Annotated in this window: 61 protein-coding genes (1 of these 61 running past the window's edge); 37 read left to right on the forward strand and 24 right to left on the reverse strand. The window is 63.8% G+C overall.

Annotated elements, in window-relative coordinates; translation table 11 throughout:
* Together LCM4576_RS20970 and LCM4576_RS20975 are read left to right on the forward strand one after the other, a co-directional pair.
* Positions 1-201 (forward strand): MscL family protein (locus LCM4576_RS20970; RefSeq protein WP_198540283.1); only part of this gene is annotated, 201 nt, incomplete at its 5' end.
* Positions 202-356: 155 nt separating this feature from the next.
* Positions 357-557 carry a hypothetical protein gene (locus tag LCM4576_RS20975; protein WP_071074878.1) on the forward strand — a complete coding sequence of 67 codons (201 nt, stop codon included), beginning with the start codon at positions 357-359 and terminating at the stop codon, positions 555-557.
* Between the two features lie 181 nt (positions 558-738).
* Here LCM4576_RS20975 and LCM4576_RS20980 read toward each other — a convergent pair whose 3' ends face one another.
* Positions 739-1,368 (reverse strand): response regulator transcription factor, encoded by a 630-nt coding sequence (locus LCM4576_RS20980; protein ID WP_244510859.1) that lies wholly within the window; start codon positions 1,366-1,368, stop codon positions 739-741.
* Positions 1,369-1,400: 32 nt separating this feature from the next.
* Positions 1,401-2,483: a sensor histidine kinase gene (locus LCM4576_RS20985; RefSeq protein WP_071034357.1), complete on the reverse strand. Its 1,083-nt coding sequence runs from the start codon at positions 2,481-2,483 to the stop codon at positions 1,401-1,403.
* A gap of 262 nt (positions 2,484-2,745) precedes the next feature.
* On the opposite strand from LCM4576_RS20985, the gene LCM4576_RS36555 reads away from it, so the two are divergent.
* The 5 genes from LCM4576_RS36555 to LCM4576_RS21010 all read left to right on the forward strand — a co-directional run bounded on the left by LCM4576_RS36555 (position 2,746) and on the right by LCM4576_RS21010 (position 5,986).
* Positions 2,746-2,907 carry a hypothetical protein gene (locus LCM4576_RS36555; RefSeq protein WP_198540284.1) on the forward strand — a complete coding sequence of 54 codons (162 nt, stop codon included), beginning with the start codon at positions 2,746-2,748 and terminating at the stop codon, positions 2,905-2,907.
* Between the two features lies 1 nt (position 2,908).
* Entirely contained in the window at positions 2,909-3,334 is a 426-nt protein-coding gene (locus LCM4576_RS20990) for a helix-turn-helix domain-containing protein (RefSeq protein WP_083361451.1), read from the forward strand.
* A gap of 551 nt (positions 3,335-3,885) precedes the next feature.
* Positions 3,886-4,467, forward strand: a complete 582-nt coding sequence (locus tag LCM4576_RS21000) for a VOC family protein (protein WP_071034363.1) — start codon at positions 3,886-3,888, stop codon at positions 4,465-4,467.
* Between the two features lie 22 nt (positions 4,468-4,489).
* Positions 4,490-5,359, forward strand: coding sequence for a glutathione S-transferase family protein (locus tag LCM4576_RS21005; protein ID WP_071034365.1), 870 nt, complete (start codon positions 4,490-4,492; stop codon positions 5,357-5,359).
* Between the two features lie 261 nt (positions 5,360-5,620).
* Positions 5,621-5,986, forward strand: a complete 366-nt coding sequence (locus tag LCM4576_RS21010) for a hypothetical protein (protein ID WP_040985088.1) — start codon at positions 5,621-5,623, stop codon at positions 5,984-5,986.
* 181 nt (positions 5,987-6,167) lie between these two features.
* Here LCM4576_RS21010 and LCM4576_RS21015 read toward each other — a convergent pair whose 3' ends face one another.
* On the reverse strand, positions 6,168-6,389 hold the full coding sequence (locus LCM4576_RS21015) for a hypothetical protein (protein ID WP_071034470.1): 222 nt from the start codon (positions 6,387-6,389) through the stop codon (positions 6,168-6,170).
* 327 nt (positions 6,390-6,716) lie between these two features.
* Between LCM4576_RS21015 and LCM4576_RS21020 the strand changes: the two genes are divergently transcribed.
* Complete coding sequence (locus tag LCM4576_RS21020; protein WP_244510854.1) at positions 6,717-7,613, forward strand: DUF2865 domain-containing protein; 897 nt, start codon at positions 6,717-6,719, stop codon at positions 7,611-7,613.
* Positions 7,614-7,692: 79 nt separating this feature from the next.
* Here the strand turns inward: LCM4576_RS21020 and LCM4576_RS21025 are convergent, their stop codons facing one another.
* Positions 7,693-8,040, reverse strand: a complete 348-nt coding sequence (locus LCM4576_RS21025; RefSeq protein WP_071034369.1) for a hypothetical protein — start codon at positions 8,038-8,040, stop codon at positions 7,693-7,695.
* Positions 8,041-8,236: 196 nt separating this feature from the next.
* Here LCM4576_RS21025 and LCM4576_RS21030 point away from each other — a divergent pair, with 196 nt between their 5' ends.
* The 7 genes from LCM4576_RS21030 to phoB all read left to right on the forward strand — a co-directional run bounded on the left by LCM4576_RS21030 (position 8,237) and on the right by phoB (position 17,390).
* Positions 8,237-11,593 carry a response regulator gene (locus tag LCM4576_RS21030; RefSeq protein WP_244510855.1) on the forward strand — a complete coding sequence of 1,119 codons (3,357 nt, stop codon included), beginning with the start codon at positions 8,237-8,239 and terminating at the stop codon, positions 11,591-11,593.
* A 597-nt stretch (positions 11,594-12,190) separates the two neighbouring features.
* Positions 12,191-13,249 carry a phosphate ABC transporter substrate-binding protein PstS gene (gene pstS / locus LCM4576_RS21035; protein WP_071034374.1) on the forward strand — a complete coding sequence of 353 codons (1,059 nt, stop codon included), beginning with the start codon at positions 12,191-12,193 and terminating at the stop codon, positions 13,247-13,249.
* A gap of 64 nt (positions 13,250-13,313) precedes the next feature.
* Entirely contained in the window at positions 13,314-14,300 is a 987-nt protein-coding gene (gene pstC / locus LCM4576_RS21040) for a phosphate ABC transporter permease subunit PstC (protein ID WP_071034375.1), read from the forward strand.
* A gap of 3 nt (positions 14,301-14,303) precedes the next feature.
* On the forward strand, positions 14,304-15,155 hold the full coding sequence (gene pstA, locus LCM4576_RS21045) for a phosphate ABC transporter permease PstA (RefSeq protein ID WP_071034377.1): 852 nt from the start codon (positions 14,304-14,306) through the stop codon (positions 15,153-15,155).
* A complete protein-coding gene (gene pstB / locus LCM4576_RS21050) occupies positions 15,152-15,955 on the forward strand; it encodes a phosphate ABC transporter ATP-binding protein PstB (protein WP_071034378.1) in 804 nt (267 codons plus the stop codon). Before pstA ends, pstB begins: the two co-directional genes overlap by 4 nt.
* Positions 15,956-15,975: 20 nt before the next feature.
* Positions 15,976-16,683 (forward strand): phosphate signaling complex protein PhoU, encoded by a 708-nt coding sequence (gene phoU, locus LCM4576_RS21055; RefSeq protein WP_071034380.1) that lies wholly within the window; start codon positions 15,976-15,978, stop codon positions 16,681-16,683.
* Between the two features lie 17 nt (positions 16,684-16,700).
* Positions 16,701-17,390: a phosphate regulon transcriptional regulator PhoB gene (phoB, locus tag LCM4576_RS21060; protein WP_071034382.1), complete on the forward strand. Its 690-nt coding sequence runs from the start codon at positions 16,701-16,703 to the stop codon at positions 17,388-17,390.
* Positions 17,391-17,715: 325 nt separating this feature from the next.
* Here the strand turns inward: phoB and LCM4576_RS21065 are convergent, their stop codons facing one another.
* The gene (locus LCM4576_RS21065; protein ID WP_071034384.1) at positions 17,716-18,951 is read right to left on the reverse strand and encodes an ROK family protein; all 1,236 of its coding nucleotides are present in this window, start codon (positions 18,949-18,951) and stop codon (positions 17,716-17,718) included.
* Positions 18,952-19,217: 266 nt separating this feature from the next.
* On the opposite strand from LCM4576_RS21065, the gene xylF reads away from it, so the two are divergent.
* The 4 genes from xylF (at position 19,218) to LCM4576_RS21085 (ending at position 24,414) form a co-directional block, all read left to right on the forward strand.
* Entirely contained in the window at positions 19,218-20,258 is a 1,041-nt protein-coding gene (gene xylF, locus LCM4576_RS21070) for a D-xylose ABC transporter substrate-binding protein (RefSeq protein WP_071034386.1), read from the forward strand.
* A 230-nt stretch (positions 20,259-20,488) separates the two neighbouring features.
* Complete coding sequence (locus LCM4576_RS21075) at positions 20,489-21,841, forward strand: sugar ABC transporter permease (RefSeq protein ID WP_071034387.1); 1,353 nt, start codon at positions 20,489-20,491, stop codon at positions 21,839-21,841.
* Positions 21,842-21,858: 17 nt separating this feature from the next.
* Entirely contained in the window at positions 21,859-22,659 is an 801-nt protein-coding gene (locus LCM4576_RS21080) for an ATP-binding cassette domain-containing protein (RefSeq protein WP_071034389.1), read from the forward strand.
* Positions 22,660-22,791: 132 nt separating this feature from the next.
* Positions 22,792-24,414, forward strand: a complete 1,623-nt coding sequence (locus LCM4576_RS21085) for a CHASE domain-containing protein (protein ID WP_071034391.1) — start codon at positions 22,792-22,794, stop codon at positions 24,412-24,414.
* A gap of 93 nt (positions 24,415-24,507) precedes the next feature.
* Here the strand turns inward: LCM4576_RS21085 and LCM4576_RS21090 are convergent, their stop codons facing one another.
* The 6 genes from LCM4576_RS21090 to LCM4576_RS21110 form a co-directional block, all read right to left on the reverse strand.
* On the reverse strand, positions 24,508-24,753 hold the full coding sequence (locus LCM4576_RS21090) for a lipoprotein (protein ID WP_071034392.1): 246 nt from the start codon (positions 24,751-24,753) through the stop codon (positions 24,508-24,510).
* Positions 24,754-24,836: 83 nt separating this feature from the next.
* A complete protein-coding gene (locus LCM4576_RS21095) occupies positions 24,837-25,163 on the reverse strand; it encodes a hypothetical protein (RefSeq protein ID WP_071034394.1) in 327 nt (108 codons plus the stop codon).
* A 125-nt stretch (positions 25,164-25,288) separates the two neighbouring features.
* Complete coding sequence (locus LCM4576_RS36845; protein WP_198540285.1) at positions 25,289-25,456, reverse strand: hypothetical protein; 168 nt, start codon at positions 25,454-25,456, stop codon at positions 25,289-25,291.
* 193 nt (positions 25,457-25,649) lie between these two features.
* Positions 25,650-26,675 (reverse strand): sensor histidine kinase, encoded by a 1,026-nt coding sequence (locus LCM4576_RS21100; RefSeq protein WP_071034396.1) that lies wholly within the window; start codon positions 26,673-26,675, stop codon positions 25,650-25,652.
* A 177-nt stretch (positions 26,676-26,852) separates the two neighbouring features.
* Positions 26,853-27,017 carry a DUF1328 domain-containing protein gene (locus LCM4576_RS21105; protein WP_018429836.1) on the reverse strand — a complete coding sequence of 55 codons (165 nt, stop codon included), beginning with the start codon at positions 27,015-27,017 and terminating at the stop codon, positions 26,853-26,855.
* Between the two features lie 180 nt (positions 27,018-27,197).
* Positions 27,198-27,992 (reverse strand): response regulator, encoded by a 795-nt coding sequence (locus LCM4576_RS21110; protein ID WP_040985062.1) that lies wholly within the window; start codon positions 27,990-27,992, stop codon positions 27,198-27,200.
* 219 nt (positions 27,993-28,211) lie between these two features.
* Here LCM4576_RS21110 and LCM4576_RS21115 point away from each other — a divergent pair, with 219 nt between their 5' ends.
* Complete coding sequence (locus LCM4576_RS21115; protein WP_040985060.1) at positions 28,212-28,415, forward strand: NepR family anti-sigma factor; 204 nt, start codon at positions 28,212-28,214, stop codon at positions 28,413-28,415.
* Between the two features lie 3 nt (positions 28,416-28,418).
* Positions 28,419-28,970: a sigma-70 family RNA polymerase sigma factor gene (locus tag LCM4576_RS21120; RefSeq protein WP_071034398.1), complete on the forward strand. Its 552-nt coding sequence runs from the start codon at positions 28,419-28,421 to the stop codon at positions 28,968-28,970.
* 37 nt (positions 28,971-29,007) lie between these two features.
* Here LCM4576_RS21120 and LCM4576_RS21125 read toward each other — a convergent pair whose 3' ends face one another.
* Complete coding sequence (locus LCM4576_RS21125; protein WP_083361452.1) at positions 29,008-29,388, reverse strand: response regulator; 381 nt, start codon at positions 29,386-29,388, stop codon at positions 29,008-29,010.
* Between the two features lie 167 nt (positions 29,389-29,555).
* Between LCM4576_RS21125 and LCM4576_RS21130 the strand changes: the two genes are divergently transcribed.
* The 4 genes from LCM4576_RS21130 to LCM4576_RS21145 all read left to right on the forward strand — a co-directional run bounded on the left by LCM4576_RS21130 (position 29,556) and on the right by LCM4576_RS21145 (position 31,611).
* Positions 29,556-30,314: a Crp/Fnr family transcriptional regulator gene (locus LCM4576_RS21130; RefSeq protein WP_071034400.1), complete on the forward strand. Its 759-nt coding sequence runs from the start codon at positions 29,556-29,558 to the stop codon at positions 30,312-30,314.
* A gap of 76 nt (positions 30,315-30,390) precedes the next feature.
* On the forward strand, positions 30,391-30,717 hold the full coding sequence (locus LCM4576_RS21135) for a YqjD family protein (protein WP_071034401.1): 327 nt from the start codon (positions 30,391-30,393) through the stop codon (positions 30,715-30,717).
* A gap of 6 nt (positions 30,718-30,723) precedes the next feature.
* Entirely contained in the window at positions 30,724-31,182 is a 459-nt protein-coding gene (locus LCM4576_RS21140) for a phage holin family protein (RefSeq protein WP_071034403.1), read from the forward strand.
* A gap of 207 nt (positions 31,183-31,389) precedes the next feature.
* A complete protein-coding gene (locus LCM4576_RS21145) occupies positions 31,390-31,611 on the forward strand; it encodes a hypothetical protein (protein ID WP_040985048.1) in 222 nt (73 codons plus the stop codon).
* Positions 31,612-31,625: 14 nt separating this feature from the next.
* Here LCM4576_RS21145 and LCM4576_RS21150 read toward each other — a convergent pair whose 3' ends face one another.
* Entirely contained in the window at positions 31,626-32,546 is a 921-nt protein-coding gene (locus LCM4576_RS21150; RefSeq protein ID WP_071034406.1) for a diacylglycerol kinase family protein, read from the reverse strand.
* A gap of 228 nt (positions 32,547-32,774) precedes the next feature.
* Between LCM4576_RS21150 and LCM4576_RS21155 the strand changes: the two genes are divergently transcribed.
* Entirely contained in the window at positions 32,775-34,136 is a 1,362-nt protein-coding gene (locus tag LCM4576_RS21155; protein WP_071034474.1) for a PRC-barrel domain-containing protein, read from the forward strand.
* Between the two features lie 99 nt (positions 34,137-34,235).
* On the opposite strand, the gene LCM4576_RS21160 is transcribed toward LCM4576_RS21155, so the two are convergent.
* On the reverse strand, positions 34,236-35,789 hold the full coding sequence (locus LCM4576_RS21160; protein WP_071034407.1) for an alkaline phosphatase family protein: 1,554 nt from the start codon (positions 35,787-35,789) through the stop codon (positions 34,236-34,238).
* Positions 35,790-36,002: 213 nt separating this feature from the next.
* Here LCM4576_RS21160 and LCM4576_RS21165 point away from each other — a divergent pair, with 213 nt between their 5' ends.
* From LCM4576_RS21165 to LCM4576_RS21180, 4 genes are all read left to right on the forward strand, one after another.
* The gene (locus LCM4576_RS21165) at positions 36,003-36,935 is read left to right on the forward strand and encodes a VOC family protein (RefSeq protein WP_071034409.1); all 933 of its coding nucleotides are present in this window, start codon (positions 36,003-36,005) and stop codon (positions 36,933-36,935) included.
* Positions 36,936-36,938: 3 nt separating this feature from the next.
* On the forward strand, positions 36,939-37,568 hold the full coding sequence (locus tag LCM4576_RS21170; RefSeq protein WP_071034411.1) for an alpha/beta hydrolase: 630 nt from the start codon (positions 36,939-36,941) through the stop codon (positions 37,566-37,568).
* Positions 37,569-37,868, forward strand: a complete 300-nt coding sequence (locus LCM4576_RS21175) for a GNAT family N-acetyltransferase (RefSeq protein ID WP_071034417.1) — start codon at positions 37,569-37,571, stop codon at positions 37,866-37,868.
* Positions 37,869-38,126: 258 nt separating this feature from the next.
* A complete protein-coding gene (locus LCM4576_RS21180; protein ID WP_071034419.1) occupies positions 38,127-39,185 on the forward strand; it encodes a dipeptidase in 1,059 nt (352 codons plus the stop codon).
* A 6-nt stretch (positions 39,186-39,191) separates the two neighbouring features.
* On the opposite strand, the gene LCM4576_RS21185 is transcribed toward LCM4576_RS21180, so the two are convergent.
* The 4 genes from LCM4576_RS21185 to LCM4576_RS21200 all read right to left on the reverse strand — a co-directional run bounded on the left by LCM4576_RS21185 (position 39,192) and on the right by LCM4576_RS21200 (position 44,071).
* The gene (locus LCM4576_RS21185; RefSeq protein ID WP_071034421.1) at positions 39,192-39,449 is read right to left on the reverse strand and encodes a hypothetical protein; all 258 of its coding nucleotides are present in this window, start codon (positions 39,447-39,449) and stop codon (positions 39,192-39,194) included.
* 1 nt (position 39,450) lies between these two features.
* Entirely contained in the window at positions 39,451-40,680 is a 1,230-nt protein-coding gene (locus LCM4576_RS21190) for an aminomethyltransferase family protein (protein WP_071034423.1), read from the reverse strand.
* Positions 40,681-40,890: 210 nt separating this feature from the next.
* A complete protein-coding gene (locus LCM4576_RS21195) occupies positions 40,891-42,465 on the reverse strand; it encodes an NAD(P)/FAD-dependent oxidoreductase (RefSeq protein WP_071034424.1) in 1,575 nt (524 codons plus the stop codon).
* Positions 42,452-44,071 (reverse strand): NAD(P)/FAD-dependent oxidoreductase, encoded by a 1,620-nt coding sequence (locus tag LCM4576_RS21200; RefSeq protein ID WP_071034426.1) that lies wholly within the window; start codon positions 44,069-44,071, stop codon positions 42,452-42,454. The genes LCM4576_RS21195 and LCM4576_RS21200 overlap by 14 nt, the downstream gene beginning before the upstream one ends.
* A gap of 255 nt (positions 44,072-44,326) precedes the next feature.
* Between LCM4576_RS21200 and LCM4576_RS21205 the strand changes: the two genes are divergently transcribed.
* The 5 genes from LCM4576_RS21205 (at position 44,327) to LCM4576_RS21225 (ending at position 49,432) form a co-directional block, all read left to right on the forward strand.
* Positions 44,327-45,121, forward strand: coding sequence for a class I SAM-dependent methyltransferase (locus tag LCM4576_RS21205; protein ID WP_071034428.1), 795 nt, complete (start codon positions 44,327-44,329; stop codon positions 45,119-45,121).
* Positions 45,122-45,127: 6 nt separating this feature from the next.
* The gene (gene betI / locus LCM4576_RS21210; protein ID WP_071034429.1) at positions 45,128-45,814 is read left to right on the forward strand and encodes a transcriptional regulator BetI; all 687 of its coding nucleotides are present in this window, start codon (positions 45,128-45,130) and stop codon (positions 45,812-45,814) included.
* Between the two features lie 47 nt (positions 45,815-45,861).
* Positions 45,862-46,944 carry an ABC transporter substrate-binding protein gene (locus LCM4576_RS21215; protein ID WP_041011248.1) on the forward strand — a complete coding sequence of 361 codons (1,083 nt, stop codon included), beginning with the start codon at positions 45,862-45,864 and terminating at the stop codon, positions 46,942-46,944.
* Positions 46,945-47,060: 116 nt separating this feature from the next.
* Positions 47,061-48,137: an extracellular solute-binding protein gene (locus LCM4576_RS21220; protein ID WP_071034431.1), complete on the forward strand. Its 1,077-nt coding sequence runs from the start codon at positions 47,061-47,063 to the stop codon at positions 48,135-48,137.
* Positions 48,134-49,432: a flavin monoamine oxidase family protein gene (locus LCM4576_RS21225; RefSeq protein WP_071034433.1), complete on the forward strand. Its 1,299-nt coding sequence runs from the start codon at positions 48,134-48,136 to the stop codon at positions 49,430-49,432. Before LCM4576_RS21220 ends, LCM4576_RS21225 begins: the two co-directional genes overlap by 4 nt.
* On the opposite strand, the gene LCM4576_RS21230 is transcribed toward LCM4576_RS21225, so the two are convergent.
* The 3 genes from LCM4576_RS21230 to LCM4576_RS21240 are packed head-to-tail and all read right to left on the reverse strand — an operon-like array spanning position 49,396 to position 52,242.
* Entirely contained in the window at positions 49,396-50,469 is a 1,074-nt protein-coding gene (locus LCM4576_RS21230; protein WP_071034435.1) for an ABC transporter ATP-binding protein, read from the reverse strand. The two genes, LCM4576_RS21225 and LCM4576_RS21230, sit on opposite strands and share 37 nt — an antisense overlap.
* Positions 50,470-50,506: 37 nt before the next feature.
* Positions 50,507-51,328 (reverse strand): ABC transporter permease, encoded by an 822-nt coding sequence (locus LCM4576_RS21235; RefSeq protein ID WP_071034437.1) that lies wholly within the window; start codon positions 51,326-51,328, stop codon positions 50,507-50,509.
* The gene (locus LCM4576_RS21240; protein WP_071034439.1) at positions 51,325-52,242 is read right to left on the reverse strand and encodes an ABC transporter permease; all 918 of its coding nucleotides are present in this window, start codon (positions 52,240-52,242) and stop codon (positions 51,325-51,327) included. The genes LCM4576_RS21235 and LCM4576_RS21240 overlap by 4 nt, the downstream gene beginning before the upstream one ends.
* 290 nt (positions 52,243-52,532) lie before the next feature.
* Here LCM4576_RS21240 and LCM4576_RS21245 point away from each other — a divergent pair, with 290 nt between their 5' ends.
* Complete coding sequence (locus LCM4576_RS21245) at positions 52,533-53,948, forward strand: aminotransferase (protein ID WP_071034441.1); 1,416 nt, start codon at positions 52,533-52,535, stop codon at positions 53,946-53,948.
* A gap of 259 nt (positions 53,949-54,207) precedes the next feature.
* Here LCM4576_RS21245 and LCM4576_RS21250 read toward each other — a convergent pair whose 3' ends face one another.
* Both LCM4576_RS21250 and LCM4576_RS21255 read right to left on the reverse strand, forming a co-directional pair.
* A complete protein-coding gene (locus LCM4576_RS21250) occupies positions 54,208-55,410 on the reverse strand; it encodes an SRPBCC family protein (protein WP_071034443.1) in 1,203 nt (400 codons plus the stop codon).
* A 26-nt stretch (positions 55,411-55,436) separates the two neighbouring features.
* The gene (locus tag LCM4576_RS21255) at positions 55,437-55,712 is read right to left on the reverse strand and encodes a hypothetical protein (RefSeq protein ID WP_071034444.1); all 276 of its coding nucleotides are present in this window, start codon (positions 55,710-55,712) and stop codon (positions 55,437-55,439) included.
* Positions 55,713-55,887: 175 nt separating this feature from the next.
* Here LCM4576_RS21255 and LCM4576_RS21260 point away from each other — a divergent pair, with 175 nt between their 5' ends.
* A complete protein-coding gene (locus LCM4576_RS21260; RefSeq protein WP_071034446.1) occupies positions 55,888-56,298 on the forward strand; it encodes a hypothetical protein in 411 nt (136 codons plus the stop codon).
* A gap of 279 nt (positions 56,299-56,577) precedes the next feature.
* Here LCM4576_RS21260 and LCM4576_RS21265 read toward each other — a convergent pair whose 3' ends face one another.
* Positions 56,578-57,671 carry the 3' portion of an ATP-binding protein gene (locus LCM4576_RS21265; protein WP_071034476.1) on the reverse strand. The gene runs 1,015 nt beyond the window's last position, so the window shows 1,094 of its 2,109 coding nt (coding positions 1,016-2,109); its start codon lies beyond the right edge, outside the window — the gene reads right to left on this strand; its stop codon occupies positions 56,578-56,580.

Below are 57,671 nucleotides of genomic sequence, written 5' to 3' on the forward strand. Positions count from 1 at the left end.
GGCGCGGTCTTCGCCTATGGTTCATTCATCACGGTCGTGCTGAATTTCCTGATCCTTGCCTTCATCATCTTTCTGATGGTCAAGGCGGTGAACAATCTGCGCAAGCGGCTGGAGCGCGAGAAGCCTGCCGCTGCCGCGGCCCCGCCGCCGGCCGACGTGCAGCTCCTGACCGAGATCCGCGACCTGCTCGCGAGAAAATAACGGGATCGTTCGATGCGGCCGGGCGCAGGACGGGCCGTATCGCATCGCCTATCCTCATTTTGGTCCGCAAGCCTTCGCGACCGACCAGCGGAAATCCTCCGGCACAGTATTCCGCCTTCAACAAGGTCGCGAACCATGTGGCAAAGCTTCGGACAATGAAGATCGTTGCGGAATTGCTGACGGCGCTCGACGAGACCATGCTGACCGTGAAAGGCCATCTGGCCGAAATGGATACCGAGCAGCTCAACGCGCTCGTGGGCCTGCTTGCGCCTCGCCCGTCGATCGGCAGCGCCGAAATGGTTCTGACCATATTGGCGCTTCGTGAAATCGAAGCTCGCAATCCGGTAAAGAGCTAGCCGTCGAGAGGCATCGGCGGCCATATTCCCAGACCTGCCGCCAAGAGCAGGAGCTCAGGCAACCAGACTGCCCGTGGCTTCCCCCAAAACCCCGAGCCGCGGGCCTTTCTGAGCGCTCGGTCGCCCTGCCGTCGCCATGCCGGACAGGCCCCCGGGAACGCGCGTTAGCCCGCAAGATCGTTCAGCCTATCGTTTTTATGGCCAGCTCGGTCCTGTTCTTGGCGCCGCACTTCTCCAGGATCGTGCTGACGTAATTCTTTATCGTACCCTCGGCCAGATGCAGCTGCGCGCCGATCTCGCCATTGCTCTTGCCTTCGACGATCAGTTTCAGGATTTCGTTCTCACGCGCGGTGAGGTCGTTGCGGATCGACACGCTCGCCGGGGCGTGCCGCGGGCGCAACCRCTTGAATTCCTGGAGAATTTTCGCGGCAACAGCGGGTGAAAGCGCGGATTGGCCGTTCGCCACGGTCCGGATCGTCGMCGCGATCTCGTCGATCCTGGAGTCCTTCAACAGATATGCCTTGGCTCCGGCGCTCAYGGCCTCGAAAATCAGCTCGTTGGTCTCGAACGTGGTCAGGACCACGATGCCGGTGCCTGGAAATTCGCGCAGGATGCGCTGGGTCGCCGTGACGCCGTCGGCGCGCGGCATTTGCAGWTCCATCAGGACGACGTCCGGACGGTAGCGGCGCGCGAACTCGATCGCCTGCTCGCCATCGGCGGCGGCGCCGACGATTTCGAAATCGTCGTTTTGCTGCGCAAGCAGCGTGGCAAGGCCTTCCCGGATCAATGTCTGATCCTCGGCGATCAACACGCGTATCCTTTCGGGTTTGGAGTGCGGATCGGTCATCTGGCGATACGCTCGCCGCCGCTGGGTCGTTCGTTCGTCGCCGATACTGTCAGGGGCAGGGAGGTCCGGACCAGCGTACCCGCTCCCGGTGCGCTTTCCACCGCGCATCGTCCCCCCGCGAGCTCGGCAAATTCGGCCATTCCAATCAACCCGAAATGCCCCTGTTTGGAGATGGTCCCGTCAAAGCCGCTTCCGTCGTCGCGGATATCGACAACAAGGCTTCGGCCAGCTTCCGTTTCCTCCACGGCCGCGTCGAACCGGACCTGCCGCGCCTTCGCGTGCGCCTCGACGTTGCGCAACGCCTCGCCGACGATGCGCCTGATCGTCGTCGCGTGATCCTGCAAACCGGCACGGGCTCCATCGTCGATCCGCGTGGAGACCTCGATGCCGGTCTGCCGCGCGAAGTCCGACAGCATCTCTTCGACATCCGAACCCGGCTCGAGGTCGTCGGGCATCCTGAGCCTGGCGATGGCGTCGCGCGCCCGCGCCAAGCCGKTTATCGCGGCCTCCTCGGCAATCGCGAGCCCGTCCGAGACGCGAGCAGGATCGKTCGCCAGAAAATGCCGCGTCAGCCGGATCTGGGTCAGCAATGYGATGATCGAATGCACGAGCGTGTCATGCAGGTCGCGCGCCAGGCGCAGCCGCGTGCGGGCGAGCGAAGCGAAGCGCACCTCGGAGTTGGCGGCTTCGAGCTGTTGTTCCATCAAGCGCCGGGCGCGCCGCTCGCTTTCGAACATGATCTCGGCCTGGCGCGCCGTGAAGTCGGGCATCGCGATCACGACGTAGTGCGATTGATCGCCGTTCCATAGGATGACTGCCGTGACGGGGCGGTCCAGCCMCGGCAGCTCGGCCCGCACACCCGACAAGGCGATCACATCGCGGCGTCCCTCGGACAAGGCCGCCATTTCCGCCTCCATTCCGACCAGCAGCGTGCACAGGCAGCAGTCCGCGCCAAGGGCAGGGAGCCACTCGACCAGGCGCCCCACCTTTTGCTGGACTGTCCTGTCAGCCCGCAAAACAGCAAGCCCGATGACTTCCGCTTGCGCGGCCGGCAGTAATTCTGTGCCGATATCGATCATTTGTTCTCGCAAAAACAGCCGAGGGCGCGGCAGTCCACTTTGACGTAAGCCCGAACCGGCCGCAAACGAATATGACTTTCGTCATATCATCCCTGACTTTCGGCAGATGTCACTTCSCAGTCTGAAGGCGCTAGATAGCAGTTCGTCGATATCGGCAACCTGTCGACGTGGTTGATCGTTGCCCGGTTCGTCGGCRCAGCGGGCTCGGACCAAGGGAGCAGTGGTTGCCGCGATTTCAGCACTGGGAAAAGGAACGGTGGACGTGGAAACGGTTTCGGCAGTTGCCGATCAGCTTTCAGATATTGGCGGTTCTGTCCGTAACCACGGTCCTGTCGATCTCATTGCTGATCGTCATGCTCCTTACGTTCCAGTGATTCAGGCCACGTCTCGAACCGTGCCGCAAGCCAACCCAAAGGCCGGCTGACATGAAGCTAAATGTCCAGTWCATCAAGCATCCAGGCGCCAAAGAGCRCATGGTGGTGTTGCCGGAATCGCAGTTCCGCATGCTCAAGCGGACCGCGATGGCCGGTGTGGCCGACCTTGAYGAACCTGCCCCCAACAGTCCTTTGCCCAAGCGCATCCTCGACAAGATTGCCGCCGGCGAGAACCCGGTCCGCGCCGTCAGGATCCTGCGCGGCCTGAGCRGGCGGCAGCTCGCCGCTCAAGCCGGGATAACCCCGAGCATGCTGTCGCAGATAGAGCGCTCTGGGAAGACTGCCTCCACCAAAACCCTCAGGGCGATCGCGCATATTCTGGATGTGCCGATGGGTGCCATTTCGCCTCATCTGTCCGCCGGAATCGGCGGTGTCCCGACCGATACGGGCAGGACCGTGGCCTGGATCCTGACCTGAGGGGTAGGACGCCCGCGATGGTGCTTGAGTAAGATGAACGCGACAGACAGACGTTCCCCACAGCCGCCGAAGAGGTTCTCCKGGCGGYTGGCCGCGCTGGTCGGGTGYGGCTGCTGCCTGATAGCCATCGCCATCGCTTCGGTGGCAAGCGTTACTTCGTCAGCCGCGCGTGATCCGGGTTCRCTTGCCGTCAACACCGCCGGCAAGGAGCAGCGCATCGCGCCCGGACCGGGGATCGCCTCCGCCTGCAAAGGGCAGAGCTGGGGCCATGAGTCGAGAGAATGCCTGGCCGCGATCCTCAACCGGACCCAAAGCGGACGGCAGCGACCGATCCGCATCATCGCGGATGACGGCGACTCCCAGGCGCAGTGAAAGACCGGTGCYTCTGGCGCAACGTCCCGGATTGAATTAGCATCCCCTCATCGACGCTCCGGCCGCGATCCGACAGGATGCGGAATACGGAGCGCAACGAGAACCGGGCGGCGGTCGCGTGCCTAGGGCTGATCGTTGCGCGGCCAGGCACCGGGAACAAGCGCAGGCGGGAGGARCCAATGCGGAAGCTGCAGTCGCAAGGCGTTCATCACATCACGCTGGTCGGCGCCGGACRCCAGACCTCGATCGACTTCTGGGAGGGCGTGCTCGGCATGCCTTTCATCTTCGAACAGCCCAATCTCGACAAGGCGAGCGAAAGCCATCTCTATTTCGATCCGGGCGACGGGCGGCTGATCACCGTCTTCACCGACGAGAGCCGCACCCCCGTCAAACGGCGGACGCCGACCGATATCGGCTGCGTCCACCACATCGCGTTCTCGGTGTCGCGGGTCACCTTCCTGCAGGCGGTCGCGCGGCTCGACGAGCGCGGCATCAAGCACAGCGGCGTCAAGGACCGCGGCTTCATGGACTCGATCTATTTCGAGGATCCGCTGGGATTGTTGATCGAGCTTGCTTCCTACCGCTTCGAACCGCCGGCCGGYTTCACCCATGCCGACGTGCTGATGGAGGCGCACAAGGTCCGTGTGGCGCGCGGCGACTACAACATCGCCGAGCTGCATCTGGCCGACGCCATCCAGGCGCTGGTCGAGCGGTCGCGTGAAACATTGTCCGAAAGCAGGGCGCCGAAAAATCCTTATTAACAAGGTCAGAGGGAGGACCGACATGGCAAAAGCTGCAACGAAGAGCGTAAGGAAACCCGCAGCCAAGGCGGCGCCGAAAGCGGCTGCGAAAACCACCGCCAGGGTGACTGCAAAGGCAGCACCCAAAGCGACGGCAAAAACCGCGCCTAAAGCGACGGCAAAAACCGCGCCCAAGGCCAAAGCGAAGCCGGCCAGGAAGCCCGGCATAAAGCTCAGCATGCTGAGGCCGAGCGTCAACAACATGACGGTGCGGGTGTTCGCGCGGGCGGCCGGGCTCGATCCGGCGGAGACCGACGCCTGGGGCCATACGCGTTCGCCGGAGTTCCTGGCGCGCAATCCGGCGCATCTGACGCCGATGATCGAGGACAAGGGCCTGCCGCGCGGCGTGCTGTGGGAAAGCTGCGCCATCATGCAGTATCTCGCCAACAAGCATGGGCTGGATAAGTTCTATCCGAAGGCGCCGGCAAAGCGGGCGATGATCGACAGCGCCATGTTCTACCTGGTCGGCACACTTTATCCTTATGTGGCGCGCGCGACTTATCCGGCGCTCGGCTTTCCGCAATATGCCGGCGAGGTCGGCCACAGCGACGCCCATCCCGACAAGAAATCGGAAGCGCAGAAGGCGGCGATGGCCGCCATCGCCGAGCCGCTCGAGGTGTTTCACTCCTTCTTTCGCGACGGCAAACCGTTCATCGGCGGCAACAACCCGTCGATCGCCGATATAAGGCTGGCGGCAACGCTCGAATTCCTGGCTGTCATCGACTACGCGCTGCCCGGCTGGGCGAAGGAATACATGGCGGCGCTGGAGAAGAAGCTCGGCAAGGCCTATTCGGAGCCGGCCGGCGACGTGCGCGGCTACATCGCGCATGTGAGATCGCAGGCCAGGGCTTAGCCGGCCCTCGCGTTAAGGTTTCGTTTACCCAAGACCTGTCTACTGGGTCCAGTCCTCGCCGCGACCACGGATGTACTGGCGCCATGACGAGGCAAGGGAAAGGTCGGCTGCGTGCCGGCCTTTTGCTTTTCATGGCCATCGCGCGGAAATCACGACAGTATGATTGCGCTGCCGACAGGCGGGCTGAAATCCTATTGTCATCCTCGTCATGGATCGTACGATGCTGTCAGGGGGGCGGAGCGGCGGCGACGAGGACCTGCGATGAACACGGCAAGATTTCTGGTGATAGCGGGGGCGTTGTCGGTTGTGCCCTTTCCATCGGCCGCCGCATCGCTCAACAGCATGAACGAGGTCGGCGCCGCCCTGCTCGCCTGCTGGACACCGCCGGCCAATACCGACAACTCCTCGGTCACGCTCAGCTTYAGCTTCAAGCGCGACGGCTCGCTGATCGGGCCGCCGAAGACAACCGCCATCCATGTCGGCGGTGACGACAAGGCGCGCAAGGCCTATGTCGACGCGGCGACCAAGGCCATGCAGGACTGTCTGCCGCTCAGCTTCTCGCCCTCGCTGGCGCAAGGCATTGCCGGAAACGTCTTCACGCTGCAGTTCAACTCGCCGAAGAAGTAAGCGGCAGGCTGACCTGACGCAATTCCGGACCGAACGTGACGGTGAAGGCGCCGAGCCTAAAGCGCGTCGCGATTTTTCAGATTCGCTCCATGCGCTTTAGGTTCTTGATTCTACGCATGTCTTTGTCCCGAAGCCGGTTCCCACTTTTGGGAGACATGCTCRCACTTTTCCGGGAGTGCTTTCAGGCTAAACCGCGTGCGCGCCTGACCTCGGCGTGCCTTTCCAGTTCAGGCATCTCGAAGACATAGTCGCTCCAGGCGGAGTCCGGGATCTGCCCGGCCAGATAGCAATCCAGCAGAAGGTTTTGTTCAGGGGTAAGGGGTCTCGGCGCCTGCTCATAATCCAGTCCAAGCGAATGGATCAGGTTCCTGGTCAGGCCAGAGACGGTGAAGTGAACGGACATCTTCAGTCTCCTCTGCGCTGCACGGGTTACATCAACGCCAACAACGTCCATCGCCGGTCAAAGGTTTCATCAGCGATCCGTGATCGTGCCGCCGTCGCAGCCGGGTCGAAGATGGTTTTTCGGCTACTGTCTCAATCTTGAGATTAAACCGTAATATTTGCTTCACAAAATCGAGAATAACAATTATTCCATATAACAGAGGCTCAGCCTRACCTTTATATACATGAGTATTTTCTCAATTAGCCGACATCGATCAAGTCGAACTCGTTTTTCGAACAAGGGTGGCGCCCGATGACGAGGTTGCGGTTCCTTAAGATATCATTCCTGATGGTCACGGCGATCTTGGCGATGACGCAGGTTTCTTATGCCGATTCTTGCTCGACGCTGAGAAGGCAGATACTGTCCAGCGGTCGTGACTCGGYGAGCCCCGAGCTTGCGCAACTGCGGCGCCAGCTTGCCGCGATCCAAGGGCTGGAGAGGCAGCGCCGATGCACCGCCAGCAGCGCCGTCGGGGGCTTCTTCAATGCCTGCGGGGATCTCGTGCGGAGCCGGACCGAGGTGCAGCGCCGGATCGCCAGCATCRGCAATTCCGGCCGCGACTCCTCCGCGTTGCAGGCGAGATACGCCGCCCTCGGTTGTCAGGCGGCGCCCAAGCGGCAGCAGGYGCCCCAGCAGGCGTCCGACACRGAGGCTTCCGCCCCGGCGTCCGGCGGGAACGCGCTGCTGTTTTGCGTCCGCCTCTCCGACGGCTATTTCTTCCCGGCGCCGAACTCGCAATTCGCGCGGGCCAGGGACCTCAAGGATACGGTCGATCAATGCCGCTACATCTGCGACGATGCGGGCGTCGATCTCTATACGCTGAACGATCCGAGCCTCGAGACCGACCAGATGGTGGCGGTCGACACGCGCAAGCCCTATACCGAGCTGCCAACCGCCTTCCGCTATCGCGACGCCGTCGAATTCAAGGCCTGCGACCTCAAGCGCTACTCCGAGCGCGTGGCCGAGCTCAGGGCGCGCACGGTGACGCCGGGTAACATGGAAAACGCCGTCATTCCCTTGCCGACATCAAGGCCCGATCTGGGCACGGTCTCGGATATTCCGTCGAGCAGCGCTCGGGGCGCGGAAGCGAATGCCGCCAGCTCGATCGCACGGTCCGAGGCGGTTGCTCCGTCAGATGCAAAGCCGGTGCGCATAGTCGGGCCGGCTTTCTTCCCAGCGAATTGATCCCGCCGTCCCCCGGTCGTGAGGTATCCGTATCGAGGCAAGCCGCCGAGCGGGCATCGACCGGCGGATTGAGGCAAAGCTACTCGCAGACGACGCGGTAGCGCTTCCCGTTTTCGCCGACATTCCTGCAGGTCAGGGGGTTCTGCCCGTCGGCAGACTGATCGGGCAGATCCCGGTTGTAGGAGGGCCTCGCCGGAGCGGACCTGGAATGGCGCCGCACAGCGGGGCTCTGCGGCAGGCTCGGCGGCAGGGGAAACACGTCCGACGCGATCTGCYGCGACGCGGTCGTTCCCGGCGGCGCCCTGTCCCAGACACGCCTGACATCCATCCGGCTCGGAACGATCACCGTGCCGTCGTCGCTGCGCGCGCAGCCACCCGCTGCAAGCAGCGCCGGGCACAGGATGAAAGCCGTGATTCGACCGAACATTAGCAACACCTCAGGCACCTTATATGCGTCRTTGCCTTGTTCGCCAACGGGCGGATTACCGCAGCCGGCGCCATGACGGAAATTATTTCAACGGCATCGGGCGGCCGTGGTTGCAATCATTATGGTTAGCGGATCGTTAATGCTTGTCGGGCACATTCCGCCGACGGACCGGCACGGTTCGGCCTTGGGGGTGGCAATGGCGGATACGGACGGAACTGTCGGGGCGGACAGCGCGCGGGGTTTCGATAAGGCGGATATGCGCGGCAACGGGGCCCTTCCCGGTGATATCCACGATATGGCCGGGACTGCGGCGGCGCTTGCCGATCTGAACCTGATGGTCGATTCGATGCCAATCGGCGTCATCGTTCTCGATGCCGAATTGCGGGCGGAGGTGGTCAACCGGGCATTCTACGACTTCTGGAAGATCGATCCGCGACGCGCTCCGGCCGGCAGTCGCTTTCGCGACCTCATGGAAGCCAGCCGTGAGGCCGATCCGTTCGGCGGCGAGGAACATGCCTGGCAAAGCCATGTGGCTGAGCGGGAGGCCGAAATCCGGGCTGGYGCCGCGGGGTCGAGGCAGTTGCCGCGCAAGGACGGCCGCACGCTGATCGCCTCGCTGGCGCCCCTTCCCGGCGGCAAGCGGCTGATTTCCTATGTCGACATCACCGACATGAAACAGCGCGAGACCGAGGCCGAGGACGCGCGCAGGAACCTCGCTGCCGTGCTGGAGTCGCTGCCGRCTGGCGTCATCATCTACGATCGCGACGATCGCTTCGTCTTCGCCAACCGCAAGCTGCAGGACACGCTGCCGGCGCTGAAGCCGGCTTGGCAGCCGGGCCGCACTTTTCGAGAGGCATTGGCTCTCGGCCATTCGGTCGGCTATTTCCGCTCGAGCGGCGACGCCGAAATCGACGGTCTGTATGGCGTCGACACCGAGCGCTGGCTGGACGCCATGCTCGAGCGGTACCGTTTGCCGAACTCTTCCTATGAGCGCCTCAATCCGGATGGGCGCTGGTACCAGGTCTATGACATGCGCACCGACGACGGCACGTTCATCGGCGTGCGCGTCGATATCACCGACATCAAGGCGCGCGAGAAGGCCCTGCGCGACTCCATGCGCCAGATCGATCTCTACCGGCACGTCATGGACGAACTGCCGGTCGCCGCCTTCATCAAGGCCGACGATCTCAGCATAGAATTCGTCAACAAGGCCTGGTGCGCGCTGACCGGCCTCGCCAAGGACGAGGTGTTCGGAAAGACGGATCGTGAGCTTTTCGCGACGGAAGAGGCGGACGGCTTCAGCAGCGACGACACCGAAGTCGTGGCGACCGGCGCGGGGCGCGAGGTCGAGGAGGCCGTCACCCATCGCGACGGYACGGTGCGGCAGCTGATGACGCGCAAGAGCCGGCTGGTGGCGACCGACGGCTCGGTGCATCTGGTCGGCTCCAGCACCGACATCACCGACGTCAAGGCGCGCGAACAGGCGCTCAAGCAAAGCATGAGCGAGAACGAGGTGTTCCGCAGCCTCATCGACAATGTGCCGGTGTCGATCTACGCCAAACGCTCGGACCTCAGGCAATTCTACGTCAACAAGGGCTGGTGCGACCTCACCGGCTTCAGCCGGGAAGAAGCGATCGGTAAGACCGACGTCGAGATCTTCGGCGCGGACGGCGAAGCTTTCGTCGCCGGCGACCTTGCCGTGCTGCGCACCGGCGAAACGCAGGAGATCGAGGAAACGGTGACGATGCCGGACGGCAGCGTCAGGCACCAGTTCGCGCGCAAGGGCGCGATGATCGCCTCGGACGGCTCGCTCTATCTCATCGGCTCCACCACCGACATCACCGAGCTCAAGCAGCGCGAGGCCGAGCTCAGCGAAGCACAGCGGCGCGCCGTGCTCGCCGACCGGGCCAAGTCGGAATTTCTCGCCAATATGAGCCACGAGATCCGCACGCCGATGAACGGGGTCCTTGGAATGGCAGAGCTTTTGGCAAAGTCGGACCTCGATCCGAAGCAGAAGACGTTCACCGACATCATCGTCAAATCCGGCAACGCGCTGCTCACCATCATCAACGACATCCTCGACTTCTCCAAGATCGACGCCGGCCAGCTGGTGCTCGACCCGGCGCCCTTCAACCTCGCCGAGGCGATCGAGGATGTGGCGACGCTGGTGTCGACGCGCGCCAAGGAGAAGGACCTGGAGCTCATCGTCCGCATCCAGCCGGGGCTCGACGGCCAGTTCGTCGGCGATGTCGGCCGCGTCAGGCAGATCGTCACCAACCTGCTCGGCAACGCCGTGAAATTCACCGACGAAGGCCATGTCCTGGTCGATGTCACCGGTGAGCGGGTTCCGGCGGGAACAAGGCTCACCATATCGGTCACCGATACCGGCATCGGCATTCCGGAAGAGAAGCTGAAGCTGGTGTTCGAAAAATTCAGCCAGGTCGACACCTCCTCGACCAGGCGGCACGAAGGCACCGGGCTTGGCCTTGCCATCACCTCGCGGCTGGTCGAGATGATGGGCGGTGAGATCGGCGTCGACAGCGCCGAGGGCAAGGGCTCGACCTTCTGGTTCACGGTCACGCTGCCCCGGGCCGAGCAGGGCGGACAGCGCATCATGCCGGTCGACGTCACGGGCGCGCGCGTTCTCATCGTCGACGACAACGCCGTCAACCRCTCGATCCTGAGCGAGCAGATGGCATCGTGGACGTTCGATTCCTGCGCGGCCGAAAGYGGCGCCGAGGGGTTGAGGGTGCTGATTGCCGCCGCCGCCTATGGCGTGCCGGTCGACTGCGTGGTGCTCGACTACCAGATGCCCGGCATGACCGGCGCCGAGATGGCCCGCATCGTGCGCAACACGGCGGGCCTGGCGCATACGCCCATCATCATGCTGACCTCCGTCGACCAGTCGCTGGCCAACACGGCCTATCGCGACCTCGGCATCGATGCGCAGCTCATCAAGCCGGCGCGCTCCTCCATCCTCCTGGAGACGCTGGTCGCGACCATCCAGCGCCATCGCCACAGCAGCGCCGCGGCGCAACCCGCCGTTGGCAACAGCCTTCCGCAAGCCGCGCCGGCGCAGGCGGCGGCGTCGGAGCGCGCCATGCTGCAGCCGCCGCCGGTGCGGGCGCGTCCACGCCCAACCGACGCGGAGCGCGGGCTCGACATCCTCGTCGCCGAGGACAATGAGGTGAACCAGCTGGTGTTCACCCAGATCCTCGGCGAGACCGGTTACCGCTTCGAGATCGTCGGCAACGGCCGCAAGGCGCTCGACGCCTTCGGCAGGCTCAATCCGCGCATGATCCTGATGGATGTGTCGATGCCGGAAATGAACGGACTGGAGGCGACGGGCGCCATCCGCCGGCTCGAGGAGGATATGGGCACGCATGTGYCGATCGTCGGCGTCACCGCGCATGCGCTGAAGGGCGACCGTGAACGCTGCCTGGAGGCCGGGATGGACGATTATCTGCCAAAGCCGATCAGTCCGCGGGCGCTGCTCGAAAAGCTCGATCGCTGGCTGGGCTCGGACGTCGAGACCCGGCGCAACGCCGGTTAAAGCATGTCTCCCGAAAGTGGGAACCGGTTTCGGGATAAAGACATGCGCAAAATCAAAAACCTAAAGCGCATGGAGCGAATCTGAAAGATTGCGACGCGCTTTAGAACGAATTTGGCGGGCAGGACTGCGGCAAGAGACTGACGCATGCGTATGGTGCGATCGCACCATACCAAAGCAAAAACCAAGCTCGGACAATGTGGCTGTTGATTCCGCTCTTCGGTTACGGGCGGGAGCAGCGACCGCCAACAAGGAACAGCGTCGACTCTACCCCAACGGACCTGTTTTCGGCGATGGCCAGGCCATGATCCGCTCTGGCATTCAGGCAACGCRCTCTCGTCCGGATTTTATTTCCCGGCGGCCATGGTCATGGCCGCCGGGATAAATTTTGCTTCAAAAGCCAGACAAGTTGCTGATTTCCGCGGCAAACTCCGGCCGGTCCTTCGGGGCCGCCGCGGGCCTCTCCAGGCACCCCCTTTTCAGGCGTTACCGGGCTGACACGAAACTGTCATGCGACTGTAATAATCGAGGGCTATTGYGCTCACCGGGCGCCGATAGAACGGGTGCCGAAAGACCATCTTCCGAACAGGAGCAGGCCACATGAGACATTTCATCCGCTCGGCGGCCGTTGCGATTGCAATGGCTGCGGCATCAACCCTTAGCATGGCCGCCGCGATGGCTGCCGACATCTCCGGCGCCGGCGCCACCTTCCCCTATCCGATCTATGCGAAGTGGGCCGACGCCTACAAGAAGGAGACCGGCATCGGTCTCAACTATCAGTCGATCGGCTCCGGYGGCGGCATCAAGCAGATCAAGGCCAAGACCGTGACCTTCGGCGCTTCCGACGCGCCGCTGAAGGGCGAGGATCTCGACTCCACCGGGCTCGCGCAGTTCCCGATGGTGATGGGCGGCATCGTTCCGGTCGTCAACCTCGAAGGCGTCAAGCCGGGCGAACTGGTGCTCGACGGTCCGACGCTGGCCGACATCTTCGCCGGCAAGATCACCAACTGGAACGACGAAGCGATCAAGAAGCTCAACCCCGACGTCAAGCTGCCCGACCAKGCGATCGCCGTCGTCCACCGTTCGGACGGCTCGGGCACCACGTTCRACTTCAGCTACTACCTGGCCGACGTCAGCGCCGACTGGAAGTCGAAGGTCGGTGTCAACACCGCGCTCGAATGGCCGGTGGGCATCGGCGCCAAGGGCAATGAAGGCGTCGCCAACAACGTCTCGCAGACCGGCGGCGCGATCGGCTATGTCGAATACGCCTATGCCAAGCAGAACAAGCTCACCTATACCGACCTGATCAACAAGGACGGCAAGAAGGTGGAGCCGACGGCCGCCGCCTTCTCGGYCGCCGCGGCCAACGCCGACTGGAACTCGCAGCCGGGTTACGGCGTCATCCTGGCCAACCAGGCCGGCGCCGAAACCTGGCCGATGACCTCGGCCACTTGGATCCTCGTCTACAAGAAGCCCGACGACGCGGCGGCCACGACCGAAGCGCTCAAGTTCTTCGCCTGGTCCTACGCCAAGGGCGACGAGCTGGCCGCCAGCCTGGACTATGTTCCGATGCCCGACGCCGTCGTGAAGAGCGTCGAGGAAATGTGGGGCAAGGACATCGTCGACGCGAACGGCAAGCCGCTCTATTCCGGCATGTAATTCTGACGAACAAGGGAGGGCGCTTCCGGCGCCCTCCTGTCTCTTTCGAAATGCGAGGGGCTCAATGACAGCCGTTTCCGAAGCTGCGACATCATCCGCCATGCGGACCAGGGAAGCGACGGTGCGCCGCTTCGCCGTCACCGACATGTTCTTCCGGACGGCCACGCGTCTTTCCGCCATCCTCGTGCTGGTTCTCCTCGGCGGCGTCGCGATCTCGCTGGTCGCCGGCTCGTGGCAGGCGCTGTCGAAATTCGGCTTCTCCTTCCTGACCACCGAATCCTGGAACCCGGTCACCGAGAATTTCGGCGCGCTCGCGCCCATCTACGGCACCATCGTCACCTCGGCCATCGCCATACTCATCGCCGTGMCGATCGGCATCGGCATCRCCGTCTTCCTGACCGAGCTTTGCCCGCGCCCGCTCCGCCGCCCGATCGGCATCGCGGTCGAGTTGCTCGCCGGCATTCCCTCGATCATCTACGGCATCTGGGGCCTGTTCGTCTTCGCGCCGTTCCTGCAGACGACGGTGCAGCCCTTCATCATCGGTCTCTTCCACGGCATACCGGGCCTCTCCAGCCTGTTTGCCGGTCCGCCCTATGGCATCGGCCTGCTGACCTCGTCGCTGATCCTCGCCATCATGGTGCTGCCCTTCATCACCTCGATCACCAAGGACGTGTTCGACACGGTGCCGGCGGTGCTGAAGGAATCGGCCTACGGCATCGGCTGCACGACCTGGGAAGTGACCCGGCGCGTCGTCATCCCCTACACCCGCGTCGGCATCATGGGCGGCGTCATGCTCGGCCTCGGCCGCGCGCTCGGCGAGACGATGGCCGTCACCTTCGTCATCGGCAACGCGCACCGCATCAGCGCCTCGCTGTTTGCGCCGGGCACGACGATCTCGGCGACCATCGCCAACGAATTCACCGAAGCCGACGGCGATCTCTATACATCCTCGCTGGTGTCGCTCGGCCTGATCCTGTTCATCATCACCTTCGTCATCCTCGCGCTCGCACGCTACATGCTGTTGCGCATCGATAGCCGCACGGGAGCCTGACCGATGTCGACTGCCCAATCGCTTCACCAAAGCCGCAAGCGCAAGAATGCCGTGATGATGGCGCTGTGCGTCATCGCGGCCGGCATCGGCCTGGCATGGCTGGCGCTGATCCTCGGCGCCCTGCTCTACAAGGGGCTCTCCGGGGTGAACCTGGCCGTGTTCACTGAAATGACGCCGCCGCCCGGCGATGCCGGCGGCCTGCTCAACGCCATCTACGGCAGCATCGTGATGACCGTCATCGGCATTGTCGTCGGCACGCCGATCGGCGTGCTGGCCGGCACCTACATGGCCGAGTACGGACGCTTCTCGAGGCTCACCACCGTGGTGCGCTTCATCAACGACATCCTGTTGTCGGCGCCTTCGATCATCATCGGCCTGTTCGTCTACGAGCTGATGGTGCGGCCGATGGGACACTTCTCCGCGATTGCCGGCGCCGTCGCGCTGTCGATCCTGGTGATCCCCGTCGTGGTGCGCACCACCGAGGACATGCTGAACCTTGTGCCCAACGCGCTGCGTGAAGCGGGCACGGCAATCGGCGCGCCGCGCTGGGTGGTGATCCGCTCCGTCGCCTACCGCGCGGCGCTCTCCGGCATCGTCACGGGCATCCTTTTGGCAATCGCGCACATCTCCGGCGAGACGGCTCCGCTTCTCTTCACCGCGCTCAACAACCAGTTCTGGTCGAGCAATCTCAATGCCCCGATGGCCAGCCTGCCGGTGACCATCTTCCAGTTCGCTCTCAGCCCTTACGAGGAATGGCAGCAGCTGGCCTGGACGGGCGCACTCATAATCACCCTGACGGTTCTCGGGCTGAGCATCTTCGCCCGCAGCCTGACCGGACGCAGAGAGGACAGATGAAACCGATGTTGTCCACCGACCTGAACGTAGCCGAGACGACCGTCGAGAAGGCCAAGATCGAGGTCAAGAACCTCAACTTCTACTATGGCCAGTCGAAGGCGCTGAAGGACATCAACCTGTCCCTGCCGGAGCGCAGCGTGACGGCCTTCATCGGCCCGTCGGGCTGCGGAAAGTCGACCCTGCTGCGCGTGCTCAACCGCATCTACGAGCTCTATCCGAAGCAGACCGCGGAAGGCCAGGTGCTGCTCGACGGCAAGAACATCCTCGACCGCTCGCAGGACCTCAACCTGCTCAGGACCAAGATCGGCATGGTTTTCCAGAAGCCGACCCCGTTCCCGATGTCGATCTACGAAAACATCGCCTTCGGCGTCAGGCTCTATGAGAAGATCAGCAAGGCCGAGATGGACAGCCGCGTCGAGCAGGCGCTGAAGCGCGCCGCGCTGTGGAGCGAGGTCAAGGACAAGCTCAACGCCAGCGGGCTCAGCCTTTCCGGCGGCCAGCAGCAGCGCCTGTGCATCGCCCGCACCGTGGCGGTCAAGCCCGAGGTCATCCTGCTCRACGAGCCGGCCTCGGCGCTCGATCCGCTGTCGACGGCCAAGATCGAGGAGCTGATCGACGAATTGCAGGCCGACTATACGATCGTCATCGTCACCCACAACATGCAGCAGGCGGCGCGCGTCTCGCGGCAGACGGCGTTCATGTATCTGGGCGAGCTGGTGGAGTTCGACCGGACCGAGAAGATCTTCACCTCGCCCCGCGAGAAGCGCACCCAGGACTACATCACCGGCCGCTTCGGCTGAAGACATACGAGGACATCATCATGGCCGAACATACCGTCGCCTCCTTCGACGAGGATCTGAGGCAGATCAGCCGGCTCATCAACGACATGGGCGACCTTGCCGCCTCGATGGTCRGCGCCTCGACCAGGGCGCTGCTCGAAAGCGACAATGCGCTGGCGCAGCGCGTCGTCTCCGACGACGCCATCATGGACGCAAGGCAGCGCGAGCTCGACGACCGCGCCATCACGCTGATCRCCAAGCGCCAGCCGATGGCCGACGACCTGCGCAGCGTGGTCGGAGCGATCCGCATGGCGGGCGACCTCRAGCGCATCGGCGATCTCGCCAAGAACATCGCCAAGCGCGTCGGCTCGGTCGGCGTCAGCGCCGCGCCGCGCGACCTCACGCATTCRATCGATTCCATGGCGCAGATGGTGCTGATCCAGGTCCAGGGCGTGATCCAGGAATACACGGTGGGCGATGCCACGGCGCTGGCCAAGCTTCGCAACGACGACGAACGCATCGACGTCAAATACACATCCGTCTTCCGAGAGCTGTTGACCTATATGATGRAAGATCCGCGCAACATCACCGCTTGCACGCATCTTCTGTTCTGCGCCAAGAACCTCGAGCGCATCGGCGACCATGTGACCAACATCGCCGAGAACGCCTATTATGTGTTGACCGGCACGCAATTGCCCGCCAACCGTCCGAAGCAGGACGAGACGGCAATGTCGGCGCCGGCGGCCTGACGGAAAAGGTTACMCCGATGATCGCGCCACGCATCATGGTGGTGGAGGACGAGGAGCCGCTGGGGGTGCTGCTCCGCTACAATCTCGAATCCGAGGGTTACCAGGTCGAAGTGGTGACCCGCGGCGACGAGGCCGAAATCCGCCTTCAGGAAAACGTTCCCGACCTGCTCGTGCTCGACTGGATGGTGCCGGYGGTGTCCGGCATCGAGCTTTGCCGGCGCCTCAGGATGCGGCCAGAGACCGAGCGGCTGCCGATCATCATGCTGACCGCGCGCGGTGAAGAGAGCGATCGGGTTCGAGGTTTGTCCACCGGCGCCGACGACTATCTGGTCAAGCCGTTCTCGACGCCGGAGTTCATGGCGCGCGTCAAGGCGCTGTTGCGCCGCGCAAAGCCTGAGGTGCTGTCCAGCGTGCTCAAGGTCGGCGACATCGTGCTCGACCGCGAATCGCATCGCGTCTACCGCAAGAAGAGCGAGATCAGGCTCGGCCCGACCGAGTTCCGGCTGCTCGAATTCATGATGCGCCACCCCGGCCGCGTGTTCTCGCGCAGCCAGCTGCTCGACAATGTCTGGGGCGAGACGATCTATATCGACGAGCGCACCGTGGACGTCCATGTCGGCCGCCTGCGCAAGGCCGTCAACAACGGCCGCATGCCCGACGTCATCCGCACCATCCGCGGGGCGGGCTATGCGATCCGGGAGGATTAGGTTCGCCGTTCGCAGAATGACGCGTCCGCTACCGGATCGCATGCGTTGGCGAGTAGCCGGGACGGTCGTGCTTCGTCATCGACGGGCGGAGCAAGGAGCGTAGCGACGCAGCGCAGACCCGAGGATCCATTCCGTGACGTCGACGCGCTGCGGCGGCGCAGAATTCTGCTCGGCTGCGCCCGACGTCCGAGGTAACGGAATGGATTCCAGGGTCTCCGCGACGGAGCTTCGCTCCTGCTCCGCCCTGGAATGACGAAGCTTCGGGGCCTTCGCTAATCTCCGGTGTCCAGCGGGACACTCGAAACCAACGATCACTCAAAGTGGCTCAAGCGACGTGCTTGCCCGCTCTTGCCTGAACCCCCGGCGCGAAAATCTCCTGGTCGACGAAGGTCAGCGCGCGCATGGCGCAGCCTTCGCGGATCAGCGGCAGCTCGTTCGGCTCGGTGTCGAAGGAGATCGATTCCGAATGCTGGCCGCCGGCGGTCTGGGCGATCGCCTTCCTCAGCGCCGGCTCGATCAGGTCGAAGGCGGCCGCGCTGACGCCGACCATGGCGACGGGCGCCGGATCGATGAGGGCGAACAGGCTGCCGAGGCCGAAGCCCAGCGCCTCGCCGGCCCGGCGATAGGCCTCCCGCTCGGGACCTTCCTCGAGCCGGGCCTTYGCGGCAAGCGCGCGCATGTCGGCGTCGCCGACGTCCGTCGGCGCGGCATCCTCGCTTATGCCCATGGCGCTGCGCCAGATGGCGTAGTTGCCGRCATAGGCCTCCACGCAGCCGCGCCGGCCGCAGCGGCAAAGCGCGCCGCCCGGACGGTGGATCATGTGCCCGAACTCACCGCCGGAGGAATGTGTGYCGGTGAACAACTGGCCCTTTAGCACTAGGCCCATGCCGATGCCGTGCGACAACAGAATGGCGATGAAATTGTCGCGATAGCGGTTGGGGTCACGCCACTGCAGCGCCACCGCCATCATGTTGCAGTCGTTCTCCATGGTGGCTGGAATGCCGAATTCCCTCTCGAGGATGTCGGCAAAAGGAATGTCGGTCAGCGGCGTGATCGGCGACCACARCATGGCGCGCGCGTGGGAATCGGTAATGCCCTGGATACCCATGGCGATGCGGGCGACGCTGCCGACGTCGAGGTCGGGATCCTGCAACCGACGCCGGACGATCGCCATGCATTCGCCGATCAGTTCTTCACGCGGCATGACAAGTGTGTCCAGGCGCTGCTGCTCCTCGGCAATCACCTGGCCGGCATAGTCGATGACGGCGACCGACAGGAAGTTCAGCGACAACACCACGGTCAGCACCGCGGCGGCTTCGGGGTTGAGCGCCAGGCCGATCTGCGGCCGGCCGCGTTTCAACGCCGTCGGCTCGCTGGCCTTGCTTTCGGTGAGAATGCCTTCCTGGATCAGATCGGCGGAAATCGCCGAAATGGTCGAGTGGCTGAGCCCGGTGGTGGCCGCGATCTCCGTCCGCGATGGCTGACCGGCGCGGCGCACGGCCGAAATCACCATGGCGCGGTTGCGCCGGCGCAGATCGTCGTGGCGGATTCCGACCGACATTGGCTGAAGTATTTCCTCCTGGTCATCACGGCTTGATGATGCCATGGGCCGCCGGTGACATGCTAGGGATACTGGCAGAAGCAGCCGACGCTGTCATTATTTATTGCGGAGCTCGAAAAAAAGTTCGCGGCACCTCAAAAACCATCAGAATCCGAGTTGACAGCGGCACAGCGTTGGATCAGTGTTTTTTCGAGGCTCGAAAAAAAGCCTCTGTGCCGGCCTTCGGGCCAGTCTGGGTCGCGCCATACGGGCGCAGGGAGGATATCATGAAGAAATTCGCAGCCGCCATCCTGGCGGGCGTTGCCATRTCGCTGACGCTGGCGTCGGTCGCCGAGGCGAAGGACAAGGTGATCGGCGTCTCGTGGTCGAATTTCCAGGAAGAGCGCTGGAAGACCGACGAAGCGGCGATGAAGGCCGCCATCGAGGCCGCCGGCGACAAGTATATTTCGGCCGACGCGCAGTCCAATCCGGGCAAGCAGCTGACGGACGTCGAAAGCCTGATCTCGCAGGGCGCCAACGCGCTGATCATCCTTGCGCAGGACGCTTCGGCGGTCGGTCCGGCAGTGCAGAAGGCGCTCGACGAAGGCATCCCGGTTGTCGGCTACGACCGCCTGATTGAGAACAAGGACGTGTTCTACCTGACCTTCGACAACAAGGAAGTCGGCCGCATGCAGGCCCGCGAGGTGTTCAAGGTGAAGCCCGAAGGCAACTACGTCTTCATCAAGGGCTCTGGCGCCGATCCGAACGCCGACTTCCTGTTCTCGGGCTCCATGGAAGTCCTGAAGGACGCGATCGACAGCGGCAAGATCAAGAATGTCGGCGAGGCCTATACCGACGGCTGGCTGCCCGCCAACGCGCAGAAGAACATGGAGCAGTTCCTGACCGCCAACGACAACAAGGTCGACGCGGTCGTCGCGGCCAATGACGGCACCGCCGGCGGCGTCGTCGCGGCGCTGACGGCGCAAGGCTTGGCCGGCACCGTTCCGGTCTCCGGCCAGGACGGCGACCACGCGGCGCTCAACCGCATCGCGCTCGGCACGCAGACCGTGTCGGYGTGGAAGGACGCGCGCGAGCTTGGCAAGAACGCCGCCGAGATCGCCTCGCAGCTCGCCGGCGGCAAGAAGATGGGCGATATCGCCGGCGCCAAGGACTTCACGACGCCCGGCGGCAACACCGTCAAGTCGCTGTTCCTGACCCCGATCGCGATCACCAAGGACAATCTCAACGTCGTCATCGACGCCGGCTGGATCAAGAAGGACGAAGTCTGCGCGGGCGTGCCCGCCGGCAGCGTCAAGGTCTGCAACTAAGTCTGCCGGCTCTCGATCAAAATCCTTGCGCCGCGGCAGGAGCGGTTCAATGAACCGCTCCTGTTCCTTGTTTACCGCAATCCCGAACGGAAAACCGCTACGCACTTTTCCTGGGATTGCTTTGAAGCCGCGGCGTTTTCTCAAAAAGATTTGTGTTTCCGCCCCGCGCGGATAGTTTTTAGGCTCGATTTCGGTATCCGCGTCAGACGGCAAGCCGGCGGGAGGACATCATGACCGACACGACGTCTACCACACCGGCAGACACTGCGCGGGCATCCGAACTCGGCGCCGTTGCCCGGTTCCTGAAGGCGACCGAGCTCGACACCCGCATGCTCGGCATGATCGGCGCGCTGCTGCTGATCTGGGTCGGGCTGCATGTGATCTCCAGCCTGCGGCTTGGCGTCAACCCGCTCGACTTCGACAGCCGCACCTTCCTCACGCCGCGCAACCTCTGGAACCTGTCGGTGCAGACCTCGGCCGTGGCGATCATGGCCTCCGGCATGGTGCTGGTCATYGTCATGCGCAACATCGACCTGTCCGTCGGATCGGCCGAAGGGGTGATCGGCATGGTCATGGGCTTCGCCCAGGTGCATTTCCTGGTTCGCTTCGTCGGGCTCGAGCTCGGCAACCCGTGGATCTGGATCCTGGCATTGCTGATCGGCCTGGCRCTCGGCCTCATCATCGGCGCCTTCCAGGGTTTCATCATCGCCTATCTCGAAGTGCCGGCCTTCATCGTCACGCTGGGYGGATTGCTGGTATGGCGGGGCGCTGCCTGGTGGGTCACCAGCGGCCAGACCGTTGCGCCGCTCGACGCCACCTTCCAGTTGATGGGCGGCGGCCCGGCGGGCTCGATCGGCGCCAAATGGAGCTGGGCCGTCGGCATCGTCGCCTGCCTGGCCGTGATTTTCATGCATTTCAACGGCCGCGTGCAGCGCAAGCGCTTCCGCTTCCCGCTGCGTCCCGTATGGGCCGAGACGCTGCTTGCCACGGTCACCTGCGCGATCATCCTGGGCGCGGTGTGGCTCGCTAACTCCTACCCGTGGCCGGTCGGCATCGTGAACCGCTACGCCGCAGCCAACAACATCACCGTGCCCGAGGGCGGGCTGTTCATCGCGCATGGCATCGCCATTCCGGTGCTGATGGCGGTYGCCGTCGGCCTGATCATGACCTTCGTCACCAAGCGCACGCGCTTCGGCCGCTATGTCTTCGCCATCGGCGRCAATCCGGAAGCGGCCAACCTCGCCGGCATCAACACACGCTGGATCACCATGAAGGTGTTCATGATCATGGGCGTGCTGGCGACGATCGCGGCGGCGATCTCGTCGGCCAGGYAGAATTCGTCCACCAATGTGCTCGGAACGCTGGACGAGCTGCTGGTCATCGCCGCGGCCGTCATCGGCGGCACTTCGCTTGCCGGCGGTTCGGGCACCGTGCTCGGCGCCATGCTTGGCGCGCTTCTGATGCAGTCGCTGCAGTCCGGCATGGTGCTGCTTGGCGTCGACTCGCCGCTGCAGAGCATCGTCGTGGGCGCCGTGCTGGTCGTCGCKGTCTGGCTCGACACACTCTATCGCAAGCGCGTTTGATCAGGGAGAGATCCAACATGGCTGAAAAATCCGCTCCTGCCGGCGTTCCGCTGGTCGACATGCGCAATATCTCGATCGCCTTCGGCGGCATCCGCGCCGTCGACGATGCGTCGGTCGATCTTTTCCCCGGCGAAGTGATGGCGCTGCTCGGCCACAACGGCGCCGGCAAGTCGACGCTGATCAAGATCCTGTCCGGCGCCTACAAGCGCGATAGCGGACAGATCTTCATCAATGGCGAGGAGGCTTCGATCGCCAACCCGCGCGACGCCAAGAAATACGGTGTCGAGACGATCTACCAGACGCTGGCGCTGGCCGACAATGTCGATGCCGCCGCCAATCTCTTCCTCGGCCGCGAGCTGATGACCGGCTGGGGCACGCTGGACGACGTCGCCATGGAAGCCGAGGCGCGCAAGGTGATGGGCCGGCTCAATCCGCGTTTCCAGCGCTTCAAGGAACCGGTCATCAAGCTGTCGGGCGGACAGCGGCAGTCGGTGGCGATCGCGCGCGCGATCCTGTTCAACGCCCGCATCCTGATCATGGACGAGCCGACAGCGGCGCTCGGYCCGCAGGAGACGGCGCAGGTCGGCGAACTGGTCAAGCAGCTCAAGGCCGACGGCATCGGCATCTTCCTGATCAGCCACGACATCCATGACGTTTTCGAGCTCGCCGACCGGGTCTGCGTGATGAAGAACGGCCAGGTGGTCGGCACCGCGCGCACGACCGATGTCACCCAGGACGAGGTGCTCGGCATGATCATCCTCGGTAAATGCCCGCCAGGGGCGATTCCGGGTCCAGGCGCGCTGAAGATCGCGGCATGAAGGCGAACCGATAGCCGGCTAAGTAATGGCTGGATGATATGCCAGCCGCAGCGATGATTTGACCGCGCCATTGTGTTGACGCGGAGACTTGCCCATAAAGGTCGTCGACCGTCCACGGGCCGCATCCTTGATTTGAAGAAGCTCTTTCCGATCGTCGCCTTCATCGCCGTCGCGCTGATCAGCCTGACGATGGCGGGGTTCGCCTATTTCGCGACGCAGGAGGCGGCTCGGATCAAGTTCGAGGGCACCGCCGACGACGCGCTGAGCCGCATCGAGAGCCGCATCGACCTGCATCTGTCGCTGCTGCGTTCGACGCAGGCGCTGTTCGATGCCCGCAACGGCGACATCACGCGCGGTGAATTCAAGGCCTTCTTCACCGCGCTCGATATAGACGACAATTTCGCCGGGCTGCGCGGCATCGGCTTCCTGAGGCTCRCCAAGGCCGGCGACGAGGCGGCGGTCGAACGCGATATCCTGCACGATCTTGGGTCGGCGCACCCGATCTATCCCGCAACGACCGAGCAATGGCGCACGCCGATCGTGCTGTTCGAGCCGCTCGATACGTCCAACCAATCGATCATCGGCTTCGACATGTTCACCGAGCCGGTACGGCGCGCGGCGATCGAAAAGGCGATGGCCGACGACCAGCAGCATGCGAGCGGCGTCGTCCAGCTCGGCGAGGGCGCCGGCGTGGCRCAGACCTTCACCGGGTTCTTGGTTTTCGTGCGGCTGAACGTCGAAACCGCGCCCGAAGTGATCAATGCAAGCCGCTCCTCCACCGCCGGTTTTCTCTACGCGGCCTTCCGCGCGCAGGACCTGTTCCAGGTCGCGCTCAGCCATTCGCCGCTGCTGCCGGTCAACGTCGAGGTCTATGACGGCAAGCCCGAAGCCGGCAATCTCTTGTTCCGTTCGGAAGCGCCGCCGGCGGAACGCATCGGGGCCAAGCTTCTGGCGCGTCGCGATATCGTCGTCGCGGGCCGGCCCTGGACCGTGCTGTTCAGGCCGACAAGCGCTTTCGAACCGCCGTCCTCGCGCGCCATTCCGGTGATGCTCGGGCTGTTCGGCCTTTTGCTTGCCGGCGCCATCGCGCTGGTGGCGCGCTACCAGGAGCGCACCTATGAGGCGAAATCGGCGCTGCACGAGGCGACCGAAAAGAGCCTGCTGGAAAAGGACCTGATCCTGCAGGAGATGAAGCATCGCATCAAGAATTCGATCACCCGCGTGCTGGCGATCGCGCGGCAGACGGCCTCGCAAGCCACCGACGTCAAGGAGTTTTCGGCTTCGTTCTCGGCGCGCCTCCAGGCCATGGCCGCATCGCAGGACATGCTGACGCGCTCGCGCTGGCAGAAAGCCGATCTTGGCGACCTGCTGCGCATCGAACTCGGGCAGGTGTTCGGCAAGGATCTTCCCGAAGGGGTCTTGTCGGGGCCGGAGGTGCTGCTCGACGAGACGACGACGCAAGCGCTCGGGCTGACCTTCCACGAACTCGCCACCAACGCGCTGAAATATGGCGAAGCCGGCAATTCGGTGGGCGCCCTCAAGGTCGACTGGAGCATTGAGGGGCGCGRTCGCGAGCGGACGCTGCTCTTGAACTGGCGCGAAACGGGCCAGAAGAACCTGGAAGCGCCGGCCAAGACCGGCTTCGGCACCAAGCTGATAGACGTCAATGTCACGCGTGAATTGCATGGCACGATCGCGCGCGACTATCGTGACGATGGACTGAAGGTGGAAATCAGGATCCCGCTGGCCGCGTGAGCGGCTCAAAAGTTCTTGGCTGGCGAATCAGCATTTTAATCCGAGGGGAACCGGAGGCCGGCTGCCGGCCTCCGGTCTCTCTCAGGTACCGAACTAGTTGCAGCGAGCCGTGTAGATCCGGCCGCGATGATCGCGATACTGGCAATAGCCGTTGCGCAGGTTGCGAACCAGAAGGCCCGACCCGGCGCCGACGGCCGCACCGATCAGCRCACCCTTGCCGCCGCCGACCAGACCGCCCACGCCGGCGCCGATCAGGCCGCCGCCCACGACGTCCTGCTCGGTCGTGGTGCAGCCACTGACGGCGACCACGGCAACCATGGCAATGATCATCTTCCGCATAGAATTGCTCCTCACTTTTGTCCTCACTTTTGGCAGTGCCAACAGCCATTTATCACGAAAAAACGGGCTTTGCCTGCCCGATCTTACTGTTGTTTAAGATAGTCTTTTTCGGGGCGCGCGCTGTTTGACGCGACAAGCATGCCGGAAACCTCCAAAGACGCGACCAGCGTGCCGTCGGACCGCACGTTCCAGACGATCTGATCGTAATCGTCTTCCAGCGCCGGATCGACGGCAAGGCACTTGCCGATGATGTGGGGGGCCTGACCCTGCAGGTCGCCGAGGGCGAAAGGCCATTCGGCGACGCAGGCCTCAGCGCTCTCAAAGACGCTGACGGGCACTTGAAGTTCCCGGCAATCGGTCATCGTGCTCGAACAGCCGACGACGAAAAGCAATGCGGCGATGTGTTCCATGGCTCCAAACCTCTCGCCGCACACAACGATTCTCGGCGAACGAAAGTTCCGGGCCTGGATTTCAAGGCGTCGCGTCGAACGGATACAGGCGGCGCTTCAAGGTTCTGTCTCGATCCCGCGCGGGGTCAGAACAATTGCCAGGCCGCGGCCAAGGCCACAGCCGCCAGAAGCGCGATCGCGCCGAGGCGGAGCGAAAGATGCGACGATCGCGCCGGCGGCGGCTCGGCATCCTGGAAGCCGCTCATCGAGACGCGGGCGGCCTGTTCCAGCCTGTTCATGTCGGCAACCATCATGTCAGTCTCCCAGGTCGCACGCCGGGGCGCGGATGGGTGTCCGGCGTATTGTTGGCCGGGAACACAGAATCGGACTTTATGGTGAACAGCCGGTTAAGACGCTTTGCCGGCAAGGCTCGATTTTACCRCAATTYCGAACGGAAAACAGCGACGCACTTTTCCTGGAATTGCTCTCGCGCCATCGGCGRCATGATCAATCCGTCTCGAAATTCCCGTGCGGGACGGTGAGACGGTATTCCATGCGGTCCTTGCCGATTTCCAGCGTCGCGGAGCCATTCAGCGACATCGGCACGACGCGTTCCAGCGCCACGCTGCCGAAGCGCTTCTCATTGCGCGGGGCGTCGCCGATCGCTTCGGTCCAGGTCAGCAAAAGATTGGGCGAGGTTCCGTTTTCGGGATGGAGCCGGGCGCGCACCTCGACATGCCCGTCCGGCCGGGACAAGGCGCCATAGCTCACGGAATTCACGGCCAGCTCATGCATCGCCAGGCCGATATGCAGGGCCGCGTTGGGATTGAGGTAGGGATTTTCGCCCGTGAACCGCAGGCTTTTGGCCAGATCGCTGCTGTAGCGGCCGACCTGGCCCGATACGAGCTCCTGCAGCGCCGCTCCTCGCCAGTTGGAGGATGTGACCAGATCCTGCGAGGAAGCGAGCGATTGCAACCGGCCGCGGAACCGCGCCAGGAAGTCGCTGAGCGTCTCCGTATAGCGTCCGGTCTGCGTGGCGATGCTCTGGATGATGGCCAGGAGATTCTTCGATCGATGGCTGACTTCGCGCAGCAATGCCTTCAGCGTCTGCTCGCGGCGTTTCTGCTCCGTCGTCTCCACCATCGTCGTGACGACGCCAAGAACGTCGCCGGCTTCCCCGCGGTCGGCATCGATCCAAAGCTGGAACCAGCGGACGCCCTGGCTTCCCGGAATGCTGAGCTCGAGCTGATCCGCGTTGCCGGATTCGATCACACCCAGCTTGGCCGCTTCTATGCGCTTGGCCTGCACCGGCGAAAGCAAATCCTTGCCGTCGGCCGTCTCGGACGCCCAAGGCGCGCTCATGTTGYGCGCCCAGACCGTCTTCATCTGCCGGTCCTGGTAGAGAACCGAGATCCCGGCATTGTGCAGGGCATGAAGCAGGGCCCGCCCCAGCTGCATCCCGCTCTCCGAGGGATGCATCGCTATCACTTCGCCGTTCTGCTTCTCGTCTTTCGTGGGACCCTCGGAAGACATTGGAAATATATTCCCGCGCTCGGTCCTTGAACGGATCAATCCGCAACTGGTTCCGCGGGCCACCCGCCCCCGCGACCGCAKGGTYCCTCAAAAACGGTCCGCCGGACGGTGCTCTTTCGAGGCGCCGTCCGGCGGTGGCTGGAAACCGTTTGAGGGGTGCGGCTTCCAGTGTTGCGGTCAGGCTCTCCTGAAGAGGCCAGCGATGAGCGAAATCACCAGGAAGGCGAGGAAGATGAAGAACAGAATCTGCGCGATGCCCGCCGATGTGCCGGCGATGCCGCCGAACCCAAGCGCGCCGGCGATGATCGCAACTACGAGGAATACGAGCGCCCAGTACAGCATGATGCGTCTCCTTCTTCTGTCGGGAAAAGAACGTGGCTCGGTGTCGTTTGTTCCACCATTTGCCGAAAAAGACGATCCCCCTCGAAGGCYTTTCAAATCGCAAACGGGCAAGCGTCACGCGCGGCGAAAAAGCCGCGCATGAGGGTCCAAATATCTTGAAATATCTTGGCTTCGGCAGGCTCAGGCGGCGGCTTTGGCCTGGCGATCGAAGAACAGGGCCTGGCTGATCAGAGCCTTGACCATGTCGGGATTGAAGGGCTTTGTGACCAGAAATGCCGGCTCGGGGCGTTCGCCGGTCAGCAGGCGTTCCGGAAAGGCGGTGATGAAGATCACCGGCACCGGCGTCGAGGACAAGATTTCGTTGACGGCTTCGATGCCCGAGCTGCCGTCGGCGAGTTGGATGTCGGCCAGGACCATTTTCGGCCGCGTCTTGCCGAACAGGGCCACTGCCTCGGCATGCGTGCGCGCCGTGCCCACCACGCGGTGGCCGAGACTTTCGACCATCTCCTCGATATCCATGGCGATCAGAGGCTCGTCCTCGATGATCAGCACGTCCGTCGCCACTTGGCGGGAAATCTCGTTGCTTGCCTGGGCCAGCAGCTCCGAGAACTCTTCCTCCCCGACGTCGAGGATTTCCGCCGCCTCGTCCTCGCTGAAGCCTTCGACGGCAACCAGGAGGAAAGCCTGGCGCGGACGGGGCGCGAGCGCATTCAGATTGGCCGCGGCCCGCTGCTCCCAGGCGGTCTGAGCCTGTTCCTGYGGCACGCGGATGGCCACGGAGGTGAACAGCCTGGCGAAAACCTTGTAGAGCGCGATGCGGTCGCTCGAGGCTTCGGGGAAGATGTTGGTATCGGCGATGATGGCTTCCAGCATCGCGGCGACCAGCGCGTCACCGCTCTCCTGCGATCCCGATACCGCCCGCGAGAAGCGGCGCAGGAACGGAAGATGCGGGGCGATGGTAGCTGACAAACTCATTATTGACGTCTCCCTCAGATGACGTTGCACGTTGAAGGCCACGCTGATTGCACGCCCCGAAAAATCAAACGCCGGCTTCCAGAAAAAGTTCCGCCGGCCGTGGAACTAAATTACAAAGCGGGCGTTTCGGGGGTTCGGGATGGGCGACCAGACGAGGATTCCGCTTGCGTTGTGGTTTGCAGTCGAAGAGCGGTTCGGGTGCTGGAAATTAGGGCTACTATGAAAGAAATGTCAAAAAAGCAGATGGCTGATGCCGAAAAAAGGCATCGGAACGGGGATGGCAACCCGCTGGGGGCGAACTCCGAAATCGCGCGCAAGCTCAAGCAGTATTATGACGAGCTGGTCTCGGACCATGTGCCGGACCGCTTCGCTCAGCTGCTCAGCCAGCTGGAACAGGCCGAACCCGCCCAGAAAAAGGACTGAGGCATGGYGGCGGTATCCCAGAGCTTCAAGACCGAGCTGCTCGGTGCGATCCCGAGCCTGCGCGCTTTTGCCGTGTCGCTGACGCAGAATGCCGACCGGGCCGACGACCTCGTCCAGGAAACGCTGGTCAAGGCCTKGGACAAGCATGAGAGTTTCCAGCCGGGCACCAATTTGAAGGCATGGCTGTTCACTATACTGCGCAACGAATTCTATTCGCAGATGCGCAAGCGCGGCCGCGAGGTGCAGGACAGCGACGGCATCATGACGGCCAGGCTTGCYGTCCACCCGGCTCAGCACGGCCAGCTCGACCTCAAGGATTTCCGCGGCGCGCTCGAGCAACTGCCCGAGGACCAGCGCGAGGCCATCATCCTGATCGGCGCTTCAGGCTTCTCCTATGAAGAAGCCGCCGAGATATGCGGCTGCGCGGTCGGAACGATCAAGAGCCGCGTCAGCCGGGCGCGCGCAAGGCTGCAGGAGATCCTCAAGATTTCCGGAGAGGACGAGTTCGGGCCCGATGCGATCTCGGCGCAGGTGACAGGTTCGAACGCGGCTTGAGCCGATCATCGTTACGATTCCGATTGCAAGGATAGCCTCAGGCCGGGGCGATCCGGCCGCAGGCCATGGCTAGGGCTTCGATCAGATCGTCGCCCGAGTAAGGCTTGGTGACCAGCTGGACGTCCGGGAACGCGTCCTTGACCTCGTCCGGATCCGAATAGCCGGAGGCAAATACGAACGGTATGCCCTCGCGGCGGAGCCGGGCGGCGAAATCCAGGGTCGAAACCTCGCCGAGCATCAGGTCGACCACCGCCACGTCGAAACGCGCGGGCAGCRCCTGCCCGTCGATCTCGCCGAGCGTGCGCGCGATCGTGATATCGGCGGCGCCGTGGTCGCGGCAAAGCTGCTCGACGTCCATCGCGATCAGGAACTCGTCTTCCAGGACGAGGATACGCAGTCCGTCAAGCAGTGCTGGCACTTATCGGTGTCTCCTCGGCAGGGCCGCACTCATGCTCGGAATTCGTCGCCATGTCATTTAAAAAAGACGTGGCCAAAAGAGACAGGAGTCCAAGCCTCGCGGAACCCCCGGCGGTTTCAAGCGTTTCCTTGCGCCCACAGGGGCAGGGATTTCGAAGAGGGGTCGAAATGTCCAGCCAAAGCGCACATCCGGCTGCGAGCCGTCAATATTCTTGCGAAGAGTKCCCGTTGCGGCCATTGCCTGTTTTTCGCGCGTTCGAAAAACAGGAGCTGGAGTTCGTGAGCGCTTTCAAGCGCGGTGAACTCGCCGTCGACAAAGGGGCGACAATACTGGTCGAAGGCAGCCACAGCGCACATCTCTACACCGTGCTGTCGGGCTGGGCGTTCCGCTACAAGCTCTTGCCCGACGGGCGCCGGCAGATCCTCAATTATTCCATGCCTGGCGATCTCATCGGCCTGCAGGGAAGCGTGATGGGCGAGATGCAGCATTCCGTCGAAGCCTTGTCGCCGATGCTGCTGTGCGTCTTCGAGCGCGACCAACTGCAGGAACTCTATCGCAACCATCCCGGCCTTGCCTATGACATCACCTGGATCGCGTCGCGTGAGGAACGCATGCTGGACGAGAATCTGCTCAGTATCGGCCGCCGCACCGCGCTCGAGCGAGCGGCCTACCTCATCGCCTTCATCGCCAGCCGGGCGCGCAGCGCCGGACTGAATGGCAAGACGCCGCGAATCCCGATCACGCAACAGCATATCGCCGACACGCTCGGCCTTTCTCTGGTCCACACCAACAAGACGATCCGCAAGCTGATGGACCGCAAGCTCGTTCTGTGGCGAGATGGYGGCTGCGAAGTGATCGACCATGACGGACTGAAGAAGCTTGCGCGCTGGGAGGGGCTCGGCGAGGAACGGCGGCCGCTGATCTAGGTCGGCTCGAGCCGTCGAATCGGGAACTTTGATGCAGAACAGACGTTGAAATCCAAGCAAACGCAAGGAGTTAGAGATGGCAACCGCAGCCGGCAAATCCGCGACGGACGAAGCGACCACCGCCGACCTGGAGGCTGATATCGAGCAATTGAAAGCGGATATCCAGAAACTCACGGAGCAACTCGCCAAGACCGGCCAACACGGTTATGGCGCGGCCCGTCGCGCTGCCTCGGAGGGCGTCGAACAGTTGCGTGCGCAAGGCGAAGCTGCCTTCGAGAGCATGCGGGGCAGCGCCGAGGATATCGAAGCGCAGCTGATCGCCAAAGTGCGCGAGAAGCCGATGACGTCGCTGGCGATCGCAGCGGGTGTCGGCTTCCTGTTCGCCCTGCTTTCCCGCCGCTAGTCTCAGATGGGGACGCTTGTCTCGTTGATCTCGGCCCTTGCCTCGGGCGAGGCAATGGCCGCTTTGCAAAGAGCTCGGATGACGGCAATCCTTTACGGACTTGCCGCCGTTTTTGCCCTGTGCGGTGTCGGCTTCCTCATCGGCGCCGCGTATATCTGGCTCGCGGCGCGCTATGGACCGCTGGCAACCTGCCTCGGCTTCGGCATAGGGTTCCTGGTGATTGCCGGGCTCATCCTTGTCGTTCACAAGCTGACGACGAGCATGCGCAGCAGGCGGCGCGCGCGGCGGCGRCAGGCCGATATGACCGCGCTGGGCGTCACCGCGGCACTTGCCTTGCTTCCGGCCCTTGCCAGGAGCAAGGCCGGGTTGGGCGCCGTCATCGCGCCCGCCCTGGCAGTTGTCGCCTACGCCATCTATCGCGAGAACGCCAAGCCCAAGCCGCGCGCGCCGGAAGACATGCATTAGGCTGTTCGACTTTCTCAGGCTGGCGTCCGCCTCACGCATTCTGCTGAGCGCTGACCTGCTCTCAAGGCTTGAAGCGCGCGCTGGCCTCATTCCATCCCAATGATCGCGAAAGCGATGCCAGCCGGTCGGGAACCTTCACGTAAAGGACCCGTTACCCGACCGTGCCATGCCCGAAACACCCGCCACCACGCAACATGGAGGCCAATCATGACCAAGATCGTTCCTGAAGACAAAGCCCGTCAGGGACACTGGGGCTGGCACGCCTTGAGGATACTCATCGCCGGCCTCTTGCTGGCGTTCATTGCATGGGGTGCAGTCGAGATTTACGGCGAATTGATAAAGTCGCCSAATTCCGGCGCGCAGCATGTACCGCAGCCGCCCGGCACCGAGCAGGGTCCCGCTCCTGCCCAACCGACCTCGCAACCCTGAAGAGCGCTTTCCGTTCACGCCGCCTTTGCGCTGATGCCGCGCGAGGGAACGAGGACGTTCAGGGCGCCGGGGTGGATTTCGATCGTCGTTTCGCGCGCCAACCGGATCAACTCGCCGTCCATGACGGCGCGAACCTTTTTGACCGGAGAGTAGATCTTCAGCACAGCCTTGTCAGCCTGATGAACCTCGACATGCGCGCTCCGGCGCCATCTGCCGCGCAGCATGTCCAGCAAAAGCTTCGCCAGATGATGACGCCGGCGCGCGACGCTGACATAGATGCCGAGCACGCCGCCCGCCGGATTGTCRGCATAGGGCAGGTGGCCTTCGCCGAACAGGTTGTTGGAAATGCCAATGCCGGTCGTGYGGGTGACGATCTCGGCCTTGCCGACGCTCAGGCTCACCTTAAGCGCCGGCGGGTTCTTGATCGCCTCCCAGGCGGCGCGGATGGACGCTCGCATCTTTCCGAGACGCGAGCCAAAATCCATTTTTTCGCGCAACTGAACCATCCTGGCATGCATGCCGACCGAGAACTGGTGCACGAAAGGCTGGCCGTTGGCGCTTGCCATATCGACGGCGATCACCTCGCCATCGGCAAAGGCCTGCAGCGCCGCTCCCAATGTCTGCGGAATGCCCAAGCCGCGCGCGAAGAGGTTCATCGTGCCGGCGGGCAAGATGGCCAGGGCCTTTTTCTTGTTCATGAGCAGGGACGCCGCGGTGGAAATCGTGCCATCGCCGCCTCCGGCAAGAACGACATCGATATTGCGCTTGGCGATCGCCCTTTGCAGCGCTGCGGCGACATCGCGGCCGGCGACGATGTCGACCTCGACCGAATGTCCCGATGCCTCGAGTGTCTGACGCAACTGTTCGGAAAATGCTTCAATGTCGATGGTGCGGAGCGTACCGCCGTCCTGGTTCAGCACCGCAGCAAACCGCATGCACCTCTCCGTCGATCTGAGCCGGCAGACCTCTGCCGCGGCGGAAACGACGGTGCGGCCGCAAAAGTTCCGCCGGAGCCCCAGGGGCAACCGGGTGAGCGCGTTGTGGTTTGGAACAACACCCCGGTCACAACGTTGTGATCCTGTCGACACTGCCGCTCCCGACTCGCCGTTCTGAGGTTGGGCGAGGGAGCGCAATGCATAGATCAGGCACGAGGAGAGACTATGATGATCCGCACCCTTTTTGCGACGACCGCGATCGCGACGCTGCTTGYGACCGGCGCTTTTGCACAGACGACGCCCGCTCCGTCCCCACAGTCCCCAGCAGYCGAAAACCCGGCTCCGGTCGTACGCTCGGACGGCGCGCTGATGACGAACATCATCGGCGAGTCCGTCTACAACGGCACCGGTGATGACGCCCAGAACATTGGTAAGGTCGATGATGTGGTCTTCGATTCCAACGGCAATGCCAAATCCGCCATTATCGGCGTCGGTGGATTCCTGGGGGTCGGCAAGAAGGACGTCGCCTTCGACTACAGCAAGCTCGAATGGGCCGAGAAGAATGGCGACCGCTGGCTGGTTGCCAAATCGACCAAGGATGAGCTGAACGCTCTGCCGGCCTTCGACCGCAAGCCTTACGATCCGGCCCCGGCGCAGTCGGCCGACGCCACGCAGCCCGCCAACAACACGACGCAGGCCCCGGCGGCCGCCCCGGCCGAGCCGGTGAAGAAGGCGGAGGGCAACCTCGCCACCAACATCATGGGCGAGTCGGTCTATAACGGCACCGCGGACGAYGCCCAGAAGATCGGCGACGTGAAGGACATCGTGCTCGCCAAGGACGGCAAGGCCGAATCGCTKGTGATCGGCGTCGGCGGCTTCCTCGGCATCGGCACCAAGAATGTCACCTATGACTTCGYCAAGGCAAAATGGGCGGAGAAGAACGGCGACCGCTGGCTGGTGGCCGAGACGACCAAGGAGCAGCTGCAGGCCCAGGCCGAGTTCGACCGCAAGGCCTATGATCCGGCGCCCGGCTCGACGACGACGGCCGCGAATAATGCGCCGGCCGCAACCACGCCCGCGGTAGTGTCTTCGGATACGACCTCGGATAAGGGAGCGAAGCCGGCGGAGCCCGCCAAGTCGACGGCCGAGAATAAACCTGCGACACCGCCAGCCCAGAGCACGGCCGAGAACAAGCCTGCCGATAGCGGCACTGCGGCAACCGACCAGACCAAGACCGCATCCATCGACAAATCGACATTGACCGAGATGCCGATGGGCAACATGCGCGTCGACGACCTCAAGGGCACGACGGTCTACGGCGCCAACGATGCCAAGATCGGTTCGATCGGCGACGTCGTGCTGACGCCGGACCAAAAGCCCGACGCGGTCATTGTCGAYGTCGGCGGTTTCCTCGGCATCGGCGCCAAGGAAGTGGCGATCGGCATGGACAAGCTCAAATTCATGACCGACAAGAAYGGCAAGAAGTACCTCTACACCAACTTCACCAAGGAACARCTGCAGGCGCAGACGGCCTACGACAAGAGCAGCTATGCCGCCAACCGTGATCAGCAGCGGATGATGCTGAAGTAAGGGAATAGGCAGTAGGGATTAGGCAGTAGGCGAAAAATGAGTTGGTAAGCCACCGGGCGGCAAGGGATATTCTACTGCCTACTGCCTACTGCCTACTGCCTACTGCCTACTCACGTACCCGACCACTCCATCTTCTGTCAGTTCCGCCAAGGCCAGCGACTGGTCGAGATGCGCGGCGCGCCAGGCGAGCATCTTTTCCGCGAACTCCAGCCGCACCGGCAGATAGGATGGATCTTCGGCGACATTGTTAAGCTCGCCTGGATCCTTCGACAGGTCGAACAGAAGCGGCGGCAGGCCACCGCCGAAATGGACATATTCGAAGTCCGCCGTGYGGATAACGGCGAGGTTGCAGGCGCGCGATTCGATACCGAAATGGCGTTCGGCCTCGCCTTTGGCGACCGTGCGGAAATCAAATTCCCAATGCGCGGCGTCGCGCCAGGTCTCCGGCCCCTTGCCGTCGAGCCAGGGCACCAGCGARCGGCCGTCGAGATGGCGTTGCGGCGCGGCGCCGGTCACGTCGAGCAAGGTCGGGAAGATATCGACGGCCTCGGTGAAACGATCGACGGATACGCCGGCTGTCGCGCTGCGCCGCGGATCGCGGATGATCAGCGGAATGTGATAGCTGGCGTCGAAGAAGCTGCCCTTGYCGAGCATGAAATGGTCGCCCATCATCTCGGCATGGTCGGAGGTCARCACGATGACAGTGTCGTCCCAGGCGCCCGCTGATTTGATCGCCTGCCAGACGCGGCCGAGCTGCGCGTCGACCTCGGAGATCATGCCGTAATAGATCGYGCGGATGCGGCGGAAATTCTCCTCGCTCCACTCCGCCACCTTGCCTTCGCTGCCGGGCACGAATTTTRTCCGCTTCYGCCGRTCGAGATCGTAGGCGAGATAGGAGTGGTTCGCAGCTTCGGCCTGCCAGCTTGYCGCGCGCTTGAAGGCGGGACCTTCAGCCGGATCGTACATGCTGTTGTAGGGCTCCGGCACGATGAAAGGCGGGTGCGGGCTGATGAAGGAGATATGCGCGAACCATGGCGCGCCCTCCTCCTRCTCGCCCAGCCAGCGAATGAATTCGCCGGCCAGGAAAGCGGTCGGCGTCTGGTCTTTCGAATAGACCGGCGGCGCGTTGGTCACATCGCCTTGGTCCTGGCCGCTGGCCGGACGGTGGATGCCGGGGCTTCCGGCGCTTGTGTCGACGCCTTGCGCCCGCAGCCATGACAGCCRCTGCTTCTGATGCTCCGGCAGCGCCTGGCGCACGGTGAAGCCCGGCAGCACGCCTTCRTAGCTGCGCAGCCGCGGATCCTCGGGCGAGAGTTGCCGGGGGTCGAGCGAGACATCGGTGTAGCCGAACAAAGTGGGGTCGTAGCCCGCCGCGCGCGCCGAAAGCGCGATGTTGCCATGACGCGCGTCGAGCGGCGTGCCGTTGCGGCAGACGCGATTGTTCATCTGATAGAGCCCGGTATAGAGGCAGGCACGGGCCGGCGAGCAGGGTGCTGCGCCGCCGTAGTGGCGGCGGAAAAGCACGCCTTCCGCGGCAAGCGCATCCGCATTCGGCGTCTTCACCACCGGATGGCCGGCGGCCGACAAGCAATCGCCGCGCCACTGGTCGCAGGTGATGAGGAGGACGTTCGGGCGGCTCGTCGGATGGTCCAAGATCGTCTCCTTATGGAAGCGCCCAGATGGAACGGAAATCACCGGCGTTGCAAGTCAATGCCRGTGATAGATTGGTGAACATATTTTGAACGATCGTTCACTTTTATGACACAGTCCATTCTGTGTTTGCCCGCTTTGCCGCCGGCCCACCCATCCTCATATTGGCGTGGACAGCGGCGAGGGCCGCACAAGAACACGGGAAGGAGCACGATCATGCTCAATCAGATCCAGGGTCTGCATCACGTCACTTCGATGGCGAGCGACGCACGTCGCAACAATGAGTTCTTCACGAAGAAGCTCGGCCTGCGCCGGGTGAAGAAAACAGTCAATTTCGACGCACCGGACGTCTACCACCTCTACTATGCCGACGAGGTCGGCACGCCGGGTTCGGTGATGACCTATWTCCCGTTCCCCGATATCGGCAAGGGTCGGCACGGCGTGGGCGAGGTCGGCACGACGGTGTTCTCCGTGCCGGAGGGCACGCTCGCCTATTGGGAAAAGCGCTTCGCCGACGAAGGCGTGGGCAATGTCGCCCGCACGGAAAGTTTTGGCGAGAAGCGGCTGACCTTCACCGGCCCGGACGGCGACAGCTTCGCGCTGGTCGAGGACAAGGCCGACAAGAGAGCGCCATGGGTCAAGGGCGGTGTTCCCGGCGACGAGGCGATCCGTGGCTTCCACTCGGTCTCGCTGCGGCTCAAGGATGGCGGCGCCACCGAGGAACTCTTGAAGTTCATGGGCTATGAGGAGGTCGACAAGTCCGGCAATATACGTCGGCTGGCGATCAAGAACGGCAATGGCGCCGATGTCGTCGACATCGAATCGCTGCCTGGCGCCGGCTTTGCCAATCTCGGCGCCGGCTCGGTGCATCACGTTGCCTTCGCGGTCGAGGATCGCGCCAAGCAGCTCGAAGTGCGCAAGGCCCTTGTCGACACGGGCTATGGCGTGACGCCGGTCATCGATCGCGACTATTTCTGGGCGATCTATTTCCGCACGCCGGGCGGCGTGTTGTTCGAGGTGGCGACCAACGAACCGGGTTTCGACCGCGACGAGGACACCGCGCATCTCGGCGAGGCGCTGAAGCTGCCGACGCAGCATCAGCATCTGCGGCCCTACCTCGAAGAACATCTGCAGAAGCTGGAAGACTGAGCCATGAGCAAGGACGCTTACATCCACAAGGTGCTGCCCGGTTCGCCGGGCAGCCCGCTGCTCTTCGTCTTCCACGGCACGGGCGCGGATGAGAACCAGCTTCTCGGTTTCGGCCGCGATCTTGTGCCTTCGGCGACGATCGTCTCGCCGCGCGGCGATGTCTCGGAGCATGGCGCCGCGCGTTTCTTCCGCCGCACTGGYGAGGGCGTCTACGACATGGACGACCTGACGCGGGCGACGGCGAAGATGGCGGGCTTCGTCAAGGCGCATGTCGAGGCGGCAAAGCCCTCGGYGGTGTTCGGCCTCGGCTATTCCAACGGCGCCAATATCCTGGCTTCGGTGGTATTCGCCGAGCCCGGCCTGTTCGATGCCAYGGCGCTGATGCATCCGCTGATCCCGTTCGAACCGCAGGTGCAGGGCAGCCTTGCCGGCCGGCGCATCCTGATCACGGCCGGCAGGCGCGATCCGATCTGCCCGCCCAATTTGACGTCGCGGCTCGAGGCCTATTTGCGCGCCGACGGCGCCGATGCCACAGTGGAATGGCACGACGGCGGGCATGAGGTTCGGCCGAATGAAATCGAAGCGGCGCGGCGGCTTTTTGCCCCGGCGCCGGCTGCCGAAGGAGGCAACTAAATGGCTGACCAACTGCCCGAGATCGAACTGGAAGACCACGGCTCCAAGGGGCGCTATGTGCTGCGCGGACCCGGCGGCGCCGAGGCCGAGATGACCTTCACCAAGATCGGCGAGCACCAGCTCATCATCGATCATACGGAGGTGCCGGACGCCTTTCGCGGCCAGGGCGCCGGGCTTCGGCTCGTCACCCGCGCCGTCGAGGATGCGCGCGCCGCCGGCAAGAAGATCATCCCGCTCTGYCCCTTCGCCAACGCCCAGTTCCGCCGCCATCCGGAATGGGCGGATGTGCTGAAGCAGTAAGCACGGCGTTAYCTTCTCCCCTTGTGGGAATTGAGGAATTGAGGAATTGAAGAACTGAAGAACTGGGGAATTTAGAAAAAAGCTCAGCGTCCGACGTGACGTCGCTTCTTCAATTCCTCAGTTCCTCAGTTCCCGCAGGGGGAAGAGGAAAAGGGTCAACCTTCGTATTTGCACCGCCCGGTCATCTTGCCTAAGTTGGCGGTTCGCTTCGGACGAAACCCGTCGTCCCGCCCGTCACCGATTTGAATGGCTCCCCTGATGACCGATACCGACCTGATCCCCGTTTTCGACGGACATAACGACACGCTGCTTCGGCTCTACCAGTCGAAGGAAGCCGATGTCGAAAAGCTGTTCATCGAGGGGACACCGGGCGGGCATATCGACCTGCCGCGCGCCCGGAAGGGCGGCYTTGCCGGCGGCATGTTCGCGATCTTTCCGCCGCCGGTCGAGAAGTCGAAGCGCAGCGCCGTGCCGCCGGCGCCGAGCGACAACGAGCCCCTGCCGCCGGAACTGCCGCAGGCAGAGGCGATCACCTCGACCATCGGCATGGCTTCGATCCTGTTTCGGCTGGAGCGCGCTGGCGCGCTGACCGTCTGCCGTAGCGCCGGCGATGTACGTGACGCGATGGCCAAGGGTTCGATCGCGGCGGTGTTCCACATCGAAGGCGTCGAGGCGATCGATCCCGGGCTCGCCATGCTCGACGTGCTGCATGCCGCGGGCCTGCGCTCGCTGGGCATCGTCTGGAGCCGTCCCAATGCCTTCGGCAATGGCGTGCCGTTCCGCTTCCCATCCTCGCCCGATACCGGGCCCGGCCTCACCGATGCCGGCAAGGCRCTGGTCAAGGCCTGCAACCAGCTCAGGATCATGATCGACCTGTCGCATCTCAACGAGAAGGGTTTTCGCGACGTGGCGGGCTTGAGCGACGCGCCGCTGGTCGCCACCCACTCCAACGTGCACGCGATCTGCGGTCATTCGCGCAACCTGACCGACTGGCAGCTCGGCGCGATCCGCGAATCGGGCGGCATGGTGGGCCTCAACTTCGCTACCGGCTTCCTGCGCGAGGACGGCCGCATGAATGCCGACACCAGCATCGACATCATGGTGCGCCATATCGACTCGCTCTTGCAGGCGCTGGGCGAGGACGGCGTCGGTCTCGGCTCCGATTTCGATGGCGCCATGATCCCGGCCCCCATCGGCGACGTCGCCGGCCTGCCCAAGCTCATCGACGCGCTGGCGGCGCGCGGTTTCGGCCGCGCTCTGATCGAGAAGATCGCTTATCGGAATTGGTTGAGCGTGCTGGAGCGCACAATAGGTTGAGCGGGACTACTGACCGTAGCCCATGCGCTTCAGCCATTCCTGACCGACGCCGCGGGCGCGGATGATCGCCAAGGGGTTTTCCGCGTCGAGCCGGGCGCAGATGCGGTAGACCTCCAGCGTCTCGGCGTTCATCTCGCCGCGCTTGAAGAAAAACATCGCCGCAGCGTAGCGGGTGCGGCCGGACCACATCTCGCCAAGCGGCGTGTTGACCAGCTCCCACTGCTCGGCGGCTTCCGTCTCCAGGTCTTCCGCTTCGCTTGCCATCTCAGAAATCCGCGGGCGGGTTGGCGGTGCGGCGGTCGAGCTTGATGAAGGGACGCGGCACCACCTTCGCCTTCTTCATCAGCTTCTGGTACTGCAGCTCGCGCGTGGCGTAAATCTCGACCCAGAGGTCGTCGACGATCGTTTCGCCATAGGGTCGCCGCAGCGAGGCGAGCGCGATGTTGCGCTTGGCCATGGGCGACCACATCGCCGCGCTCACCAATCCGATCTCCTGGCTTTTGCGGTAATAGACGATGGCATGCTCGGCCGGGAYGTTGCCTTCGATCTCAAGTCCGACCAGCACGTGGCGCAGTTTCTTTTTCGCCCGCGCTTCGAGGATGGCGCGGCGGCCGTTGAAGTGTCCCTTGTCCGGATCGATCATGAAGCCGAGGCCGATCTCGTCGGGCATGCGCAAGCGGTCGGCGCGGATGGCGTGCTCGGCRGTGGTGAAGTCGGCATTGGYGACGATCAGGYCGGCTTCCAACCGGGCTCGGTTCAGCGCGGTATAGCCGATGGCGCGGATGCCGCGCAGCTCGCCGGCCGCCATCAGCCGGTCCCACAGGCTCAACGCCTTGTCAGCCGGCACGAACAGCTCGTAACCGAGATCGCCGGTGAAGCCGGTGYGCGAGATGGCGACGGTAGCGCCGTCATGCGCGAATTCGGCGAGGTCGAAGACCTTCAGYCGCTCGACACCGGCGAAACCGGCTTCGCGCAGGATGGCGAAGGAGGTCGGTCCTTGCAGCGCCAAGCCGGCGACAGCCTCCGTCTCTTCCTCGACACTGACCTCATAGCCGATCGCGCTGTCCAGCAGCCAAGGCAGATGCCGCTCCTGCGAGCACAGCCGGAAGCGCGTCGGCGAGAGCCGGAACAGCGTGCCGTCGTCCAGGACGAAACCTTCGTCGTCGCACCAGGCGGTGTAGTGGACCCGGCCGGGTTTTAGCTTGGTCACGTCGCGCAAGGTCACGCGATCGAGATAGGCCTCGGCGTCCGGGCCCTCGATCCGGTATTTGGTCATCGGCGAGATATCGAAGAGTGCGGCCTGGCTGCGGATGGCGAAATATTCGAGCTCCTCGTCCCATAGCGAATGCGGCGCGCGGTAGCCGGCCCAATTGTACCAGTCCTGCTTCAGCCCCAGCGCGTCGATGCGGGGCTGGAACGGTGTGCCCATGCGCAAAGTGCGGAAGTGGGATTGGTCGGCTGTACGCGCGGAGTTGATTTTCACATGACGATTCATGACGGCATTCCTTCGCGCCCCCCTCTGTCCTGCCGGACATCTCCCCCACAAGGGGGGAGATTGGCCGTCGCCGGCGATTTCGCCAATCTCCGGCGTTGCAGAAAGGGCGCCGACAAATCGAACTGCTCATCTCCCCCCAAGTGGGGGAGATGGCCGGCAGGCCAGAGGGGGGCGCCGTAGAGCGCAGCGTTTGTGAATAGCGAAATCATCTCATGCCCTCATCGCGATGATGCGGCGCGCGGCGTTGAGGCCGGGCGCGCCGGAGATGCCGCYGCCTGGATGCGAGCCGGCGCCGGCAAGGAACAGCCCTTCGAGCGGTGTGTCGTAGCCCGACCAGCCGGAGACCGGCCGCGACATCAGAATCTGGTCGGCCTGCAATTCGCCATGGTGCCAGTGGCCGCCCGGCATGCGGTAGCGTGCCTCGATGTCGGCGGGCGTCAGAAGCTCGGCGTGGCGCACGGTCGCGCCGATGCCAGGCGCGTAGGCTTCGAGCTGCGCCATGATAGCCTTGAGGAAGCGCGGCTTGCCGGCGACCCAGCCCTCCTTCAGCGCATAGGGCGCGTATTGCACCACGGCCGACAGCACGCAGGCGCCGGACGGGGCGAGCGATGGATCGGCCAGGCTGGGCAGCGTGATCTCCATCACCGGCTCGGGCGAGAACGCGCCATATTTCGACGGGTTGAAGGCGCGCTCGACATGGTCGGGCGAAGGCGCGATGACGAGGCGGCCCTTGTGGCCGGCGGCGTCGACGCCTGAGAATTGCGGCGGCCTGTCAAGCGCCAGATGGAGCTTCGCCGCATCGCCCTTCATGCGGATATTCCGGACCTTGCGCACAAAGCCGGTATCGACCTCGCGCGGGCCGACGAGATCGAGGATCGTCGTCGCCGGGTTCACCGCGGAAACGACGGTCCTTGCCCGCAGCGTCTCGCCGTCCTGCGTGACGACGCCGACGGCGCGGCCCTTTTCGACGATCACCCTGGCGACCGGCGAAGCCGGGCGGATCGAGACACCGGCCTTTTCCGCCGCCGCGCGGATGGCGGCGACGACGGCACCCATGCCGCCTTTCGGCTGCATCTGCGCGCCGGCAAGGCCGCCGATTTCGCCGGAAAGCCTGTAATAGAGGCCGAGCAGCGAGGTCGGCGAACGCGGGCCGAGGTGGCTGCCCAGCGTCGCGTCGAAGGCGAGCAGGCCCTTCAGCCGGTCGTCGGAAAGCTGCTCGTCGAGCAGGTCGTAGACATTCATCAGGAGCACGCGCAGGAAGTCGCGCATGTCTTCCTTGCCGAGCCGCTTCAGCGCCAGCGCGGTCTGGCCGAGCCCGGTCATTTCGGCGAGCGACATGTCGCCGAGGTCCGGCGGCCTGCGCGACAGGAACGACTTCAGCACGCCGGCATAGCGCAGCAATTGCGCGCGCAGCTCTTTCCAGGCGGATTGCTCCGCCGAGCTGGCCCCGGTCAGCACCTCACCATAGGCGCCGTGCAGCGTAAGCGGGCCGTCCTTCGACAGCGCCACCGACGGCACGAAGTCGCCGCGCTCGATCGTCAGCCCGTGCCGCTCCAGCTCCAGCGTCGTCACCACGTCGGGATGCAGGCGGTTGAGCAGATGCGCAACCGCGGAGACTCGAAAGCCCGGCGCGAATTCCTCGGTGCGCGCGGCGCCGCCGACCTCGTTGCCGGCTTCGAGCAGCAGCACCTTGCGACCCGACTTCGCCAGTGTGGCGGCGGCGACTAGGCCGTTATGGCCGCCGCCGATGACGATGGCGTCCCGGTTCAAATCAGATGACGTCATGGGCCGGGCTCATATGCAGGGTTGGCTTGGCGAGGTCGCGCAGGATCTCTGCGGCGGCGTTGCGTCCGGGCGCGCCCATCACGCCGCCGCCCGGATGGGTGGAGGAGCCGCACATATAGAGGCCGCCGACCGGCGAGCGGTATTGCGCGTAGCCCGGCACCGGGCGGTTGAAGAGCAACTGGTCGAAGGTGAGCTCACCCTGGAAGATGTTGCCTTCGGTGAGGCCGACCTCGGCCTCGATCTCGCGCGGCGTGCGCACTTCCATATGGACGATACGGTCGCGGAAGCCGGGCGAATATTGCGAGATCTGGGAAATCACGCTCTCGGCGAAGCCGTCGCGATCGGCATCGGTCCAGTCACRCCCGTCGATCTTCGGCGGCGCATATTGCACGAAGCAGCTCATGAAGTGCTTTCCCGGMGGCGCCATGGTCGGGTCGAGCGTGGTCGGGATCATCATGTCGAGGAAGGGATCGACCGACCAGCGCCCGGCCTTCCAGTCGTCATAGGCGCGCTCCATGCGCTCGATGGAATCGGTGAAATGCATGTCGGCGCGATAGACCGGCGAGTCCTTCGGCAGAGCAGGGAATTCGGGCAGCGAATCCAGCGCGATGTTGACCTTGCCGGACGAGCCGCGGATTTTGAAATTCCGGACGCGGCGCAGGAAGATATCGGGCAGTTCCTTCTCCTCGACCAGCTTCAGGAAGGTGCGCTTGACGTCGGCGTTGGRGATCACGAGCTTGCCGTGGATCTCCTCGCCGCCGGCCAGCACCACGCCCTTGGCTTTGCCGTTCCGGATCAGCACGTGGTCGACCTCGGCGCCGGTGCGGATGGTGCCGCCGGAGGMCTTGAAGGAGGCGGCCAGCGCCTTGGTGACGGCGCCCATGCCGCCGCGCGCATAGCCCCAGGCGCCGACCGAGCCGTCGACCTCGCCCATGTAATGGTGCAGCAGCACATAGGCCGTGCCGGGCGACATCGGCCCGAGCGCCGTGCCGATAATGCCGGAGAGCGCGAAGTTCGCCTTGATGACGTCGGTCTCGAAATACTCGTCGAGGAAGTCGGAGATCGACATCGTCCAGAAGCGCAGGGTCAGCGCCCGCTCCTCGGCTGAAAGCCCGGCGAATTTCTTGCCGAGATAGATGAGCTCGCCGAGGTCGCGCGGCCGAAAACTGGTCGGGTCGGGGGCGGTGCGCATCAAGAGCGGCTGGATGAAGCGACATTGCCTGGTGACGTCGCGCGAGTAGCGGTCATAGGCCTCGGCATCGCGCTTCGAGAAGCGGGCGAACTCGCGGCGATGCGCGTCATGGTCGCGATAGTTGGCGAGATAGTCGCCGTCGCGCGTGAACACCGCGCCGCCTTCATAGGAGATCACCTGCAGGCCGAAGCGCGGCAGCTCCAGGTCGCGCATGATCTCGGGCCTAAACAGCGAGCAGACATAGGAGCAGTTGGAATAGAGGAAGCCCGGCGTCAGCTCGCGGCTGGTGGCCGCGCCGCCGACCCAGTCGTTCTTCTCGACCACCAGCACGTCCAGCCCGGCGCGCTGCAGATAGCAGGCGTTGACCAGCCCGTTATGGCCGCCGCCGATGACGATCGCGTCCCATGCCTTCATGCGCGCTCAACCTTCATTCGGTCGCCCCTATCGTCTTGTTTTTGTGCAGTTCCGGGTGGAGAACCGCCTCACGCTCTTCCTGGAATTGCTCTGTGCTTTTGTTCCCCGATTGCCCGAATTTGGCACGGATCACGGATTTTTGTCTAGCCATTTTGAATGAATGTTCAACAAATGATGTTGCGTTTTCCTGTTGATGYGCTACGCTTTGCCGACATTCTGGACTGATCCGCATCGGCATTTGGGGTTGAGGGTCCGATGATCGAAACGGCTGACGCCGAGCCGGAATATGACGACACCGCCATTCGCTTCCTCGAAGCGCTGTGGGGCGAGGGCTACCTGTCGCCGGGTGGGCCGGACGAGGTCGACCGGGTGGTCGAAGGCCTCTCGCTCAAGGGCAAGACGATCCTCGATATCGGCTGCGGCGCCGGCGGCATCACGCTGCATCTGGTGGCAACGCACGGCGCGGCTCGAGCCACCGGCTTCGACGTCGAAAGGCYGGTGATCGAGAAGGCAAGGCGAAGAGCGGCAGCGCAAGGCCTCGAGGATCGTGTCAGTTTTGTCCRGGCGCCGCCGGGGCCGCTGCCGTTCACGGATGCTTCCTTCGACGTGGTCTTCTCCAAGGACGCGCTGCTGCATGTGTCGGACAAGGACGCGCTGTTCGCCGAGATCTTCCGCGTGCTGAAGCCGGGCGGGGTGTTTGCCGCGTCGAACTGGATGATCGGGCATGACGCGGAGCCGTCGCCTGAGATGAAGGCCTATGTAGYGGCCGAAGGGCTCTCCTTCGCCATGGCCTCACCGGCGCGCTATGCCGAAGCGATGCGGCGCGCCGGCTTCACCGGCATCGCCGTGCGCGACCGCAATCCGTGGTACCGCGAGGTGGCGCGGGAGGAGCTGGCACGGCTCAAGGGGCCGCTCTACGCGAAGGCCGCGGCAGCGGTCGGCGCGGCCTATGTCGACAAGAACATCAAGACCTGGGAGGCGATGCAGAAGGTGCTTGACAGTGGCGAGCACCGCCCCACTCATCTGCGCGGTTGGAAGCCGGTTGGATAGCCGGCGATGCTGGAGACCGTCACCCTTATGAAGACAGCAGCTGCCACCGACAACGTCGCTGAATCGGCACGAAAAGGCGACGCCGAAAAGCGCGGCCGCAAGGCCTCGAAGGAGGTCAGGCGGTTGCAGCTGATCGAGGCGACGATCGATTCACTGGCCAAGCGCGGTTATGCCGAAACGACGATGGCCGACGTGGCCGACGGCGCGGGCCTGTCGCGCGRCATCGTCAATTTCCATTTCGAGAGCAAGGAAAAGCTGCTCATCGCCACGCTGCAGCACATGTATGACGAGTATTCGGCGCACTGGCGCACCGCCCTGCAGAAGGCGGGCGAYGATCCGGCGAGGCAGCTGCGGCAGCTGGTGTGGGCCGATTTCGACCGCTCGATCTGCAACAAGCGCAAGCTCGCCGCCTGGCTCGCCTTCTGGGGCGAGGCCAAGTCGCGGCCGACCTACCAGGCGCTGAGCARCTCGCGCGACGCCTATTACCAGCAGGTCTTCATCGATCTCTGCACGACGCTCAAGGCAAGCGGCGACTACAGCTATGACCCCCAGGTCATCGCGCTGGCGCTCAGCGCCATGCTCGAGGGCTTGTGGCTGCGGCTGATGATGGGGACGGAGGACACCACGCGAGAGACCGCATTGCAGGCGGCGAACGCGTTTTTGGCCGCCGCCTTTCCGAAACATTACGGTTAGCAACAGCCGGCCAAACAAGACCGGCAACCAAAAGAGGATGGAACAGCATGAAGAAACTCAGCCGACGCCTGACACTGACCCTGGCGCTTGGGAGCGTGATCGCGGCTTCGGCGGTGGCGTTCGCCGTCGCCGCCGACAAGGACCTGATCGTGTTCGATTGGTCCGGCTATGAGGATCCGAGCTTCCACGGCAAATATGTCGAGAAGAACGGCGACTCGCCGACCTTCGCCTTCTTCGGCGACGAGGACGAGGCCTTCGAAAAGATCCGCTCCGGCTTCAAATCCGATCTCGGCCATCCGTGCTCGCAGAGCGTGGTGAAGTGGCGCGAGGCGGGGCTGCTGCAGCCGCTCGACACCTCGAAGATCGCCGGCTGGAAGGACCTCAATCCCGGCATCATGGCGATGAAGGACCTCGCCACCACGCCCGACGGCAAGGCCTGGTTCATGCCCTGGGACTGGGGCGACACCCAGCTTACCTACAATTCCGACAAGATCGCCGAGAAGGACGTGCAGTCGCTGAAGGCCTTCGCCGATCCGAAATACAAGGGCAGGGTCTCGATCGGCGACAATGTCGACGACGCCTACGCGCTGGCCAGCCTCGCCATCGGGCTCAAGGACTGGACCAAGATGACGGACGACCAGTTCAAACAGGCGTCCGACTTCCTGCGCCAGGTGCACAAGAATGTCCGCTCCTACTGGACCGACACCACCGACATCGTGCAGCTGCTCTCCGGCGGCGAGGTCGATCTCGCCTGGGCCTGGAACGACGCGACGGTGCAGTCGGTCAAGGCCGGCGTGCCGATCAAGTCCAAGAAGGACACCGACGAGGGCATGTCGACCTGGGTGTGCGGCTATGTGCTGTTCAAGGACGCGCCGGGCAACATCGACAAGGCCTATGACTATCTCAATGCGGTCAACGACCCCGAAGTCGCCAAGACGCTGGTCAAGGACTGGGGCTACGGCCAGGCCAACGCCAAGGGCATGGCCGGCGTCGACCCGGCGGTGCTGAAGGAAAAGGGCTACGACAACGTCGAAAAATGGGTCGACAAGACGCTGTTCCAGCAGCCCCTGCCTTCCGAGCTCAAGCTGAAGATGATCGCCGAATTCGAGAAGATCAAAGCCGGCTATTGAGCTGAATTCTAGCGGCCCGCTTACTTGCCAAGCAGAGCAAAGTGAGCGGGCTCGCCAAAGCTTCTGAATTCTCCTAACTTCCTCCCATCGTCCGCGATGGGGGAGTTTCTCGCGCCATGAAAACCATGCTTCGCCGTCTTGCCTTGGCTGCCGTCGTCACCGTCGGCGCTGGCTCCGCCCATGCGCTTGCCGAAGGCGGCGGCGACCTCGTCGTCTTCGACTGGTCCGGCTACGAGGATCCGCTGCTGCATCCGGTCTACACCGCCAAATACAATGYCGAGCCGACCTTCTCTTTCTTCGGCGACGAGGACGAKGCCTTCGAGAAGATGCGCGCCGGCTTCAAGGCCGATGTCGCGCACCCCTGCTCGCAAAGCGTGGTGAAATGGCGCGAGGCCGGCTTGCTGCAGCCGCTCGACACCTCGAAGATCGTCGGCTGGAAGGACCTCAACCCGGGCATCATGGCGATGAAGGACCTCGCCACCACCGCCGACGGCAAGGCCTGGTTCATGCCTTTCGACTGGGGCAACACCTCGCTGCTCTACCGCACCGACAAGGTTACGGCGGAGGAGGCGCAGTCGCTGAAGATCTTCGCCGACCCGAAGTTCAAGGGCCGCGTTACCATCGGCGACAATGTCGACGACGCCTATGCGCTGGCGAGCCTGGTCATCGGCCTGAAAGACTGGACCAAGATGACTGACGAGCAGTTCAAACAGGCCTCCGCCTTCCTGCGCGACGTGCACAAGAATGTCCGCTTCTACTGGACCGACGATACCGACCTCAACCAGGCCTTCACGGGCAATGAAGTCGATCTGGTCTGGGGCTGGAACGAGACCTATGTGACGTTGAAGGGCCAGGGCATGCCGATCGCCATGAACCGCGACACCAAGGAAGGCATCTCGACCTGGGTGTGCGGTTATGTGCTGCTCAAGGATGCGCCGGGCAAGCTCGACCAGGCCTATGATTTCCTGAGCGCCGTCAACGCTCCGGGTGTTTCGGAGTATATGGTGAAGACCTTCGGCTACGGCCACGGCAACAGCGCCGGCATGGCGGCGATGGACCAGAAGCTGCTCACCGAGCGCGGCTTCGACAATCTCGACAAGTTCCTCGACAAAACGTTGTTCCAGCAGCCGGTTGCGCCGGACCTCAAGCAGCGCATGGTCGCCGAGTTCGAGAAGATCAAGGCCGGCTATTGAAGAGCGGCATCGAAAGAACCGACGTCGTCATCGTCGGCGCCGGCTTCACCGGCCTGTCGGCCGCGCTCGAGTTGAAGCGCGCCGGCATCGATTTCCTTGTCCTTGAAGCACGCGAGCGCGTCGGCGGCAGGGTGGAGGCCGTCCGCAACGGGCTCGGCGAGCTGATCGACAGCGGCGGCCAGTTCCTGTGCCAGGACATGCCCGAGCTGATGGCGATGGCCAAGACACGCGGCAAGACCTTCGTCGAAACCTATATCGAAGGGGAGTTCATCACTCATCCGTCGATGTCGGTCGACGAAGCCGAACGGACCTACCAGGTCGCGATGGCGATCCGGGAGYGGATGAACAAGATCGAGCCGGACGATCCGTCGATCGCCGGCTTGACCGTCGCGACATGGCTCGAGCGCCAGAGCGACACGGCTGACGCCAAGGCAGCCTTCTGTTCGATGATCGAGGGCCTGTGGTGCCTGGCGTTGGACAGGGTGCCGCTCTGGTACCTGATCGACAATGACCGCCGCATCACCAACGAGGTGTTCGAGCTGCAGTATTTTCTGGGCGACACCATGCAATTGCTGGCCGAGGACCTCGCCGCCGCGCTCGGCGACCGGCTACGACTGAACGAAGCGGTGGCGCGTGTCGAGCGCGCCCCGCAAGGCGTTCGCGTCAGCACCGGCGCGGCTACGATCGAAGCGCGCGAGGTCCTGATCGCGCTGCCGCCGGCGACGGCCGCGAAGCTCGATTTCGCGCCGGCTTTGCCGGCGGAGCTCGCAAGCGCGCTCGGCGTCTGGGAGAGCGGCGCGGTGATCAAGATCCTGGTGCGCTACGCCAAGCCGTTCTGGCGCGAGCAAGGCCTGTGCGGCATGGTGATGTGGCGCGATCAGCCCGGCCTGTTTGCCTGCGACGCCAGCACGGATGCCGACCACGCCGCGCTTGTCGTCTTTGTCGGCGGACCGCTGGCGCTGCGCTGGCATCCGGTCAGCGCGGCGGCGTTGCGGGCGGAAATCACAGCGAGGCTTGTCCTGGCGCTCGGGCCAGAGGCCGCCGACATCGTCGATTTCAGCGCGCGCGACTGGACGCATGACCGCTGGAGCGGCGGCGCCTATAGCGACCTCATCATCGACGTGACGGCGCGCGATGCCGAGCGCGTCATCCTGGCCGGCGCGCCGCCGGTCTATTTCGCCGCTTCGGAGCTCTCGCCGTCTTTCCCGGGTTATGTCGAAGGCGCGATCGTCGCCGGCCGCATCGCGGCCGGCAAGATTCAGTCGGCCATCGCCACCAGAGCTTCAGGATCATAGGCGAGGCGGATCGGCGCGCCGACCGGAATGTCGTCGGCGCCGAAATCGTTGGTCTCGGTGACCGAGAGCGGCTTTTCGAGCCCCGGTATCTCGACGATCAGATGCGTGATCTCGCCGAAATAGTGGCGCTCGACGACCTTGCCGGCGACCTCGAACTTCGCCGTCGCATTGTCCCACAAAACGCGCAGCCGCTCGGGGCGGATGCCAAGCGTCGCCGCGCCGCCATTGCGCACGAACGCCTTCGGCTTGTCGGTCCTGACGCGGCCGAAGCCCAGCGTGTCGAGCACCAGCGAAGCGCCGTTCTCCTCGACGATCTCGGCCTTGACGAAGTTCATGCCGCCGAGGAAATCGRCCACCTGGCGGTTGACCGGGCGCTGGTAGATCTCTTTGGGCGAGGCGACCTGCGCGATGCGGCCGCCGAACATCACCGCGATGCGGTCCGACATGGCGAGCGCCTCGTACTGGTCATGCGTGACCAGCACGAAGGTGATGCCGACCRCCTGCTGCAGCCGGCGCAGCTCGACCTGCATCTGCTCGCGCAGCTTCTTGTCGAGCGCCGAAAGCGGCTCGTCGAGCAGCAGCACCTTGGGGCGCATGACCAGGGCGCGGGCCAAAGCCACGCGCTGGCGTTGGCCGCCGGAAAGCTCGGTGGCACGGCGCTTGCCGAGGCCCGTCAGCGACACCTGCGCCAGCGCCTCCTCGACACGGCGCTTCTCCTCGCCGGCCTCCAGCTTCAGCCRCTTCAAACCATAGGCGACATTCTGCTCGACATTGAGATGCGGGAAGATCGCATAGCTCTGGAAGACCATGTTGGTCGGGCGGCGGTTGGCGGGAATGCCGTCCATCGGCTGGCCATCGACGGCGATGGAGCCGCTGGTCGGCGTGTCGAAGCCGGCGATCATGCGCAACAGCGTGGTCTTRCCGCAGCCGGAAGGCCCGAGCAGCGAGAAGAACTCGCCTTCGCGGATCGAGAGCGAGGCGTTGTCCAGCGCCTTGAACGATCCGTAGCTGCGGGTCACGTCGCGGATCTCGATCATGGTCCGGTCGGCTTGGACACGCTCGGATTGGACCCGCTCAAGCATAGAGGCCTCCCTCGTTCTGGGTGCGTCTCGCCGCGCGGCGGCGCAGGATTTCGGCAATCGTCATCAGCACGAAGGATGCGAAGAGCAGCAAGGTGCCGAGCGCCAGCACGCCTGGAAGCTTGGCCGCGAAACGCAGCTGGCCCCAGATGTAGATCGGCAGCGTCGCCTCGGTGCCGGTGAGGAAAAAGGCGATGATGAACTCGTCCAGCGAGATGGTGAAGCAGACGAGCAGGCTGGAGATGATCGCCGGCGCTACCATGGGCAGCGTCACCCGCCGGAAAGTGCCGAAGGCGCTCTCGCCGAGATCGGCGGAAGCCTCCTCCAGGCTGCGATCGAAGCCTTCGAAGCCTGAGGTCAGCACGGTCATCGAATAGGGGATGCAGACCAGCACATGGCCGAGCACGACGGTGAAGAGCGACAGGCTGAGGCCGAGCTGCAGCATGACCAAAAGCATGGAGATGGYGACGATCACCTCCGGCAGCACCAGCGGCGCCATGATCAGGYCGTTGATGGCGCGGCGGCCGGGGTAGCGGTAGCGGGTGATCGAGCGGGCCGCGAGGATGCCCARCACCGTCGACAGGATCGAGGCGGAGATGCCGACGATCAGGCTGTTCCAGGTGGCGTCGATCAGCGCCGGCGTGCGCGGCAGGTCCTCGTACCAGTGAAGGGTGACGCCMGAGAGCGGGAATTTGGGCGTCGCCGCCGTGTTGATCGAGAAGATCGGCAGGAAGATCACCGGCAGATAGAGGAACAGCAGATAGAGGACGGCGTAAGTCGAAAGCCAGCCGGGCAAGAAACGTCTTATCGCCGTCATCGCGCCAGCCTCTGCAGGGCGCGGATGACCAGCACGGTGGCGCCGGCCATCAGCGAGACGATGATCATGGTGGTGACGGAGAGCGCCGCGCCCAGCGGCCAGTTCGACGCCTTGCCGAACTGCGCCTGGATGGCGTTGGCGATCATGACGCCGTCCTTGCCGCCGACGAGCTTCGGCGTGACATAGTCGCCGACGGTGGGGATCATGACGATCAACGCGGCCGAGATGACGCCGGGCGCCGACAGCGGCAGGGTCACGCGCAGGAAGGAGCGCAGCGGCCCGTCGCCGAGGTCGGTCGCCGCCTCGACCAGGGTCCGGTCGACCTTCTCCAGGGAAACGAAGATCGGCAGGATGGCGAAGGTCGCCCAGGCATGAGTGAGYGTGATGATGACGGCGCTGGAATTGTAGAGCAGGGCCGTCGAGGGCTCGTCGATGATGCCGAGGCCCATCAGGCCGGAGTTGAGCACGCCGTTGTAGCCGAGGATTACCTTCCACGACATCACGCGCAGCAGGTAGCTGGTCCAGAACGGGATGGTGATGAGGAAGAGCCACAGGCTCTTGTGGCGGCCGCCATGGAAGGAAATGAAATAGGCGATCGGGTAGGCAAGCGCCACCGTCAGCAGGCTGACCGTCAGCGAGATGTAGAGCGAGCGCCAGAGCAGGTCGCGATAGATCGGCTCGGTCAGCGCGATCCGGTAGTTCTCCAGCGTGRAGGTGTGGTCGATGGTGAGATAGTTCTGCGTCCAGAAGGAATGGGCGATGACGACCAGGATCGGCAGGACGAGGAGAATAAGGGCGTAGACGAAGGTGGGACTGATCAGGGCAAAGCCCTGGACGGCTTCCGACTGCAGAAGGGGACTTCGTCTGGATCCCGCCAAGCGCAACGGGGGCGACCCTTCCGCCGCAACCGTCATTGCAGTGCTCCAGGCGTGATTTCGGTAGCTGGCTCGGACTGTCCCGCCATGCGGCCTTCCCATTCGTGAGCCGGTCGCCTGTTCCCGAATTATGCTTGGAGYGCGATCGCTCCCTGGCTTGCCGGCTTTCTTTCATCATGAGCGCATCCGCCGATTGAAATCAAGCGCTATTTCTGCGATATTGATTGAACGGATATTCAAAATGAGGTGATGAAAAGCCGAATTCCCACGGCTTTCCGCGCCGTTTGATATTCGGTGAAAATTTGGCAACCTGGYGATGCGAGGCGAAAATGGCGGCTCAAAGCAAGATCAAGGCAAGCGAACTCATYGGACCTGATGACGACGCGGTCGAGCTCGCCAAGCGCCATCTCGTCCAGCCCTGGCCCTATGCCGGCTCGGTCGGCAACGAGGCGCGGGCGCTGATCGGCGAGGGCGACGGCATCTATATCACCGACGCCGCAGGCAAGCGCCTGATCGACGGCCCGGCCGGCATGTGGTGCATCAATGTCGGCCATCGCCGCGAGGAGTTGGCCAGGGTCATGTACGACCAGGCAATGGCGCTCTCCTACAACACGCCGTGGTACACGATGAACGCGCCCTCGGCCGAGCTCGCCCGGCGCATCGCCGATGCGGCACCTGGCGATCTCAGCCACACCTTCTTCACCACCGGCGGTTCGTCGGCGGTGGAGACGGCGCTGCGCTTCATGCAGTTCTACAACAATGTGCGGGGACGACCGGAGAAGAAGCTGATCCTCAGCCGCGGTGGCGCTTATCACGGCTCGACCTATCTGTCGGCTTCGCTCAACGGCCGGCCGCGCGACCGCGACTGGATGGACGGCGCCGACGAGCTGGTGGTGAAGCTGTCCTCGCCCGATCCGTTCCGGCGGCCGAAGGAGATGAGCATCGCCGCCTTCACCGATTTCCTCGTCGATCAGTTCCGCGATACCGTCGCGCGTGTCGGCGCGGAGCGCATCGGCGCCTTTGTCGGCGAGCCGGTGCAGGCTTCCGGCGGCGTCGTCGTGCCGCCGGACGGGTATCTGAAGCGCGTCCGCGAGATCTGCCGCGAGAACGATATCCTTTATGTCTCGGACGAGGTGGTGACCGGCTTCGGGCGGCTCGGCCATGTCTTTGCCTCGGGCGACGTGTTTGGCATCGATCCGGACATGATCACCTTCGCCAAGGGAGTCACATCGGGCTATTTCCCGCTCGGCGGCGTCATCATCTCGGAGCGGCTGCTGGAAGAGCTGCGCAGGTCCAACCATCCCGACGCGCTGTTCGGCCATGGTTTGACCTATACCAGCCATCCGATCGGCTGCGCGGTGGCGTTGAAGAACCTCGACTTGCTGGAAGAGGGCGTGCTTGCCCACACGCGCGAGATCGCGCCCTATTTCCAGGCGCGGCTCAAGACGCTGGAAGAGCTGCCGCTGGTCGGCGAGGTGCGCGGCGTCGGCCTGATGGCTTGCGTGGAATGCGTCGCCGATCGCGAGAGCAAGGACGCGCTGCAGCTCGACAAGGATGTCGGAAAGCGCATCGACGCGCATTGCCACGAGCTCGGCCTTCTGGTGCGGCCGCTGATCAACATGTGCGTGATGTCGCCGCCGCTGATCATCACCAAAGAGCAGGTCGACGATATGGTGGCGATCCTGCGCGAAGGCATTTCGCGGACCATGGATGATCTCAGGAAGGAAGGGGCGTGGAGGGGGTGATTAGCCCTTTCCTTCTCCCCGTTTACGGGGAGAAGGTGCCCAACGGGCGGATGAGGGGCGGCGCCGACGTTGGCGGCTGGCCGCGTATGGGGACTCATCCGTCTGAGACGATAGCCTCGCGGCCTCCGTGGGCGGTTTGCAAGATTTCAGTCATACGATGGCTCTGTCAGATGAGGGTAGCCAATCGCGGGACGCTGGCGCTGCCCCTCATCCGCCCTTCGGGCACCTTCTCCCCGTGAAACGGGGAGAAGGAGAGGAGCTACCCCCTCGACCGCAGCGCGTCGTTCAATCCCCACATGTCTTTTTCCTCGGGCGCCGTCTCCAGGTTCAGCACCGGGATCTGCCTGCGCAGATGGTCGTGGTGGGTGCGCACGCCATATTCGAGGTCGGAGAGATAAAAGCCCTCGAAGGCCTCCGACAGCATGGATTCGTTCGACCATACCGAGAGCTGCACGTCCTCGTTCATCGTGTCGCGGTCGATGCGATAGGCGAGGTAGCGCGCGGCCGCCTGCTCCCTGCTTTCGTCCTTGTAGCGGTAGACCGCGCCGCGCAGCAGCGTCTCTCCGGTCGACAGCGGGAACTCCTGATAGAACTGGACGGATTCCGGCATGATCGACAGCGCGTTGTTGGGAAAGATGCCGTAATAGATCCAGGCCTTGCGCAGATGTTCCGGCAGATGCGTGGCCTCGGGCGCGAGCTTGATGTACTCGCGCACGCTCCAGCGCCGGCCGGCATGCGGATTGTAGGTGGCGAAGGAGYGCGACACGCCGTTGACGAAGGGCTCGTCGAAATAGGTCGCGCCATAGAGGTCCTGCAGCGCCGGATGCGCCATGGCGACGTGATAGCCTTCATTGTCGACGTCGCGCACCGACTTCCAGTTGACCGGCGATTTCTGCGTCCAGATGCCCCAGGACGGCACCATGTCGGCTACGTTGTAATGCGCCATCTCGGCTTCGATCGGCTTGAGCAGCTCGGCCACCGGAGGCTGCGGGCCGCCCTTGCGGAAGCGGATGAAGATGAAGCCCATCCAGATTTCGAGGTCGAGCGGCATCAGGCCGAACTCGGTCTTGTCGAGCTCGGGGAAGGAGYGCGGACGGGCGGCCCCTCGCAGCGTGCCATCGAGATTGTAGACCCAGCCATGGAACGGGCAGACAAGCGCGTTCTTGCAAGTGCCCTGGCTGTCGGCGACGACGCGGCTGCCGCGGTGGCGGCACATATTGTTGAAGGCGCGCACGATGYCGTCCTTGCCGCGCACGATCAGCGCGCGCTCGCCGATGACGTCCATGGTCAGATAGTCGCCCGGATTCGGCACGTCGGAGACATGGCCGGCGATCTGCCAGTGATTGCGGAAGACATATTCCTTCTCAAGCTCGAGAAGGGCGTTGGAATGGTAGCTCCACCCCGGCAAACCCCGCCGGTCCCAATCGTTGGGGATCGCCACGTCACGGAGGTGCGGGTTCATGGGCAGGCTCTTCTTTTGTTGAATAGTCATTCAATATAAGCATATTTCCCATTGAAATGCAATGGTTTGCGGAAATGTGAAAATTCCATGGTGACAAGGTCGACCTTGCCTGAACCGGAAAAATCACGGAAAATCCGGGTCTTAATCGAGGAAGCGGAACGGCGGTTGCGAGCGCCGACGCCTGCCTCGAGGAGGGCATGTTTTCGATCGATGCCGAGCGTGCGGCTGACGGCTGCGACACGCTCGATTAGAGGYACCGCTGTGTGAGGCTGCTTACAGTCGCCCGGGCGCGACAGGGRCATATCTGCGCCGACCAGCTTCGATGGCCGATCGAATGGTTGCAGCGGATTGGGATACCGCCGCGGACGGTGCCTGTTGCAATCCTGTTACACAGACAATCGCCGCGATCATCCGTCCGTTACATGGCGCGATTAAGTTCGTTTCATAGCCAAAAGAAAGATAACGAAGGGAACAGCGATGTTTGCGAAAKTTCGTACCGCCGATGCCGATCGCCGCCTGCATGGACCGGAACGCAACGACCGCCGGCCGAAGCTGGCGTTGCGCCAGCGCGCCAGCGATCATCCGATGGCGATGTTCATGATGATCGGCGCCTGCGCCTTCGTCGGCATGCTGGCGGCACCCGCCTCAGGCCCGGCTTTCGCCTCGATCAATCCGCCCGCCAACGTCGTCGAGGGCGCGCAGACCACGCTCAAGACCGCCCGTCTGCCGGAATCCGCGGTCGACTTTGCCTGCAAGGGCCAGAACTGGGGCGCCGAGAGCCTCGATTGCCTGCGCGCCATCGCCGAGCAGTCCGGCCGGCACCGGGAGCGCGCGGTGCGCATGATCGCCAACGCCGCGCCGCTCACCAACACGCCGAACATTTTTTAAGAGCTCCCCTGAGCGCACCCTCCTGCGCTCCAGTCAGGCTCCCGCCGCTAAGTCGGACGGGAGCCTCTTTTTTAGGCCCGGTCGATATTCAGGTGAGGCTGGTCTGCAAATTGCGCCTTTCTGCGCTTCCGGTGCTCGCGTACCTCAAGTACGCTCCGCTCCGGTTCTCGGAAGGCACAATTTTCGACTCAGCCTGACCTGAATCTCGGCCGAGCCTGCGGCGGCGTGAGTTCAGGTTTTGGATAGCGCCGCGCCGGCTTTGGGCCAGTCAACTTAGATTCAGATGTGGGCGCCGTTGTCGGCTGTGGCGGCGGCTTCGTCGGCGACGGTCGATAGGATGCCGCGGACGTCGAGCGTCGAGAAAGGCTTTTCCAGGATGTGCGGGCGCTGCTGCGGCGGCAGCGCTTCGATCTCGGCCTTGGCGCCGATCATGTCGCCGGTCACCAGCACGAAGCGCTTGGCGAGCGGGGGCTGCTGCCCGAGCAGTTCGCGGTAGATCGCAATGCCGCTGATGCCAGGCATGCGCAGATCGGAAAAGACGATGTCCGGCGGCATGTGACCGTTCAACACGTCGGCCGCCGATGTCCAGCTTGCCACGACGCGCGACTTCACGCCCATCAGTTCGAGTATGTCGGACAAGGAGGCTGCGACGTCCGGTTCGTCGTCGATCACCAGCGCATGGCGCAGCCCGCTCGAACGCGCCGGCCCTTCGCCAGGCGTGGCGCCGCCGCCCGCGATCGYYGGCAACTGCACGACGAAACGCGCRCCGTTCGGCTGCACTTCCTCGAACCGTATGCTGCCGTGGTGGCGCTCGACGATCGATTTCGAGATGGACAGGCCGATACCGGTGCCGACGCCGACCGGCTTGGTGGTGAAGTAGGACTCGAAGATGCGCGCGCGGATCGCCTCGGGAATGCCCGGGCCGTTGTCCTCGACGGAGAAGCCCGGATTGCCGTGCTCGTTGCGGAACGTCCGCACCTTGATGTGCCGCTCGCCGGTCACGCCGGCCAGCGCATGCTGGCTGTTGATGAGGAAGTTGGCCACCACCTGCGTGATGTGGTCGGCGTCGGCCATGGCAAGCAGCGGCCCGTCGGCAAAGTCGGTGTCGATGATGATGCCGCTGGAGCGCGCGCCATAGGCAGTGACTTCGAGCGCCGAGCGCATCACCTGGTTGAGATCCGTCTCGGCCTGTTCGGTCGGGTGCAGCCGCACCATCGACAGGAAGCTCTTGACGATGCGGCCGCATCGCTCGGCGGCGGCGCGCACCTTCTCGGCGCGTACCTTGGTCTGCGGGTCGCCGGCGAATTCATGCAGCAGCGTCGACTGCGCCACCACCACCGCCAGCGGGTTGTTCAGCTCGTGCGAGACGCCGG

This window comes from Mesorhizobium sp. LCM 4576 (genome assembly GCF_001854815.1).
Taxonomy (GTDB): domain Bacteria; phylum Pseudomonadota; class Alphaproteobacteria; order Rhizobiales; family Rhizobiaceae; genus Mesorhizobium; species Mesorhizobium plurifarium.

Excerpts from the sequence above, each read along its gene's own strand:
- LCM4576_RS20975 (WP_071074878.1), top strand. The coding sequence starts at position 357 with ATGAAGATCGTTGCGGAATTGCTGACGGCGCTCGACGAGACCATGCTG.
- LCM4576_RS21005 (WP_071034365.1), top strand. The coding sequence starts at position 4,490 with ATGGCAAAAGCTGCAACGAAGAGCGTAAGGAAACCCGCAGCCAAGGCG.
- LCM4576_RS21015 (WP_071034470.1), bottom strand. The coding sequence starts at position 6,389 with ATGTCCGTTCACTTCACCGTCTCTGGCCTGACCAGGAACCTGATCCAT.
- pstA (WP_071034377.1), top strand. The coding sequence starts at position 14,304 with ATGTCGACTGCCCAATCGCTTCACCAAAGCCGCAAGCGCAAGAATGCC.
- LCM4576_RS21095 (WP_071034394.1), bottom strand. The coding sequence starts at position 25,163 with ATGGAACACATCGCCGCATTGCTTTTCGTCGTCGGCTGTTCGAGCACG.
- LCM4576_RS36845 (WP_198540285.1), bottom strand. The coding sequence starts at position 25,456 with ATGATGGTTGCCGACATGAACAGGCTGGAACAGGCCGCCCGCGTCTCG.
- LCM4576_RS21105 (WP_018429836.1), bottom strand. The coding sequence starts at position 27,017 with ATGCTGTACTGGGCGCTCGTATTCCTCGTAGTTGCGATCATCGCCGGC.
- LCM4576_RS21115 (WP_040985060.1), top strand. The coding sequence starts at position 28,212 with ATGAAAGAAATGTCAAAAAAGCAGATGGCTGATGCCGAAAAAAGGCAT.
- LCM4576_RS21135 (WP_071034401.1), top strand. The coding sequence starts at position 30,391 with ATGGCAACCGCAGCCGGCAAATCCGCGACGGACGAAGCGACCACCGCC.
- LCM4576_RS21185 (WP_071034421.1), bottom strand. The coding sequence starts at position 39,449 with ATGGCAAGCGAAGCGGAAGACCTGGAGACGGAAGCCGCCGAGCAGTGG.
- LCM4576_RS21215 (WP_041011248.1), top strand. The coding sequence starts at position 45,862 with ATGAAGAAACTCAGCCGACGCCTGACACTGACCCTGGCGCTTGGGAGC.